Raw genomic sequence first — 57,671 nt, 5'->3', positions numbered from 1 at the left:
AGACGCGTTCCGAGCCGATTTGCCCTCGGTAGCCAATGTATATCCGCTTAGTGACTTTCCGATACTATCAACGGTGATCAATGCAGGGCATCCGTTTGTCGTTTTCGATGCGCATACTACGGAATTATTGGACGACGGGTTGAGGCAGCTGTGTCTCCAGACGCAGGCGATATCTTTTGTAGATATTCCTATTATCAAGGACGATAGTCCGTGTGGTATATTATGTATAACGTGCTGCGAGCCGAGGAAATGGCGGAAGGAAGAAATTGAACTGGCGCGGGAGACAGCCGAGCGTACCTGGATAGCCGTGGAACAAGCCCGGGCTGCGGAAGCTCTGCGCGAGTCGGAAGAAAATTATCGGGCTATCGTCAATCAGAGTATCGCGGGTATCCTGAAAATCGGTCTTGAGGGAAATATGCTGTTTACCAACGATCAGTTCTGCCGCATGCTTGGTTATGAGGGTGCCGAGTTGTTGGCAATGCATGTTAACCGCATTGTTTATCCGGAAGATCATGAACGCAATGCGGCCGCTTTCCATGGATTGGTATCTGAAGGTAGGGCTTATGAGATTGAAAAACGCTTCGTCCGGAAAGAGGGCGCCATAATATGGGTGAATAATCATGTTTCGCCCATTTTTAATAATAAAGGTGAGGTGGATGCTGCAGCCATTGTCTCCATAGACATCACCCGGCAAAAAGAGTTGGAACGGCAGAAGGACGAATTTATTGGCATCGCCAGCCATGAGTTGAAGACGCCGATTACTAGTATCAAGGCGTATGGTCAGATTCTGGCGGCGATGATTGATCAATCATCGGTGCCGCCTACCTTCACACAGCTCTTGACGAAGATGAATGCACAGATAGACCGATTGATCAAACTTATTTATTCCTTGCTGAATACCAGTCGGATAGCGGGCAACCAATTGACATTGCAACTGGAACCCATTGACTTGAACGGGTTGCTGGAGGAACACGTGCGGCAGGGGCAGTTAACTACATCCAGGCACCGTATTACGTTTATTGGAGAGAAGCTCCCGTCGGTCATGGCCGATGTGGAACGTATGGGGCAGGTGATGGATAATCTGATATCGAACGCTATCAAATACGCGCCGAAAGGAGGGGACGTGATTGTCCGGGCTGAAAGTCGGGGCGGCTGGGTGCGGGTCAGTATTCGGGATTTCGGGGTGGGCATACCGAAAGAGGCACAGGAAAAAATATTCGATCGTTTCTACCGGGTTAATGATGCATCTGCCGGAGGTACTTCGGGAATCGGGCTCGGTCTATATATCTGCCGGGAGATCATCAGCAGGCATCAGGGGCAGATGGCTGTGGAAAGCATACCGGATGAGGGATCCACTTTTTATTTTGAATTACCAGTATATACCGAAAGACAATAATTTATGACGACTGTTTTTTTTGTTGAAGACGATGAAAGCCTGCAGGACATTGCTGGGCTCGTATTCAGGGGTCCGGAATTTGCTGTCCGCATTTTTGAAAGCGCGGAAAAACTGCTGGGTGAACGTACATATCCCCATGTGTACGTGCTAGACAAACAGCTGCCAGGCATCAGCGGGCTGGATTTATGTCGTATCCTGAAAGCAGATCCGCAGACGAGGAATATCCCCGTCATTATCGTTTCTGCCGATCCGGATATCAAAGCCCTTGCGGCACCAATCGGTGCAACAGTCGTTTTGGAAAAGCCGTTTTCCATCCATGTTCTGCTAAAGACAGTAATGGATGTGAGCGCATAGATTCCATTCAATTAAGCTATTGGCTGATGGCCCCGTGCTTTATTGTGCTTTGGGGGTGGGGGTAAGCGTCAGAAGGAACAGGCTTTCCTCCAGTGCTAACACACTGTGCGGAATCTTTTCGTGCAGTGTGACCATTTGACCCTTTCCAAGCTGCACGGATTCCATGGCCGTTCCGAAGCGGATGGTGCCTTCCAACACCTGTACGCTGATCGTACCGTCTGCCGTATGCGTTGGTAGTTCTGCGCCACTGTGTAGCGCGATCAGTACAAGCCGCAGGTGCTCCGACTTAAATACCGTAATTGCATTCCGCGGGCCGTTTAGCCAGGCGGGTTCCTTTTTGATCTGCTCCATAAACCGGGGCAGATCGATGGTTACCAGAGGCGCATTTACAGTCCGCTCGCCCTCCGGGCGTTGTGGGGTCGATTCATTCATTTTCTCTTCCATATTCATGTTGTTTTTATTGGGTATGTGGGTGTTTTCACGCTCCAGGCTCTATGTGTTGGCGGCCGCGCATCCATTAGTGTAACAAACGTAAGGCAGGTTGGGTTTGCGTCACAGCCATCTTTGACGAGGGACTTCAACGCAATCGCAAGCCATTCGCTCTGCTCACGGTTTTCCTGCTTAACGGACTTCGCTCAAGCTTGCTTGGCTTGTCTGTTAAACAGAAAAACCCGGTATAGCCGGGCTTCATTTTGGGCGGCGGTGAGGGAGGGATTCGAACCCTCGGTACCGTTTCCAGTACGACAGTTTAGCAAACTGTTCCTTTCGGCCTCTCAGGCACCTCACCGTTTTGCGCCTGCAAACGTACTACAAAAAAACGAATTTGAAAAACTTGAATCGCAAAAAAAGCAATTTTTCTCTTGAGTTACTAACCTGCATGCTGGGTAGGCTCCGTATCAGATTTTTGACTTACCGCAACCTTTTTGTTGGCATCGTAGTCAATGCGCACGTGGTAAATGCTTTTCAGCATGTCTTTGAAAATCTCACTGACCTGCGTAATGTCTTTCAGGGTAATGTTGCTGTTGATAAGTTGCTTTTGGCTTAATTTGGATTCGATGATTTTGTCTACCAGATCATTAAGGCCTTGCGCAGTGGGCTCTTTCAAGCTACGCGAAGCCGCTTCTACCGAGTCGGCCATCATCAGCACGGCAGTTTCCCGCGAGAAGGGAATTGGGCCGGGGTAATGGAATATATCTTCGTCCACAAACTTTTCAGGAAACGATTTAATGTAGGATTGGTAAAAATAGTCCACACGGGTGGTGCCATGATGTGTGCGTATAAAGTCGATGATTACATCCGGCAACTGGTTTTTTTTGGCCAATTCTATGCCTTTTGCTACGTGTGAGATGATAATCTGAGCACTTTGCTCAAAAGAAAGGCCATCATGTGGGTTATATCCTTTTGTTTGGTTTTCAATAAAATATTGCGGGTTTGCCATTTTGCCAATGTCGTGATACAAGGCACCTGCCCGAACCAGCAAGGTATTGCCACCGATTTGATAAATGGCCGCCTCTGCAAGGTTAGCTACCTGCATGGAGTGCTGGAAGGTACCCGGTGCTTTGTAAGACAGCTCACGCAGCAACTTGGAATTGCTGTTGGTCAGTTCCATCAGGGTTACGTCTGAGATAATGCCAAACAACCGTTCAAACGCATAGATAAGCGGATAAGCCAAAAGGGTAAGGAGCACGCTGAATACGAACGGTGCAATATCGGACCAGTACAGGTTATTGAAAGACCCATCACGCATCAATCCCATGCCAATGAAGGCAATCAGATAAGTGCCTAAAATAATGGCCGAAGAGATCAAGAACTGCTCCCGCTTTACCAATGTTTTGATACTATAAATTGCCACCATACCGGTAGAAAACTGCAGGAATATAAATTCGAAACTGTTGGGTACAAAAAAAGCAGCCAACAAAACCATCAATAAGTGGATGTTAAGTGCCAACCGTGTGTCGAAAAGAATCCGTATGATGACCGGAACAATGCAATAGGGAATGTAATATAGGCTGGGAAGATTGATTTTGATGGCCCACGATAATACCGCTAACATGCCGGTAATGACAATTAGGATGAGGAAAATCAGCCGGTTGTTGTAATAGATGTCCTTGCGGAACAGGAAAATAAATACAAAAAGAAGAGTGACGACTAGTGCAACAATGAAAAACTGGCCGAGCATAACCAGCATACGGTTTCCACCAATCCGCGCTTCCTCTTCATAAGCTTTGCGTAACGATTCGATTTTTTGGTACGTTTCATTATTGATTGTGGTACCATTTGCCACAATGAGTTCGCCCCGTTGCACCATGCCCCGGGTGGTGGAAATGGTGGCCAGGGCATCTTCCTCCAACCGTGCCGTCAACGATTCGTTGAACAGGTAATTTACGCGGATGTAATCTCCCAATAGCTCAGTGAACCAATCTTTTTGTTTAATGGCCGACCGATTGTCGATGGTTTTCTTAATATATTCAAGGGCAGCTTCCCGTGTGAACACGGTTGCCGTGTTCAGTTGTTTCGCTACATTGTCGGTTAGCAAGGTGAAATTGTAATGGGTGTGTTCGCCTTGGAATTTGTTGTTCAGTGCAATAACGCCTTTTTTATAGACGCTGGTGAGCAGTTGTTTACCTACCTGTTCATACGTACTCAGGTTTTCTCCCAACGTATCCAGTCCGCCGGTCTGCCATTTTTCAGGAAGGTCTGTTTCAAACTGGGCGAGTTGCTGCTCACCGATCTGCGTGTTGTTATCATAAATAGGGTATACGGATTTCAGTACATTTTCCCGGTCTTTTTCAAGTTCAGCCTGGGTTTTCAGTACGGCAAAATTGTAAGGTGATATCAGATCCTCATGCATCCAGACTTTGCCCTTCTCAAACTCGTACCGGAAACGGGGCTGTTTGGGCAGAAATACAGTAATCAGTATGATGCTGGCTAATATCATCCCATACTTGGGAATGAGTGAATACCTTCCTCCCGTGTCAGTTGCTTTATATTTGATCTTTAATCTTGCCACATCCGCTATTTTATCCCAAAAGTAAAAAAAAATGCCGAAACGGTTCGTGCGTAAAGAGCGGAAGGTGTTTTTTATGTGCAGCGGGGATTTCCGCAGCCAGGCTGTTTTAACAGTATGGTAAACCAACGTTAATGTGGGATTCTTATTTGACACGTAATTTTCCGGCGGTTAAATTACATGAGAACATGACAACAAAATCAAGCATCGAAATTACGGACCATGCTTATTTAATCACACTGGATAAGTCAGAATTCGAATATCCGCTTGTGCGGAAATGGTTGAATAGGTTGCTGAGTGGCAACTTGCACCACGATATTGGATACCTAGGCGAACTAGATCCGGCCGATAACCATTCGCCTGAATTGGGCGACCGTTTCGATTTTCTTGCCGATAAATAAGACCGGTATGGTCTGTTTGGCAAAGAATCGATAGTAATTCATTATCTTTGCCGAAAAAGAACCATGTCCAAGCGCAGACACCTCGTTGCTCCTTCTGTTCTTTCCGCAGATTTTGCTCATTTGCATGACGATATTGTCATGGTTAACCAGAGCGAGGCGGATTGGTTTCATGTCGATATCATGGATGGGGTTTTCGTGCCCAATATTTCTTTTGGATTTCCGGTTATGGCGTCCATAGCGCATTATGCGCGGAAACCGCTGGATGTACACCTGATGATCGTAGAACCCGATAAGTATATCAAGCAATTCAGGGAAGCCGGAGCGGATAACATTACGGTCCATTTGGAAGCATGTACCCATCTCAACCGCACGGTGCATGCCATCAAGGAATTGGGATGTACCGCGGGGGTGGCTATTAACCCGAGCACACCCGTTTCACACTTGTACGAAATTATTGAAGATGTCGATCTGGTGCTGATCATGTCTGTCAATCCTGGATTTGGCGGTCAGAATTTTATCGAAAGTACCTACCGGAAAATACGGGAGCTTAAGGCACTCGCAGCAGACAGAAACGAACAGGTGCTTATTGAGGTGGATGGTGGCATAAGCAGCCGTAATGCGTTAGCATTGCTGAAAGCGGGAGCGGATATATTGGTGGCGGGAAATTCAATCTTTTCTGCAAAAAATCCCATTCATGCCATTGCAGAATTGAAACGGATCACCCCTGATTTGATTTCGGTCTGATTACCGATCGCATTGATTGTTTAGAATATTTCCAAATTGAACGGACGGGTTACCATTCCTCGTTATCACTTGTTTTTTTTGTAACTTCGCGAAGTTTTGAAAAAGCAGCGACATCTTGTCACCTGTCGTTTCTTCTTACACGATAACATTCTTTTGATAAATGGCATTTGATATCGACATGATTAAAAAGGTCTACGCCCAATATGCGGAACGCATCGCAGCGGCCCGCAAAGTGGCGGATAGGCCTTTGACACTGACCGAAAAGATTTTATACACCCACCTGTGGGACGGAAATGCAACGCAAGGTTATGAACGTGGTGTTTCCTATGTTGATTTTGCACCTGACCGTGTGGCCATGCAGGATGCGACGGCGCAGATGGCGCTGCTGCAATTTATGCAGGCCGGAAGAGCGCGCGTAGCGGTTCCGTCTACCGTGCACTGCGATCACTTGATCCGGGCGAAGGAAGGTGCGGAAAAGGACTTGGCGGTGGCGACCACGGAGAGCCGGGAAGTTTTTGATTTTTTGGCTTCTGTATCCAATAAATACGGAATTGGCTTTTGGAAGCCCGGAGCGGGCATTATCCACCAGGTTGTATTGGAAAATTATGCATTCCCGGGCGGGATGATGATCGGGACCGATTCGCATACCGTGAATGCCGGCGGGCTTGGAATGCTGGCCATTGGGGTGGGCGGTGCAGATGCCTGTGATGTCATGGCAGGGCTACCCTGGGAGCTAAAATTCCCGAAATTGATCGGAATTAAGTTAACCGGCAAACTCAACGGTTGGACAGCCCCGAAGGATGTTATCCTGAAAGTAGCGGGTATCCTTACGGTAAAAGGGGGAACCGGTTGCATTGTTGAATATTTTGGTGAAGGTGCCAAAGCCATGTCCTGTACCGGAAAAGGTACGATCTGCAACATGGGGGCTGAAATCGGAGCAACGACCTCGACATTTGGTTACGATGAGTCGATGGAACGTTACCTACGGGCAACCAATCGCGCTGACGTGGCGGATGCGGCTAATGCAATCAAAGAGCACCTGACAGCCGACCCTGAAGTATATGCAAATCCGGAACAATACTTTGATCAGGTGATTGAAATAAATCTTTCTGAATTGGAACCGCATCTGAACGGGCCATTTACACCCGATTTGGCAACTCCGGTTTCCAAGATGAAAGAAGAGGCAGAAAAGAATGGATGGCCACTGAAAGTCGAATGGGGGTTGATCGGATCCTGCACCAATTCTTCGTACGAAGATCTATCACGTGCGGCGTCCGTGGCCAGACAGGCTGTGGAGAAAGGTTTGGTAACAAAGGCTGAGTTTGGCATCAATCCCGGCTCTGAACAGGTGCGCTATACGGCAGAACGGGATGGTTTGTTGGATACGTTTACGGATTTGGACGCTACGATTTTCACGAATGCCTGCGGCCCCTGTATCGGTATGTGGGCCCGTGTAGGTGCTGAAAGAGCTGAGAAGAATACCATCGTCCATTCGTTTAACCGGAACTTTGCGAAACGGGCCGACGGCAACCCCAACACCTATGCGTTTGTGGCATCGCCCGAACTGGTTGCCGCGATAGCAATTTCCGGAGACTTGTCGTTTAATCCGATTACGGATACTTTGGTGAATAGTAAAGGTGAGTCTGTAAAACTGGATCCTCCCGCTGGAGATGAACTTCCCCAAAAAGGGTTTGATGTGGAAGATCCAGGCTACCAGGCGCCGGCGGAAGATGGCAGCAACGTAGTGGTGGCTGTTTCACCTACCTCTGATCGTCTACAGCTGCTTGACCCGTTTCCTGCATGGGAAGGTACCGATATCAACGGATTGAAATTGCTCATCAAAGCAAAGGGCAAGTGTACAACAGACCATATCTCGATGGCGGGGCCCTGGCTTAAATATCGCGGGCACTTGGATAATATTTCCAACAATCTGCTGATCGGAGCCGTCAATTTCTTTAATGACAAAACAGATTCGGTGAAAAACCAACTGACGAACGAATACGGTCCGGTGCCGGCTACGCAGCGTGACTACAAAGCGGCTGGGATCGGATCCATTGTAGTGGGGGATGAAAATTATGGTGAAGGTTCATCACGGGAACATGCAGCCATGGAACCCCGTCATTTGGGGGTACGTGCAGTATTGGTAAAGTCATTTGCCCGTATCCATGAAACCAACCTGAAGAAGCAGGGAATGTTGGCGCTCACCTTTGTAAACAAGGAAGACTACGATAAAATTGAGGAAGATGATACCATTGATATCATCGGATTGACGGAATTTGCACCCGGAAAACCGCTTACACTGGTGCTTCACCACGCGGATGGTTCGGAAGAGCGGATCGAAGCCAATCACAGTTATAATGACCAGCAGATCGGTTGGTTTAGGGCAGGCGGGGCCTTGAACATCATCCGTCAGGGGCAAGCTTCGGCATAACCGGCATACTAACTAAACTAAACGAAAGCCGCCGCGGTATTCCGCGGTGGCTTTTTTATGCCTGTAGCCATTCGCTGAGTGAAAAGGTGTCTTTTAGGCGGTAACCCTTTTCCGTAAGCTGTATCGTACAGCATTCGTTTACCGGATCATGCTCAAGGAATAGTGCGTAGTCATGGTCTACCGCCTCCTGCCAATAGTCCTTCCGTTCTTCCATGGTCGTGAGCGGGCGTACATCATAGCTCATCACATAAGGTAGAGGAATGTGCCCTGCAGAAGGGAGAAGATCGGCCATATACAATAAGGTTCTGCCTTTGTAGTTGATTTGAGGCAGCATCATGGCATCCGTATGTCCATAGGTGAATCGGATTTTAATGTGCTCTGAAAAGCTGATGCCATCTTCAGCTTCTACAAAACTGAGTTGACCGCTTTCGTAAATCGGGATGATGTTTTCCTGAAGGAATGAAGGTTTTTCACGGTGGTTCGGGAATAACGCCCAGTCCCAGTGCTGCTTGTTGCTCCAAAAGGTGGCATTTTTAAATGCAGGTACAAGCTGCTCGTTTTCGCGGACAATCGCACCGCCGACGTGATCAAAATGAAGATGGGTGAGAAAGACATCTGTAACATCATCGCGGTGAAAACCGTGGGCCGCCAGTGAACTATCAAGTGTTGCGTCGCCGTGCCGGTAATAATGGCTGAAAAACTTTTCGCCCTGTTTATTGCCTATTCCCGTATCAACCAGTATCAGCCGTTTCCCCTCTTCGATCAACAGCAGGCGTGTAGCCCATGTGCACATATTCCGCTCGTCTGCAGGATTGGTTTTCTGCCAGATGGATTTGGGTACTACGCCAAACATGGCGCCACCGTCAAGTTTGAAAAATCCGGTATCAATTGTATATAAGTTCATACGTTAACGTGTTTATTGGCAACTGCTAAAGGTAATAAAAGCTGACAAAGTTTGAAAATCCACGGTTAGTGAAGTAAACGTTTGCATTAAAAAATTGATTCTTTTTTTTTCGTTTTTTCGCTAAAACGATAAACGATTCTGGGTCACAGTTTGTTGACTTAGTGTATTTTATACAATCAACTGATTTTCAGTAATTTTTGATTTATTTTAGGATTTTTTAATCCATACATTTGCTGCACTTGTTTAACAAAATACTTAAAAAAGTGCTATGAATGCTCTAAAAATGGCGATTCCTGACCTAACTTACCTTTTCATTAAAAATAAAGATAAGGTACACTATCAAACCAGCGTGGCTGAATTGGTTGAACACGCCATCGTCAACGGCGAAGGAAATCTGTCGGAAACGGGTGCACTGGCCGCTGATACGGGCCGTTTTACAGGACGGACCCCGTATGACCGATACATTGTACGCGACGAGGTGACGGAAGACTCGGTATGGTGGGGGAATGTTAACCAACCGATTGCCGAGAGTTCGTTTGAATACTTGTTTGAGGAGATAGGCACGTATTTTAATGACCGGGAGATTTTTGTACGCGATGGTTTCGCAGGAGCTGATACGGAACACCGGATCGGCATCCGTACAGTTACAGAGACGGCGTACCAAAATATTTTTGTACATAATCTGTTTATCCGGCCCGAAACTCCCGATCCAGCGACAACCCCGGAATGGTCTATTCTGGCGGCACCTGGTTACGCTTGTTTGCAGCCGGAGTCATTGGGACTGCATCACGCGAATTTCGTCATCATTAATTTTAAGCGGAAAATTATTTTGGTGGGGGGAACGGGCTATACAGGTGAAATTAAGAAGAGTATTTTTTCAGTATTGAATTACATATTACCCCTTCAGAAGGGCATACTATCCATGCATTGTTCCGCGAATACGGATGTTAACGGCCATACCGCACTTTTCTTTGGCCTTTCGGGTACGGGTAAAACCACACTTTCAGCGGATAAAGACCGGATGCTGATTGGAGATGACGAGCACGGTTGGGATACCAAAGGTATTTTTAATTTGGAGGGTGGATGCTATGCCAAATGCGTGGGGCTTGACGAAAGCAAAGAACCCCAGATTTTCCGTGCTATCCGTTTCGGCGCACTGATTGAGAACGTCGGTTTTTTCCCGGGCACGCGGGTGGTAAACTACAACGATATTTCCAAAACGGAAAATACCCGGGCTGCTTACCCCATTCACTATGTGCCGGATAGTGTGATCTTGGGCAGAGGAGGGGCGCCTAAAAACATTTTCTTTCTTACCGCCGATGCATTCGGTGTAATTCCTCCGGTTTCATTACTTTCCACCGCTCAAGCCATGTATCACTTCATGTCTGGCTACACGGCCAAAGTGGCGGGGACCGAAGAGGGGATACGGGAGCCGAAAGCCGTTTTTTCCGCCTGTTTCGGTGAGGCTTTTTTGCCCCTGCACCCGATGTACTATGCAAACCTGCTGCGGGAAAAACTGGTTGCGGGAGCGATTGATGTGTGGTTGGTTAACACCGGATGGATTGCGGGGCCTTATGGCATCGGCCGCCGCATCAAATTGCGCTATACCCGCTCCATCATCAACGCTGCATTGACGGGGATACTTAAAGAATCTACTTTCCGTACCCATCCGATCTTTGGACTCCGGTATCCGATGAGCTGCCCGGATGTACCCGATGCCGTACTTGATCCCGTACAGCTATGGCCGGACGCACAGGCGTATTACGCCCAGGCAAATCAACTGGCAAAACTTTTCATTGAAAATTTTAAAAAATTCGGTAAAGAAGTGAGTGACGAGGTGCTGGCTGCATCGCCCGTTACATTGGAATCTGCTTTCTCAGTCTAATTGTTTAATAATCGCAGCTCCAGCCCCCATAAGTCGTAGACTGTGGGGGCTTTTTTATGCAATGCCGGGGTTCCCACTTTCTGAAAATAGCGCAAACGATTGTGTGAGGAAAAGATATGGTTATTATTTTTCGAATGTGCATATTGCGCTCATGATGCGTAATTTTAACTTAGAGCAGGTGTCCGCATTGGCTAGTAGATTTGACATTGAGGGCAATGTCACCGACGTGTCGCCGTTTGGGTCTGGACACATCAATGATACGTACCGTGTGCTGACCGATGGATATAATACCGATGGTTATCTCCTCCAGCGGGTAAACCACCATGTATTCAAAAACGTGAAAGCGGTGATGGAGAACATGCAATTGGTGATCCGGCATTTAAAGGAAAAATATAGACAGGCGGGCGACCAGACGGTGCCTGTTGAAAAAAAGGTACTCACCCTGATACCTACCCGCGAAAATGATCCTTACCTGGTGGATGATGCAGGCAATTTCTGGCGGATGCTGATCCTGCTGGCGGATACAAGGAGTTATGACATTGTTGAAACTCCCCAGCAGGCCCGCGAAGGTGGACGGGCATTCGGGCAGTTCCAACGGCTGCTGTCGGATTTGGATGTTGGGAATATCCATGAAGTGCTTCCTGATTTTCACCACATCGGGAAGCGATTGGACAAGCTTAATCACGCGGTAGCGGCGGACCCTGTAAATCGTGTTGCACAGGCGTCTGCGGAATTGGCCGCTATTAAGTGCCGGGAAAGGCGCATGCATACCATATTGGATTTGGCTGCGGACGGAATTCTGCCCATCCGAATTACGCATAACGATACCAAATTCAACAATGTGTTGCTAGACATGCATGACAAAGCTCAGTGCGTCATTGACCTTGACACCGTGATGCCTGGATACGTTGCTTACGACTTTGGGGATGCAATCCGTACCATTATTAATCGTGCTGCCGAAGATGAAGCGGATCTAAGTAAGATCACGCTTAATATCCCACTGTTTGAAGCCTATGTTTCGGGATATTTTGAAGAGGCACATTACTTTTTGACAGCGGAGGAGGTGAGCTCGCTGATTGAAGGTGTACTGCTATTGCCTTATATGCAAGCTGTACGGTTCCTTACCGATTTTTTGGAAGGAGATCATTATTACAAAGTTCATCACGCGGATCACAATTTACAGCGTACCCGTGCACAGCTTAGGTTGGTAGAACAGCTTGAGGTGCATGAACCCGAATTGAGGGAGATCATTGATCGCGTGGTGCGTCAGTATCAAAAATAAGCGTATGAAGCATTTAATTGTTCCTTATTTGGGTCAGGTTGGATATGGATCGGAGCCCGATGAACTGTGGGCGGCAATGGCCAACGTCTCAGATCATGGATTGGAGGAAGTGTCATGGCCTTCGTTTCCCTATAAACCCAATGTACGCTTTAAACTGGCATACGCCAAAGATTGCCTATTGCTATGCTATGTGGTTCGTGAAAAACACGTAAGAGCCGTTTACCGGAATACGAATGACCCGGTTTATAAAGACAGTTGCGTCGAGTTTTTCCTGTCTTTCGATGCACATCAATATTACAACCTGGAGTTCAACTGCGCCGGAACCGGGCTGATCGGCTATGGAGGGGCGGATAAGGAAACGCGTCAGCGATTGCCGAATGACTTGATTGAACGGGTAAGAACCCTTGGTGGCATCTCCGGAAAAAACGACGAAAAGGAGGAGATGGAGTGGAAATTACTGTTGAATATTCCATTTGAGATATTTAATTACCATACCCTTACCTCGTTTGCTGGCCTGCGATGCACGGGTAATTTTTACAAATGCGGAGACGAATTGCCGATTCCGCACTTTTTATCGTGGAACCGGATTGATCATCCCGTGCCGAATTTCCACTTACCGCAGTTTTTTGGCGAGCTGTTATTTCAATAAAATAATATTGGAAATTAATTTGTAATAGTCTATCTTTGCACCCTTAAACAGGGAATAATAGTAACACGTAGATAAAATGAAGAAAGACTTGCATCCATCGAATTACAGGTTAGTGGTTTTCAAGGATATGTCAAATGATTATGCTTTTATTACCAAATCATGCATTGACAGCAAAGAAACCATCAAATGGGAGGATGGAAATGAATACCCCTTGGTAAAGCTTGAAATTTCGCACACTTCCCACCCTTATTATACCGGCAAGATGAAATTGGTCGATACCGCAGGCCGTATCGATAAATTCCGTAACCGTTACAATAAGAAATAAGGAATACGCAGATAAAAAATATTAGTCCCGATATTTTATCGGGACTTTTTTATTTTAGCCGTTCTAAATGGAGACCTATGCATATCGTTCTATTTGACAATGCGGAATGGCGGATGGGGCTGTATCCGTTGTCATTGACGCGTCCGGTGGCCGATCTGCGTGTCGGGATATTGACGATAGCCGAGAAATGGGCAAAACGGTGGAATGCTCCTTATTCATTTTTAAGTGAAGATTACCTGGCAGAAAAGTATCCGCTTGGGGAAGTATCCGGAGATGTATTGCTTATCCGCGGCAATTGCTGTCCGGATAGCCGGCTATTCGATGCGGTGGATGCATTGCGTGGGGGGCAGGTACTGACGTCAGGCAGCGAAATGATCGCGGTTCGTGGCGACGCGGGAGATTTGTTCCCTTGGAATCCAACTGCTATTCAGCGCTTTTCGCGTGTTGTCTATGAGCATAACGTGGTGGAAATAAACCATCCGGAAGATCTATTTCTGAATAACGGCCAACAAATCGGTTTGGACTTCGATCTGCTTACCAAAGGGCGGACCTCTGCACCGCTTTCCAACAGCAATCGTTTTCTGGGCGAACAAATTTTTGCCGAAGAGGGAGCAAAGGCGGAATTTGCTACCTTCAATAGCACGATGGGCCCCATTTATCTTGGCAGAAACAGTGAAGTATGGGAGGGAAGCCACATCAGAGGGGCATTTGCACTGGGCGAGCATTCTCAGGTAAAGATGGGAGCGAGGATCTACAGCAACGTGACGGTAGGGCCCTATTCAAGGGTAGGGGGTGAGTTGAATACATGCGTCATATGGGGAAGGTCGGCCAAGGGACACGATGGTTACTTGGGAAGCGCGGTGATGGGAGAGTGGTGCAACTGGGGCGCGGATACCAACAATTCCAATATGAAGAATAACTATAAGTCTGTGCATTTGTACGATTATCAGCATTCGGATTACCGGGATTCGGGTTTGCAGTTTTGCGGTGCCATTATGGCCGATCATGTACGGTGTGCCATCAATACCGCATTGAATACAGGTACGGTGGTGGGAGTGGGGGCTACTCTTTTCGGAGGAGAGATGCCACCGACATTCATTCCCGATTTTTCGTGGGGAAGTCCGGAAGGTTTTTCCACCTACCGGCTGGATAAATTCTTTGAAACGGCATCGTTGGTATACCAGCGGCGTAATCTCGAATTTACTGAAATGGAAAAGAGATTGCTGACCACTGTGTTTGAATTGACCCGGAAATACCGGAATCAAACCTATATTAATTAATTACTTACATAGAATAATAAGCATCATGCGAAACAAAATTGTAGCTGGAAACTGGAAAATGAACCTCGACTATCAACAGGGAGTGAGTCTTTTTTCGGAAATTGTAAACATGGCCAAAGATGAGGTAATGGGCCATCAGCAAGTTGTGGTTTGCAGTCCCTTTATCCATTTACACAGCATTGCGCAATTGGCTAAAGGAGCGTCTCAAGTGGCTGTGGGAGCACAGAACATCTACTTTGAAGAAGCGGGGGCCTATACCGGTGAAATTTCGGCCGCACAGGTGAAGTCTACCGGAGCAGCTTACGTTATCCTGGGGCATTCGGAGCGTCGGGCCTATTTCGGTGAAGACGATTATGTGCTCGGTAAAAAGGTGGATGCGGCATTGAAACATGAATTGATTCCCATTTTCTGTATCGGGGAAACACGGGAAGAAAGAGAGTCAGACCGGTATTTTGAAGTCATTGGCGAGCAATTGAAAAAGGGAATTTTTCATCTTTCCAACGACTCTTTTCAGCAGGTAGTATTGGCCTATGAACCCGTTTGGGCAATCGGAACCGGACTCACAGCTTCTCCTGAACAGGCGCAGGAGGTGCATGCGTTCATCCGTAATGCGGTAGCAGAACAGTATACTGAAGATTTGGCGGAACGTACAACCATACTGTACGGTGGAAGCTGCAATCCTAAAAATGCACCGGATCTTTTCTCGCAGCCGGATATTGATGGCGGACTCATCGGCGGTGCTTCTTTGAAATCGCGTGATTTTATCGACATCGTTAAAGTTTTTAATCACTGATTTTCAATTATAATCTGCGGATTGCCGTGTCCATGAAATACAGTGAAGTAAGTTTTACCTGCAAAGGTGGCGAGGCCTGGCATCAGGACATATTGATCCATGATCTGGCAGGCCTCGGATTTGATACATTTGAACCGCGTGATGACGGTTTCGCTGCATACATCGCTTCTGAACAACTCGATCTACAGGCCCTGGAATCGTTGCTTATTCACCAACCCATTGGTTTTGAGGTTACGTACGCCGTGCGAGAAATACTCCCTCAAAATTGGAATGCGGTGTGGGAAAGTAATTTTGAGCCGGTAACCGTAGCCGACCAGTGTTACGTGCGGGCCACGTTTCATCCAGCCCAACCTTCATATCCTTACGAGATCGTTATCGATCCTAAAATGGCATTTGGCACGGGCCACCACCAAACCACTTCGTTGGTTATGTGTTACATGCTTGAAGAGTCGTTCAACGGAAAGGAGGTGCTGGATATGGGATGCGGTACGGGCATATTGGCGATATTGGCGGCGAAAATGGGCGCTTCACGTATATGGGCTATTGACAATGACCCGGTATGTATTGATAGCGTTGTGGAGAATATGGCCCTGAATAACATCACGAACATTGTAACAAAATGCGGCTCGACGGAGTGGATCGTGGATGAAAAGTTCGACATCATATTAGCTAATATAAATCGAAATGTGTTATTAGACCAATTGAAACAGTACGCAAAATCATTGCATGACGGCGGCGTGCTGTATGTGAGTGGCTTTTATGAAGGGGGTGACCTGGAATCGCTTCAGATTGCCGGAGCCAACTATGCATTGGAATACGATACCCATCGTTCATTGGATGGATGGGCAGCAGCATGTTTTAGAAAACGAGATTAACTATGCGCGTACACTTTATTGCCATTGGTGGGAGCATTATGCATAACCTTGCTATCGCACTGGCTAAGAAAGGGTATATAGTCAGCGGTTCAGATGATCATATCTACGAGCCGTCCCGGACTAATCTCGCTAACGAGAACTTGCTTCCGCCGCCGGGCTGGGACCCCACACGTATTACGTCAGATATTGACGCCGTTGTGCTGGGTATGCATGCCAAGGCTGATAATCCCGAATTGCTGAAAGCACAGGAGATGGGAATCCGTATTTACTCCTATCCGGAGTTTATTTACGAACAGACCAAAGAAAAAACCCGGGTCGTTATCGGTGGTAGTCACGGAAAAACCACCATCACCAGCATGATTATGCATGTGCTTAAATCCATCGGACGTGATTTTGACTATCTGGTGGGTGCCAAACTCGATGAGTTTGATCACATGGTCAGGCTTACAAAGGATGCGCCGCTCATGATCATCGAGGGTGATGAGTACCTGGCCTCACCGATAGACCAACGCCCGAAATTCCATTTATATAAGCCACATATTGCGCTTATCAGTGGCATTGCGTGGGATCATGTCAATGTATTTCCGACTTTTGAGAATTACGTGAACCAGTTCCGGCTGTTTATCAAAACCATTGAACCCAAGGGTACGCTGGTTTATAATAAAGAAGATCAGATACTCAGGGAACTGGTACTTGAAGATCAATCCAAGATCAATAAACACGGATACCGTACGCCGGAGTATACCATTAATAAGGGGATTACCTATATCCATACAAACAATGGAGATATCCCCCTGCAGGTTTTTGGGAAACATAATTTATCCAATATTGTGGCAGCTTTCACCGTTTGCGAATGGTTGGGAGTAGAGCGGGAGGCGTTTTATGCGGCAATCAAGCAGTTTAAGAGTGCTTCCCGTCGGTTAGAATACGTAGCCAGCGACAACGACAGCGTGGTTTATCAGGATTTTGCACACACCCCCGCGAAGCTGAAGGCTAGTATCCATGCGCTTAAAGAACAATTTCCCGATAAGGCACTGGTGGCCATCATCGAATTGCATACGTATAGCAGCCTTAACGAAGCGTACCTAAAAGAGTACAGAGATACCATGCATGAGGCAGAATATCCAGCCGTATTTATCAACCAGGAATCGTTGAAACAACGCAATGCCGGAGCCATTTCAGAGGAAATGCTAAAAGCGGCTTTTAATCAACCTAACCTCGTCTATTTCAGTAATGTAGAAAGCATGAAGCAATACCTCATGGCAATGAACCCAACCGGCCGGAATCTATTGCTTATGAGTTCAGGAAATTATGGTGGCATAAATCTTGTTAATTTTGCCGATAAGTTCCTATATAAGTGAAAGTTTTAACTATATTAGTTTGCCAGGTAAAAACATTTAATTTAATCATGACAACTACTTAAATTCAATATACCATCTCACCAATGAATACATTAGGAAAAAAAATCAGACTCCTCCGTCATCAAAAGGGGTGGAGCCAGGAAGACGTAGCTAAAAGGCTGGATATATCGATACCGGCATTTTCTAAGATTGAAACCGGAATTACCGATGTTAACCTATCCCGATTGGACCAGATATCCCGTTTATTTGGACTGACAGTGGTTCAATTGCTGGCCACTAATGACTCTGAAGAAGAGAAGAAGTACATTTCAGAGTTGACGGCTGCCCATAAAAAACTTCAGGAACGTGACGCTGAAGTGATCGAACTTCAAAAGAAAGTGATCGAACTTTACGAACAGTTGCATAGAAAAAACGGAGAGTAATTTTTAACTACACACACATCTACTCGGTATAATTAATCATAACCGCAGTAGATGTGTTGGGGAATAATTGCACAGTACGGCAAGGATACTTAAGAATCCTATGTTCTTGGCAGGTAATGGTTTTTGCTCAAACGCGAAGCTTTTTATCAAAAATCATCATCGTCATCAAAATCATCAAACTCTTCCAGCGAGTCGAGTTCATCCAATTCGAAGCTGTCGTCATCCTCGAACAGGTCATCCGAATCGTCGTCCTCATCATCGGGCCCACCGGCAAAAGTGACCAAAACGTCATCCTCCATAATCGCTAACTCATTGTCATGCATCATTGGCGTTTTCATAATCATGTAAAAGCGTATTGTTTTTAATTTTTAATAGGATAAAAATAACAAGTTTTTGATATCAAAACACTTTTTTTAAAAAAAATATATTGAGTCTTTTACTCGCTGATTTCACCGATGGCATTGTCTCCTTCCTGCACGATTTCTTTGAGTTTTGGCAGGTCTGCTGTACTGTCAATTCCGAAGTGATCCATGAATAAGTCGCTGGTTCCATATAAAATGGGCTTGCCCAGCGTATCGGCTTTGCCAACGATTTTAATGAGCTCCTTTTCAAGGAGTCGCTGCACCGAATAATCACAATTGACACCACGAATCTGTTCGATTTCCAGCTTGGTGATCGGCTGGCGATAGGCGATAATCGCTAGGGTTTCCAGCGCCGCTTGGCTAAGCTTCTTTTTTGCCCGATGGGCCTGCAGCTGGTTTATGGTGTTGTAATATTGCGGTTTTGTCAAAAACTGATAGCCATTGTTGATGGATTTCAGTTCCAGAATGTGGTTGTTGTTCAGGTAACGGTCCTTAATATCTTCGAGGGCATCAAGGATTAGCTGTTCATCAATGCGATCGCCTAATACGGCCTCAAGCACCTGTTGAATTTCGGGCACACCTATTCCATACTCCGACGCATATACCAACGCTTCTACGTGTTGAATGACATTTTCCAAGTCGGTTTCTATTTAATAGTCAATGACTTGTTCGACCATCGTATCCGGTATTTCCCTGAATTCATATTTCTGTGTGCGGAGCTGAGGCTGGAACCCGGCCTCCCGGATCGCGTCTTGGATAGACTTGGAAGTAAAACGGTGCGGCGCACCCGCAGCCGATACGACATTTTCCTCAATCATGATGGATCCGAAGTCATTGGCCCCGGCGTGTAGGCAAAGCTGAGCAACGTGTTTTCCCACCGTAAGCCACGAGGCTTGAATGTTTTTGATATTGGGCAACATGATGCGGCTTAATGCGATCATGCGGATGTATTCTTCACCGGTTACATTGTTGGTAATTCCGCGGAGACGTTTGAGAAGCGTGCCGTCATCCTGGAAGGGCCAGGGAATAAATGCAATAAATCCATATGCGCCTTCTGGACGTTCCTCCTGTACCTGCCGGATCCACACAAGGTGCTCGAATCGTTCCTCTAGGGTTTCGATATGACCGAACATCATCGTAGCCGAGGTAGGCAAATTGACCTGATGCGCAGCCCGCATCACATCCAACCATTCTTTGCCCCCGCATTTTCCTTTGGAGATGAGCCTTCGGACGCGGTCATTCAATATTTCTGCGCCGGCACCCGGCAACGAATCCAAGCCCGCTTCTTTCAGGGCGCGAAGTACATCGATGTGACTCATCCCCTCCAGCTTGGCAATATGGGCCACTTCAGGTGGGCCAAGTGAATGCAATTTTAAGGCAGGATACAGTTGCTTTAACTCCCGGAAAAGATTGGTGTAAAAAGCCAATCCCAAATCCGGGTGGTGGCCGCCCTGAAGTAACAACTGGTCTCCTCCATATCGGAAGGTTTCTTCGATCTTGCGTTTATAGGTCTCGATGTCTGTGATGTAGCTTTCCTCGTGTCCCGGTCGGCGGAAAAAATTACAGAATTTACAGTTGGCAATGCACACATTTGTCGTATTCACATTGCGGTCAATCTGCCAGGTGACCTTGCCGTGGGGCACTTGTATTTTACGCAATTCGTTGGCAACATAGGATAGGTCTGCAACGGGTGCATGCTTATGCAGATAAATTCCTTCCTCAATGGAAAGAAATTCAAAATTTAACGCACGCCCCAACAAACTGTCAACATTCATGGTTGCAAAGATACGTAGTTTTTGGTAAACCTATGGGATCATTTCAACCTGCTTACGCTGCCGGAACAAGTTTCAAGAGCATTCCCGGATCTTCCGTTAATACGAAAATCAGGCCATCCGGGCTTTGGGCAAGATAGCGCACCCGCCCGATGTTTTGCAACAGTTTTTCTTCGTGTACGTATTTCTCGTTTTCGACTTCAATCCGCGCTATGTGGGTAAGTGCCAATGCTCCGGCAAACAAATTGCCTTTCCATCCCGGATAGCGGTCGCCGTGGTAATACAGGAGCCCACAGGTAGCAATGGAAGGTGTCCAATAGTGAATCGGTTGTTCCATGCCTTCCTGCTCCGTCTGCTCGGAAATGATGGCCCCGCTATAATCGATTCCGTAGGTAATGGAGGGCCATCCGTAATTTTTCCCTTTTTCGATGATGTTGAGCTCATCACCGCCACGTGGGCCATGTTCAGTTGCATAAAGTACATCTCCCGATTCGTCATAGGCTAATCCCTGCACATTACGATGTCCGTAAGACCAGATACTGGGTTTGGCCCCCGGCTGGTTTGTAAATGGATTGTCTGCGGGTATGCGGCCGTCGTCGTGCAGACGGTGTATTTTTCCCATATCGTTGGAAAGATTTTGTGCATTTTCCTTGGTGCCACGCTCGCCGGTGCTGAAGTAAAGATATCCGTGCTTGTCAAAAGCAATGCGGCTGCCAAAATGTACGCCTGATGCCGATAGTGGCGTGGTTTGGTACAGGGTTTCTACATCGCTGATTTGTGTGCCCGTTAGCCGGAAGCGCATCAAAGCCGTACTTCCCCCGCCATCTCCGGGTTTTGCACAGGTTACGTATATCCATCCGTTTTCACGATAGTGCGGATGGAGTTGGATGTCCATCAGTCCGCCTTGTCCACGTTGGTAAACTTCCGGCAATCCGGTGAGCTTTTTGCCTGTATAGTGTTCGGCTTCGAATATCCATATTTCTCCCTTACGTTCGGTTACGAGCATGCGGCCATCGGGCAGCCAGGCCATGCCCCACGGGTTTTCTAGACCCGTATATAATGTGTCAATATAAAACGAAGCTTTTTCTGTCGCGATTACCGAAGCGGTGCCTACCGGTACTCCACCCGAACGCTGTGTGCCATCGCAACTGAAGAATAAAAGGAGTGCGTATGCCGCCATCCATGAAGAAAAAAAGCGTATCTGTGTCTCCATACTGTGTAAATGCCAAAGATAGAGATAATCCTTGCATATATGTAACAAAGTTGGTAGGTTTGCGTAAACCAATGAACAAATAAAACAAACCTTTATTCGTTGGCAGAATCTACTTACATATCGATATCGGACCAAGCGTTACTGGACCGGATCCGTAACGATGATCAAGTTGCCTTTAAGGAATTATATAGGCGACACTGGCAGCGTTGTTACCGGATGGTCATGCGACGATCTGGCGACTCATTGCTGGCAGAAGACCTCACCCAGGCTGTGTTTGTCTCCTTATGGGAAAAGCGGAAGGATGCCGTTATACAAAATCTCGCATCGTATTTGTTTGTAGCGGTGCGATTCCGGTTTATTTCGTACCTGAAATCCCAGATGCGGGAAAGCGCATACCGTGAGCATCTTCTGCATGTTCAGGAAGAGGGGGGTAATCCGGTAGAGGCCTCGTATCGGCTTAAAGAACTAAATGCCGCTATAGATAAAGGCGTGGATATGATGCCACCTAAGACTAAAACGGTCTATACGATGAGCCGCAACGGACAATATTCTGTCAAAGAAATTGCCCGAAAACTGAATCTTTCCGAAAAAGCTGTCGAATACCATATTACGCAATCGTTAAAGACCATGCGCTTGGTGTTGAGGGACTTCCTTCCATTCCTGTTATTCGTACAGGAAATTTTTTAAAATTTTTTCAATTTTTTTTAGGGATATCCCATGTTCGGGCGACTACTCTATAACTAACCAATGTTAGCGAACCATGAGTAGGGAAAATTTTCACCGGTTGTTGGAGCGATATCTGGAGGGACATTGTACTCCCGAGGAAGAGCAATTGGTCCATCATTGGTATCACATGCTTGACGAATATCATGGGGATGGGATCAGTGAGGCTAATGTCGCTACCATAGAAGATGCGATATGGAACAAGATTTCCCAACAAATCAATGATACGGAAACAAGCTCCGAAGTCCGTTACCTGACTCGGCACAGAGGCTGGTGGTGGGTGGCTGCATCTGTCGCCCTGTTTTTGATCGTTGCTGGCACGTGGGTATACCTGCGGGTTGTCTGTTATCCCATCCAACCCTCATTTGCTTCTTCGAAACAGTCGGAGGCCACGATCGTAAAGGTCAGAAACAATGAAGAATCCACCATGAAAGTTATCCTTCCTGACGAATCGCTTGTTGAACTGTATCCGGGTGCCCAATTGGAATATCCCAGGCGTTTCAAAACAACCGATCGGGAAGTACGCTTGATAGGGGACGCTTTTTTTGCGGTAGCCGCCAATAAAGACAATCCGTTCTGGGTATTCCACGAAGGGATGATCACCAAAGTAGTAGGTACCAAATTCAAGATCAAGGCCCCTAAAGGGAATGAAAAGGGAGAAGTAATTGTCTATTCCGGAAAGGTAGATGTTTACTACAATGTGGGCAGGAACCACTTGGTAAAACGGATGCTGTCTGCGCCTGATAAGGCTTCACTGACCACCAACCAAAGAGCCGTGCTGCAGCAGACAACGCTTGAAGAAACGATCACCGAAAACCCGCTGCCCGTAAGCGAACAGTTGGATGCCATCCTGCATGAAACATTCAGGGATATTTCCATGCCGGAACTTGCCAAAACATTAAGTGACTTATACGCGTTAGATGTGGTAGCTGACACCGGTTTGGATGGGATCACGTTTACGGGGGACATCAGCGGAATAGGGTTGTTTAAGCAGCTGGATATTATTTGTACGGTCACCAATACGCGTTATGAAGTAATCGGGAAAGCAATTTTTCTAAGAAGGAAATAAAGATTTTATACACACACACATTATAATACCACAAACACACATTATGCACAAACACACTAAGTTATATGACACATGAAGACAAATAAGACGTAGACACAGCTCAGGGATGCTCATACCTGAGCACCTTTTCCGATTGATTCTTAAAGACGATGTTTTTGGGGAGTACAACACCGTATTCCGAAAGCAAGCGGGCGCGGTATTGCATGAAGCATTTAATTCAAACCTATTAATAACCAAATGACTGACTTATGATAAAAAACACACCGACGTAACCAAAAAAAGCCGGCAATATGGGGGTATTGCCGGCCAGGAATCCCAGCACGATAACGCTGGGAAGTTTATAGTTAACGAACCATAAATTGATCAAAAATATGAAAAAAGATCGAATTATTGCTTTAATCAAAACAGCGATGAGATTAACCTTTTTATATGCCCTCATCTCTTCTTTTGTGATCTGTTCGACCTATGCTAAAGAGGCTGATGCACAGGGGGTGCTGGATAGAAGGGTGGCTTTTTCCGCAAAACGAACGACGATCAAAGAGCTGATCGCGGCATTGGAAGAACAGGCGGGAGTGAAGTTCATCTACAGTTCTTCCGCAATCAAAGCCGACCGGAAACTCAAGCTCACCGCCATGCAAAATGAGTTATCTGAAGTGTTAGAGGGAGTGTTTAAACCACTGGGGATTACCTACCAGTTATCAGAGGACAAAGTGCTTCTTTTCAATTTATTCCAGGATTTTACAATTACAGGCAGCGTATCCAGCGGTGACGATAAGCAACCGATATACGGCGCCGCAATCAAAGTTAAAGGAACGACACGTGGTACCAGCACGGACGGTAATGGACATTTTTCACTGGAAGTGCGGCAGGCAGAAGTGGTGGAAGTGAGCTATATTGGGTTTGCTACCACGGAATTTGTGGTGGATAGTACTAAACGGATCTATGAAGTTGTTTTGCAACCTTCGTTGAGCACATTGGATGAGGTCGTTGTAACGGGGTACTCTGCCCAACGGGTGAAAGACCTGACCGGATCGGTGGCAGTGGTAGATGTCAAGGGGCTGAAACAGCAGCCGGCAGCGAGCCCCGTTGAGGCACTCCAAGGAAAAGCAACCGGTGTGCAGATCATTAATAGTGGAGCGCCCGGGGCTACACCGCAGATCCGTATCCGGGGGTTTAGTACCATCAATAATAATGATCCGCTATATATTATTGACGGCATGCCCTATGAAGGGAAGCTAAGCTGGCTAAGTGCCAATGATATCGAAAGCATGCAGGTACTGAAAGATGCTTCAGCAGCTTCCATCTATGGCGCTCGGGCTAACAACGGCGTGGTGATCGTTACCACCAGGCAGGGGGGCAAAGGTTCGCCCAAGATTACGCTGGATACCTACTACGGTACGCAGGCGCCAAACCGGAGCCGATTCCCCAAAATGCTAACCCCGCAGCAATACGGTGAGTATGTTTACCGGCAGCAAAAAAATGCCGGTGCAACTCCCGGTACCAGTGGAACTACCGGCCAGAATTATGGTTCGGATCCGGATCATCCAACACTGCCCGAATACCTCTTGGCCGGGGACAAAATGGGGCATCAAATCACCGTGGCAGATGCGGATCCCGCGAAGTACCGTTATGTGATGGATCCCGCACAGTATTACACCATTGTTCCCGCTAATCAGGCCGGTACCAACTGGTTCGATGAGATCACAAAAAATGCACCCATTCAGACGTATCAGTTGAGCATCCTAGGCGGAAGCGAAAATGCGATATATGCACTGAGTGGAAGTGCGTTCAAGCAGGAGGGAACGTATCAATATACCGGGTTTGATCGGTATACCATCCGTAGCAATACCAAGTTTACTTTTTTGGACGATCGACTTACGATTGGCGAAAACATGCAGTATTCCGCTACCAACGGCCACGGCTTCGGCGTCAATGAGAATCGATCCGGTTCTTACCAGGGCGAGGACTCGGCAATTGGCTGGGCATATCGTATCCAAACCATTGTGCCGGTATATGATATCATGGGCAATTTTGCCGGTACCAAAGGTAGCATGTTGGGCAATGCCGATAACCCCTTAGCGGTGCTGTACCGACAGAAGGATAATACAAATAAAAGTGGCCAGTTTTTCGGAAGTGCTTTTGCCGATCTGAAGCTGGTAGAAGGACTCAATTTCCGGACGACCTTCGGGCTACGCCATGAAAACTTCAACGGCAAGTCCATCGGGTATCCAAACCCGGAACGCTCGGAAGGTAGCTTTACGAACAATACCTTGAGTGAGTACCGGGGAACCAATACCGAGTGGACGTGGTCGAACACAGCCACCTATGAAAACACCTTTAATGGGATGCACAGACTTAAGATCCTTGCTGGAACGGAGGCAGTGGAGTTAAACTATCACCAGTTGACGGGAAATGGAAATGATTTTTTTGTGTCTGGCGACCTCAATTATTATTACCTCAATACGGCTGCAACCACTGTTGGTGGCAGTGAGGGAAGTGAGAGTTCCCTGTTTTCCATTTTCGGCCGGGTCGAATACGGTTTTGATGACCGGTATTTACTGTCAGCCACGGTGCGCCGTGACGGATCGTCCAATTTCGGACCTGAAAACCGTTACGGTACGTTCCCTGCTGCCAGTATCGCATGGCGGGTATCCAACGAAGGCTTTCTGAAACAGGTTTCCTGGGTGAATGACCTCAAAATCCGGGCCGGCTATGGTGTTACGGGAAATCAACGTATTCCCTCATTCCAATTTATGAGAAGGTACGCTTCGGGGGTCAATCCGTCGTTTTACCCGATTGGTGGGGGCAACGGTCTGACCAGTGGATTGTGGACCAGCGACTACGATAACCAGTCCGTGAAGTGGGAAGAGCTGAAATCACTAAACGTGGGACTTGATTTTACGTTGTTCAATAATTCGATCGATGGTACGTTTGACTGGTTTGACCGGCGCACAAGCGATGTGCTGTACCCGGTACCGCAACCTGCTGCTGCCGTGGGTACAGGTAACTCACCGTATGTCAATTCCGGCGATATGCAGAATGCCGGTATAGAACTTGCCTTAAACTATCATTATGTGGGTGATATGAGTGAAGATGCCTTCCGGTTTGACGTGGGCGTATTCTTTACCAAATATACCAATAACATCATTGCGCTCGCACCGGGTGTCAAAGAGCAGCCTTACATCACGCTGCGTGAGGTGACGACCTCGGTATTAAGGGCAGGCGCGCCGTTTGGTGCTTTTTACGGCTATGATATGATCGGGATATACCAGAGTGAGGATGATATTGCAAACAGCGCTTCGTATGAAGGAGCCCGCGTGGGCGGCCCCAAGTTTGCAGACATTAATGGAGACAATGCGATCGATGGGGATGACCGGACAATCATCGGCAACCCGCATCCGGATTTTATCTATTCACTCAACTTGGGTGCGTCTTACAAGCGGTTTGATATCAGCATGTTCTTTAACGGGTCGCAGGGGAATGACCTGTTTGATCTCACTCGTCAGTATACCGACTTTTACGCATTTCCTGGTTCGGTAAGCACCCGTACGCTGGATGCTTGGAGCCCGAGCAATCCCGGGAGCATGATTCCGTCGGCCTATGCCAATGCACCTACAATCGAGCGACAGTCTTCCAGCTACTATGTGCAAGATGGAAGCTTTTTTCGGATGAAAAATCTGCAAATAGGGTATTCCCTGCCTGCGGATCGCATGTTTCAGGGTCGGGTATCTAATCTAAGGGTATACGCCAGCGTTACTAATCTGTTTACCCTAACCGGTTATAGTGGTATGGATCCGGAGGTGAGCCAATATGGATCTACGGGTTTCACCGGCCCGGGGGTGGATATGGGCGTCTATCCGGTACCACGCCAGTATTTATTGGGGTTGAGTGTCACGTTTTGAGCTATCGGCGTTTAGGTTTTGGATTACTACCATGAACAATAAAACTTTTCAATAATGAAAGCACGATATAAAATAATCTTAGTCTCGGTGATGGCGATGGTTGTCGGCGGATGCAGTTCAGACTTCTTAGACCGCACACCGCAGGGACAATTGATAGATGAGCAGCTGAACAGTACCAAGGGAGTGGAGTGGCTGCTTACCGGAGCATATGGTTTGATGAATGGCAACCGGGATGGGACCTGGGGCAATTATGGGTCGGCCCCTAGCCAGTGGCTTTTCGGGGACGTTGCCGGCGGAGATGCACATAAGGGAAGCGAAGCAGGTGACCAAGGTACGATGCTCGAAGTCGAAAAGCATACCGCTATTCCGGTCAATGAGCACCTGGCCACCATGTACCGTAATTATTACGAAGGTATCATTCGGTGCAACACCACGCTGCGCCAGCTGAAGATTGTACAGGAAACTGCTGACGAGAAATTCTCGGACGAACGGGCAGCCCAAATTGAAGCGGAAGCGAAGATGCTCCGGGGGCATTATTATTTTTTCCTTTGGCGGGTGTTCAAAAATATCCCATATATCGACGAAAACGTCTCGACGGCCGATGCCGCCAAGGTCCCGAATAATACGGATGTCCTGCCTATGATTGAGGCCGATTTCCAGTTTGCTACGCAGAATCTGCCTGACACAAAGCCGTTGGGTGAAGTAGGGAGGGTAGACGGCATTGCCGCCAAAGCTTATCTGGGAAAGCTGTACCTGTACCAGGGGAAATTTGCCGAAGCACTTGCGCTGTTTAAAGATGTTATCGCTGTAAGGCCAGATCTGGAAAGTTTGAATTTTCTGGATAATTTTGATGTCAATAAAGAAAATGGACCCGAGACGATTTTTTCTGCACAGCACGCCATCAATCCGAACGGGAGTGGCGACAACGCCAATGTGGGCGATATGCTAGCCGGGCTACAGAATTCGCCAACCCCAATGAACTGTTGTGGCTTTTTTAATCCCTCTTTTGATTTAGTTAATGCGTTTCGGGTCACGACGCTGGGACTGCCTATGCTCGATGGTTCCTATCGGAATAATCCCTATAAATCGGATTTTGGGTTAACCGGAAGCGCTAAAGAAAATTATGAGGTGGATAAAACCCTTGCGTTGGATCCGCGGCTTGATTACACCGTAGGGCGCAGGGGGGTTCCGTATCACGATTGGGGAATCTTCCCGGGCGATGCGTGGCTACGTGAGCCTGCCTCTCACGGACCGTTTGTGTCCTACAAACGGTTGTTGGACAAAGCTGATTTTACGGGAAACCTAGATAATGGTGGTAACGTGACCGCACTGGACGTCCAGATTATCCGATTAGCAGATGTCTACCTGATGGCAGCGGAATGTGCCGCGGAAACGGGCGATTTGGAATACGCACTGGCCAGAGTTAATAATGTCCGGAACCGGGCGGCTAAGCTTCCGACAAAAAAAATCGGCGGTACTGATGCCGCCGCGTATAACGTAAAACCCTACCCGGCATTCGCTACGAAAGAGTACGCCCTGGATGCCATCCGTTTCGAACGTAGGTTGGAATTGGCGCTAGAGGGACACCGGTATTTTGACCTGGTACGTTGGGGCATAGCGAAGGATGTACTGGAAAGCTATTCGGCTTTTGAGGGGGGCTTCAGCGAAACCTTCGGCAGGCTTTACGGTGGCCTTAATTTTGGCGAAAAGAATACGATGTTCCCGATACCGCAGGAACAAATCGACAGAAGCGGAGGAACATTGACACAAAATACAGGGTATTGATTATGCTTTCCAGAAGGAAATTTATTCAACGTATAAGTGCCGGGGTTGCCGTTGCCGCAGCTGCACCGATGATAGCAGGGTATTCATGCGGTTCGGCGGGAAAGCCGGGGCAGGCTGCTGAAGAGTCTTCGCCTGATCTGTTTTTCAAGATCTCGTTGGCAGAGTGGTCGTTGCACCGTGCGCTTTTCAGCAAACAATTGGATCATTTGGATTTTCCAATGTATGCAAAGGAGAAGTTCGGGATTGACGCCGTGGAATATGTCAATCAGTTTTTCATGGATAGGGCAAACGACCGGAAATACCTGGGGGAACTGAAAAAACGATGTGCAGACCATGGAATCACCAGCGTGCTGATTATGTGCGATTTGGAGGGGGATATCGGCGACGCCGATACTACGGCCCGACATACGGCAGTTGAAAACCATTACAAATGGGTGGAAGCCGCCGCATTTCTGGGTTGCCATGCCATTCGTGTAAATGCCGCCGGGGAAAGCAATGCAGATGACCTACGGAAGTATGTGGCCGAGAGCCTTACCGAGCTGTCGTCATTTGCCGATGACCATGGGATCGCGGTGATCGTTGAAAACCATGGGGGGCTTTCATCCAACGGTGCCTGGCTGAGCGGTGTGCTCAAAGCCGTTGGAAGGCCCAATTGCGGAGCCCTGCCCGACGTTGGCAATTTTTGCATACGGCGGGCCGAACCGCAGGAGCAGACGCTTGAAGCTTATATGGCGGCTGAGTGTCTTGAAGAATACGACCGCTACCAAGGTATCAAAGAATTGATGCCGTTTGCCAAGGGCGTGAGTGCGAAGACCTACGATTTCGATGAGTATGGCCTTGAAACCAGCATCGATTACCGGCGTGTATTGAACGAGGTCAAGGATGCGGGATTCGGTGGGTACGTCGGCATCGAATACGAAGGACATCGTTTACCGGCCGATGAGGGGATCGCTAAAACGAAAATGCTGTTGGAACGAATTGGAGCGGAATTAATGTAGCCTATCAATTAAAACAAAACCAGACCCAGGGAATCCGGATAATCTTCTTGGCCGGATTCCCTTTTTTTACGTTCCCGCTTTCATAAACCGTGGATTTAGCTATCTTAGCTGCTTCAATTACGTACATGTCGACGCTAAAAAACCACAAATCCACCATACGCGCATGGGCCATGTTCGACTGGGCAAATTCCGCGTACAATCTTGTGATTACTTCCACTATTTTTCCGGCTTACTATACGGCTATTACTTATACAGAAGCGCATGGTGACAAGGTACGCTTCTTCGGAGTCAGTGTTGTCAACACGGCGTTGTCGAATTTTGCACTCTCATTCGCCTATCTGTTTATGGCATTGGTGCTCCCCATCCTTTCGTCGGTAGCTGATTTCAAAGGAAATAAGAAGGCTTTTATGATGGTGTTCACCTACCTGGGCGGGATTGCGTGCATGGGGTTGTTTTTCTTTAAGCTGGAAACGTTGGAGTGGGGCATCATCTGTTTTACCCTGGCGGCAATGGGCTATGTGGGGGGCGTCTTATTCAATAATTCATATCTGCCGCAGATCGCCACGGTCGACCAGCAGGATCGGGTGAGCGCACAGGGGTTCGCCTACGGATATGTGGGCTGTGTCACCATTCAGATCATTTGTTTTGTATTTATCCTGAAACCGGAATGGTTCGGCATTACCGACCCCAGTTTCGCGCCACGGCTGTCTTTTTTGCTCGTAGGACTCTGGTGGATTGGCTTTTCACAGATTCCGTTCGCGAAGTTGCCAAAAGACCGGCGGAACGGGCAGCGTGTTACCAACGATGTGCTGCGCAAAGGATTCGCGGAATTGCGCAATGTGTGGACCAGGCTGAGGGAAATACCGGAGATTAAACGTTTTTTGCCGGCATTTTTCTTTTATGCCATGGGTGTTCAGACCGTTATGATCGTTGCCGCCGCGTTTGGCGAGAAAGTATTGCACTTGGGAGCTCCCAAGCTGATCGCTACGATTTTGATTATTCAGTTGGTCGCCATCGGAGGTGCGTATCTCATGTCGTTGCTGGCCAATTACATCGGGAATGTACGGGTATTGATGCTGGTGGTTTGCATTTGGATCGGGATATGTGTTTCTGCCTATTACATTGACCATGAAGTGCAGTTTTACATCCTGGCTGCACTGGTAGGGTTAGTGATGGGAGGGATACAGTCACTTTCCCGTTCCACCTATTCGAAAATGCTTCCGGTAGACGAGGCCGACACGGCTTCATTCTTTAGTTTTTATGACGTCACAGAGAAAGTAGCGATTGTGATTGGACTTTTTTCCTTTGCGTTGATTGAGCAGGTGACAAATAATATCCGCTATTCGGCGCTATGTCTGGGTATCTTTTTCGTGATCGGCCTGGTTCTTTTGGGAAGAATGTTACCGTTGGTTAAAAACCGGCGGTAGCTTAGGCAGTTTTAGCTATTTCGGCATGATTTTTCGAAGATTACCTTAAATTTGCTCCCACATCAGGTTTGTGCATGACGGTTCAACTCTTTATCCCTTGTTTTATCGATCAGTTGTTTCCAGAAACGGCGTTCAACGTGGTTCGTTTGCTGGAAAAAGCTGGGTGCAATGTCGTTTATAATCCGCAGCAGACCTGTTGCGGGCAGCCTGCTTACAATGCAGGTTTCTGGGACGAAGCAAAACAGGTCGGTCACAAGTTTCTGCATGACTTTGGTGACGATCAGGTGATTGTGTCGCCATCCGCTTCCTGTACGGGGATGGTGAAAAATTCCTACAACAATTTATTTACCAATACAATCGTCCATAACCGTTGCCGGGCAATACAGGGAAACATCCATGAACTCTCGGATTTTCTTGTGAATGTACTCAAAAAGGATTACTTTGGTGCTGAATTGGAAGGCCGTGCGGTGTATCACGATTCCTGTTCTGCATTGCGCGAATGCCATATCAGGGATGAACCGAGACAGTTGTTAAGCAAAGTGGATGGTCTTGAGCTGGTGGAGATGAAGCATACCGATACATGCTGCGGGTTTGGCGGTACATTTGCTGTAAAATTTGAAGCCATATCCAGCGCCATGGCTGAACAGAAAGTGCACCAAGCCTTGGAAATGGAAGCTGATTTCATCATTTCCACTGATTCATCCTGCCTGTTGCACCTTCAGGGATATATCGATAAACATCAGTTACCGATTAAAACGATGCACCTCGCGGATGTATTGGCACATGGCTGGGCAAATATTTAAGCCATACTCCGCCGTATTTGAAGGTATTGAATTTACTAACTAATAATAGATTACGATGACAGATAGAAGATCATTTTTGAAACACTTGGGAGTAGGCGCATTGAGTGTGTCTGTATTTCCTGCATTTGCAACGTCAACATTCTCTGCTGCAACCCATACCAATAGAAAATTATTTTTTAATATTTCGTTGGCAGAGTGGTCGCTGCACAAGACGCTCTTCGGCGGTAAGCTCGACAACCTTGATTTTCCGGAGACGGCGGCAAAGAAATTCGGCATCTACGCCGTTGAGTATGTAAATCAATTTTTCAAAGACAAGGCGAAAGACAAAAAATACCTGGCCGATTTGAATCAACGGGCAACCGATAACGGCGTTAAAAATGTGTTAATCATGATTGACGGCGAAGGTCCGTTGGGTTCCACGAATGAAAAGGAACGGAAAGAGGCTGTTGAAAACCACTACAAGTGGGTAGAAGCTGCCAAGTTTTTAGGTTGCCATGCCATCCGTGTCAATGCCGCAGGGGAAGGTACCCCCGAAGAAGTGAAGGCTGCGGCCATCGATGGTCTGGGACGGCTGAGTGAATTTGCAGCGTCTTACGGAATCAGTGTTATTGTAGAAAATCACGGCGGAATATCTTCTCACGGCGATTGGTTGAGTGCTGTACTTCGGGGAGTAGGTAGGAAAAATTGTGGAAGTTTACCCGACTTTGGTAATTTTTACGAGTACGATCGATATCAGGGGGTAAAGGATTTGATGCCTTTGGCAAAAGGTGTGAGCGCGAAAAGCAATGTCTTCGATGAAAACGGTAACGAATCCAATATCGATTACCGGAAGATGCTACAGATCGTAAAGGATGCCGGGTATACCGGTTATATTGGCATAGAATACGAGGGAGAGCAACTCAGCGAGGAGGAAGGCATTCTGGCCACCAAACGTCTGCTGGAACGCGTCGGCGCAGAGATCAGCTAACCCTATTCCGAATTAACTGACAACATTTATACTGCTTTCATTGTTGTACTTTCAAAAAGTACGACAATGAGAGCAATATGGACAGGAGCCATTGGCTTCGGGCTGGTCAATATTCCGATACGGATATTCAGTGCAACGACAGACAGCAGGCCTGATTTTGATATGCTTGACCGCAAAGACCATTCGCGTATCCGGTACAAACGGGTGAGCGAAAAGACGGGAAAAGAGGTTGCCTGGGATCAAATCGTAAAAGGATATATGCTGAATGACAATTACATTGTACTTGACGATGCTGATTTTGAGGAAGCCAGTCCGGAAAAGACAAAAATAATCAACCTGAAATCGTTTGTTAAGGAAGCCGATATTGATAGCATTTATTTCGAAAGCCCATATTACCTACAGGCGCAAAAAGGAGGGGAAAAGGCATATGTACTCTTGCTGAATGCCCTGGAAAAGACGAAAATGGCAGGTTTATCCACTTTTGTAATGCGTAATACCGAGAGTCTTGCTGTCATCCGGCCTCATCAAGGCATACTGTTGCTGAATACCCTACGGTTTGAAGAGGAAATCCGATCTGTTGATGAGATCAAGCCCGGTCAGCGTATCAAGATCGCTAAGCCGGAAATGGACATGGCTGTACAGCTGATCAAGAGGTATTCCAGCGATTTCGATATCACATCGTACCGCGATGAGTACAGCAAGGAACTGATGAAAATTATCCGTGCGAAAGCAAAAGGGAAACGACCAACCGTGCGCAAGATGAAACCGCGTAAGGCTCCTTCCGAAGATTTATTGGAACAATTGAAAGCAAGTCTTGCCTAAGATAATTCCCGATCGCCAAAATTTTGGCATTGGAATTGCTAAAGAAGGAATAGGTTTAGGTTGATAGCCCCCTAACCCCATTGGGGGCGGCCGTCCCGATGTATTTCGGGACGGTTTTTTTATGCCCGGGGCTTACCGCGCAATGTCCTGATACCCGTCATTTTGGGTCAATTTCGGATTGCGTTGCAATTCATCCAGCGAGATGGGCCACAGCAAATCGGTTTCTTTAAAAGTAGCACCTGAGCCGTTTTGTGCGCCAACCAGCGGTTGGTAGTCTACCTGTCCTTTTACCGTGGCAGAGATTACCGGGAACATACCTGTGCGTAGGCAGTCATCCCACAATTTAAACTCTAGCGGCAATTCCCGCAAGCGTTCCGTCCAAACCTCTTTTACAAAGTTATCGGCCGATAAGCCTTGAAGTTCTGCGGTATAGGCGGCTGCAGTTTTTCCGTTAATATCTGCCCGTGCTTTGATTTGTGCCAAATATCCCGCTGCTTCTGCGTTCACCCCGGATGAACGGGCGATGGATTCTGCGGCAATCAACAGTGCTTCTGCATAACGGTACAGGTTCCAGTCTTTGGTACCCCTTCCGCTGTTCAGTACGGCATCCTCGTCAAAATAATACCAGATACCGGCTTGTTCGGACGTCCACGTTGCTCCGTTGTTGGGGTTGGTATATTTCCAGTGGAAAAACTGGTTGGGTTGTATCCGCAAATCATCTGATTTATATACATTCAAAAAGCGATTTGTAGGACCATATACGCGTTCAAAGATGGAGTAACTTGAAAACACAGAAGTCGCTGAGGAACTGAATGCGTAGGTTGGCCACCAACCGCTGTTGCTGATTGTTCCATCGTATTCATACGCATAAATCGATTCGTCCAGATCGTCTGTTTTACGCAGCTTGTTATAGGCACTGTTTAGGGCCAGATCACTGTTCGTTGTGAGCCCATGGGGTGAATCCAACACAATTTTCACAGAAGTTGCCGCGTCACCGAATTTTCCTTGTTGCAAGTACACGTTGGCCAGGGTCATCGCCGCTACATATTGACTGATACGGTGTGCGTTGTTCGCAAAGGTGCTTTTGGGCAGCACATCCACCGCTGCTTTTAAGTCAGATTCTATCAGCCCATAAACGTCAGCCACACTTGTGCGTGTCAGATACAGGTCGTCTGACGGTGCCTCATACGGTTCGGTAGACAGCGGCACATCGCCGAATGTTTTCACAAGATAGAAATAGTTGTAAGCACGGAAGAATTTCGCTTCTCCAACTAGCTTCGCTTGCAGGGTCGCATCCATTTCAATCGCAGGGATGTATTTGATCGCAGCGTTGGCGATGTTGATAGCCCTGTAACATTCATTCCAAATACCGTTCATTGTATTGGAAACGATACGTGTGTTATTTTGGCGGGTCAGTTCCCTTGAATACAAGCAGACCAATTCCTGCCCCTCGTAGCTGTTGGTGAAATATCCCGTCAGCATACTGTTGATCGAGGCATTTGGCCCCAAGTAGGCACTTCCTGCCGATGCGTAGCGCAATGGAGCGCCCATCCGGTATAACGAATTAACCTGTCCCTGCGCCTGTGCTTCATTTTGGTAGTAGGCAACCGACGTAACGGCAGATCTGGGTGCTTCGTCTAAGAAGCTTTCACAGGAGCCGAAGATAAACGTGCTGCTCAGTAAAGCAATTGCTATATTTTTAGTTTTCATAATAACGTTTCTCTTTATTGATTACAAAGTAATATTCATCCCAAACATAAATGATTTCGCTCTCGGGTAGGAGAAGAAAACCATGTTCTGTCCGAATTTATTGCTGTCTCCGAGCGAGGTGCCTTCGGGGTCGTAACCCTGAAAATCTTTGGATGTAATTAACCAGGGATTGTTGGCATTCGCGTAAACCCTCAGTGCGGAAATGCCTAATCTTTTACACAAGCTAGATTCAAAAGTATAGCCCAATTGGATTACATTGAAACGCAGGTAAGAACCGTCAGTGACCCACTGGGAGTCTACGTTGGTGTCCTGGCCCGCATGGCCATTGTTGGTGAGGTAAATGGCTTGCTGCATGGTATTGGGATTAGAGCCGTTGTATGCATCGGTCAGGATGGTTTCCAGGCCATTCGTGATACCGAACCGGTCGTAAGTGGAGTGGAAGAATTGTTGCATGGTTTCTACCCCGTATACAAACTGCAGGTCGACGGTCAGGTCAAAGTTTTTGTAGTTGAGGGCATTGATGAAACTTCCGGTCCAGTCTGGCATTCCCTTGCCTAGTACCTGCTGCGTGGTTGAACGCTTGGCTCTTCCCACCTGGGCTAATGTGGCATCTCCGGCCTCATAGTCTTCGATGGTATAGACACCATAGCGTTCGTAACCGTAGAAGCTGTTCAGGTTCTCGCCTACGCGGATAATGCTGTTTGGTCCGCCTACCCAACTGTTTTGGGGAATATCTTCGTTGTTATCACCCAATTTCAGCACTTCGTTTTTATTGTAGTTCCCATTTAGGGTGATATCCCAGTTGAAATCGGTTGTTGAAACAGGGCTGGCAGTTACCATAATATCCACCCCCTGGTTCCGTACCGATCCGATGTTTTTCATGACGGAAGAGAAGCCAGTGGAGTTTGGCAGCGGTGCGCCAAGCAACAGATCGGTTGTTGTCCGGTTATAATACGATACGTCAAAGTTCAGTCGGTTTTGCAGAATACCCAATTCTACGCCGACATCATACGTTCCTGTCTTTTCCCATTTCAGGTCTGGGTTGGACATGGTACCAAGGTAGGAGTAAGGGGCGCGTGTACCATCCAGCAGATACGTGCCGGCGGTCACATTTGCAAGTGCTGAATAAGGATCGATTTCAGAATTACCGGTCAAACCATAGCTGGTATGCAATTTCAAATTGCTGATAAAGGTGTTGTCTTGCATAAAGTCCTCGTTAGAAACATTCCATGCCAGACCAGCCGATGGGAAAAAGGCGTATTTGTTGTTTGCGCCGAATTTGGACGAACCATCGTAACGTCCGGTAACGGTCAATGAATACCTGTCATTGTAGGAATACGCGGCGCGCAGGAAATAGGAATTCATCCGCCACTGGTTCCAGCTAGATGAGGGAGACGAAGGCGTTCTGCCGACCCCCATGTTATTCCACTCGTAGAAATCATCCGTGAATCCTTCGGTGCGCGAGGCATCGTATTCATAGGTGCGTTCCTGCCAAGAAAGTCCGGCCATCGCATTGATGCGGTGTCTGTCGAAAGTCTTATTGTAGGTCAGGTAAGTTTCTTCCTGCCAGTAAAACGTATTTGTGTGCTGAATCTCAGCCCAACCATTCGGTCTGGAGATGTTGTTCAATATAATGGAAGAATAACCTTTGTAGTCTTTCCGGTGGTTATCAACACCGAATTGGGTTTTCAGGTCCAGTCCGTCTGCCAGGTGGAATGTCAATGCCGCATTACCAAAAATCTGCGTATTGTAACGCATGCGTTTTTGTTTGTCGAGGATGGCAACCGGGTTAGACATACCCTCGAACCCGAGAACGTCGGTTATCGATGAAGACGAAGAGGATGTGTATTGGCCATCCGGTTGATAGATCGGAAGCCAGGGCAGCATTTCGATCATGGTTCTTCTAGCATCCTGACCACCACCGTCTTCCGGTGTATAGCGACCCCAGGCGTGGTTTACCAATAGGTTTACACTGGTAGATAGCCAATCCAGGGGTTTGGAATCATAGGCCAATTTACCATTGATCCGCTTGCTGAACGTGTTGTTGACAATTCCTTGTTGATCGGTATAGTTTAAAAAGGCTCCGGTAGAGGATTTTTCATCACCTTGCTGGATATTCAGCTGATGATTGTGTGATGCTGCAGTACGGGTTGCTTCTTCCTGCCAATTGGTGTTGTACAACGGATTGCCGTTGCTATCAAAATAAGTAGGATCATTAAACCAGTCCGTTTTATTCAGCGACCAGGATTTACCTTGGTAGGTGTTCTCATTTTCCAGACCCGTCATAAATGCTTCCACCCACTGATTTGCATCAAGCACTTTCATCAGTCGTTGCGGAGAACTAAAGCCGACGGAACCTTGGTAACTGATTGTTTTCCGTCCATCCTTACTGCCCCGTTTGGTAGTGACCAGGATTACGCCGTTTGCACCGCGCGCACCATATATGGCGGCCGATGAGGCGTCTTTCAATACTTCGATGCGTTCGATGTCATTCGGGTTTATTAACTGGAAATCTTCCATCACCACCCCATCTACCACGTATAATGGGTTGGATGAAGAATTGATAGTGGCGGTACCGCGAATGACCACACGGTTTGCGTAAGCGCCCGGCTGACTGGAGTTGGAGAAGATGTTTACCCCGGAAGCTTTGCCCCTCAGGTTGTCCAATGCGCTGAAGTTCTGCGCCTTGATCATGTCTTCGCCTTTGGCGATGGAGATAGAGCCCGTTACGTCTGATTTGCGCATCGTACCGTAACCAACTACTACTACTTCATCTAGATCTTGAGCGCTTTCTTGCAGCACCACATCTATTTGATGTTGGTTGCCTACTACTTGTTCTGTGGAGATGTATCCGATAAAGCTGTACACCAAAATGTCGCCAGCCTCGGCTTCAATGGTATACTGCCCCTGTTCATTGGTGGTAACCCCCTTTTGGGTGCCCTTTACTATAACTGATACACCGGGTAAGCGGCTTTGGTCGGTTCCGCTGGTCACGATACCCGTTATGGTTTGTTGTTGATTGGCCGTGGTGTGACTGTCTTTTGCAGTCGTCACGTGGAGAGAAGAAGCCATTGCTCCGTTGCCACATAGCAATCCGCCAATAGTGGTGAGCATAGCCATGCTACTGATAAACGTCATGCGTCTCATACGTTAGTTGGTTTTAATTTGTTCATAAAAGTTTACGATCAAAATATTGATCTTAATTGGGTGCCTTACTAAAGCGTTTTAGTTAGTCTTCAAAGGACCATTTTGTGAAATGTGTGTGTGTTTAAAATGTGTGTTTTCTGTGGATGTGTGTTTTTATTTTCTCATATAATTCGCTTTTTTTTGTGATTAAATTGTTTTTTATATTGATCGTCAATAGGATACGTGTACATTTTAATAAATGATAAAAATAGAAATAACTTATTAAAAAAATAAAAAAAGATGAAAAATTTAATAGATCTTGATCCTTCTGTTTGGAAATCAGAAGCTAACGGCAGAGAAATGCTGTGTTATTTTAGGGTTAATTTGTGTCTGCTGGGGTAATTCATAAAAAAAAGGTGTGCCGGATTTGACACACCTTTTTTCGCTTTTTGAAGAGCGAGCCGACGATGGGATTCGAACCTACGACCTACGCATTACGAATGCGTTGCTCTACCAGCTGAGCTACGTCGGCTACTGAGATTTTTTACGGAGGCAAACTTAGATAAATTCCTTTTTATCCGCAATAGGTCGTATACTAGATTTTTTCTCAGCAGCTAAGCCAAAACCGCATTCAGTTCGATCTGGGTGTCCAGTAATTTGGAAATCGGGCAGATTTCTTTGGCTTTCTGTGCGATTTCGCTAAATTCGGATTCTGAAATACCCGGTACGTCGCCTTTGAGGTTCAGGTGTACCGCGGTGATGCTGCCGTCTTCAAAAGTTACGCTAGCCTCGGTATCGAGGTTAGTGGGCGTATATCCTTTTTCGCTGAGCAGGAAGCTGAGCTGCATGGTGAAACAACCGGCATGGGCGGCACCGATCAGTTCCTCGGGATTTGTTCCCACACCATCCTCAAACCGGGTTTTATAGGAATACTGGGTATGATCTAACGTCTTGCTTTGGGTAGATACGCTGCCTTTTCCGTCCTTTCCGGTGCCCTGCCAATTGGCATTTGCTTTTCTTGTGAATTTCATCTGGATTCGTTGTTTTCTATAAAGTTTACGATGATAGAACAACTGTTACCCTAAAATTGTTTATAAATTCGCAGCATGGATAGGCTCATATACCTCGATAACAATGCGACGACACCCCTCGATCCGCGGGTACTGGAGGCGATGATGCCTTATTTGACCACGCAGTTTGCCAATGCATCCAGCGTGACCCATCGGGCCGGTCGGGCCGCTGCCGCCGCCGTGGAAAAGGCGCGGGGGCAGGTGGCGTCACTCATCGGAGCCACCGAAAAGGAAATTACCTTTACATCGGGATCTACAGAAGCCATCAACATGGTATTGAAAGGCGTTTTTGAGCGGTATCAAACCAAAGGCCGGCATTTCATTACGTGCCAGACTGAACACAAAGCGGTGCTGGACACCTTTGCCTATTTGGAAAAGCAGGGGGCTGAGGTTACCTATTTGCCGGTATCCGGTTCGGGTGCACTTGATCTGGCATTATTGGAAGCGTCTATCCGCCCCGACACCGTACTGGTGGCGCTGATGCATGCCAATAATGAAACCGGCGTGCTGCATCCCGTGCGTGACATTGGGAAGATTACGATGCGCCGTGATGTGCTTTTCTTCTGCGATGCAACCCAATCGGTGGGGAAAGTTCCGGTGAATGTTACGGAAATAGGGGTGGACCTGCTTTGCCTGAGCGCGCACAAACTCTATGGCCCCAAAGGGGTAGGGGCATTGTATATCCGCCGCCGGAACAAGCGCATACAGACCGGCGTCCTGCTGCATGGCGGGGGGCAGGAAAATAAACTCCGTGCGGGAACACTGAATGTACCCGGTATTGTCGGGCTGGGGGAAGCGGCCAGCATCGCCCAAAAAGAAATGGATACGGAATCGTTGCGTTTGGCAACGTTGCGGGATAAACTGGAAAGCGGGTTAACCAGGCTTCCCGCCACGGTTGTAAACGGACTGGGTAGCCCCCGGCTGCCCAATGTCAGCAACATCGCATTCAGGCATCTCAAGGCCGATCAACTGATGGTGGGGGTTCCGGATATCGCGCTATCTTCCGGATCGGCGTGCGTAAGCGGTACACGGGATCCGTCCCATGTGTTGAAGGCCATGGGGCTGTCAGATGCGGACGCACACGCTTCCGTCCGTTTCAGCTTAGGAAGATTCACGACCGATGAAGACATCCGAACCTGTATCTGTGAAGTGACCGAAACGGTAAACAGCCTGCGGGCATCTTCGCCCATTTGGCAATTACACAATAATGAATAAACAATATCCTTTTGGCAGCTAAAAACAATATCTTAATTATCGGTGCATTCGACCGTTTCAATTACGGCGATCTATTATTTCCCCTGGTTATCGAGGAGCAGCTCAATACGTACGGCAAGCCTTTTGACGCGTCTTATTTCGGCATTGTCAGCAGCGACCTCCGGGCATTGGGAGGGAAGCCTACGAAAGATATCCGCGACTTTTATAACGAATGCAACCGGCATTCGGGGCATACAAGCATCATTGTGGCCGGGGGCGAGGCAGTGGCGGTTACGTGGAGCTCGTTGCTTTTGTCGCTCAACAAAACATTTAAGCGCACGCGGCGTTTTCACGACCGCCTAAATAAGGTGTTTGATCTCAATGCATTGGCCAAAAGGATTTTGCACGGGCAGACGGAGCTGCCGTTTGTGTTTACCCGTTCGGATTTCAAGGGTGTGGACCATGTGGTTTTCAATTCCCTTGGTGGCTCGGAATTGAATCCTGCGATCTTTGACCGCTATCCGCGTCTGCGTGATCGGTTGCGTCAGGTAGACTATTTTGCCGTCAGGGATGAGGCTACACAAAATAACTTAAAAGCCCAGGATGTAGAAACCGTGCTGTACCCCGATTCGGCTATCCTGATGTCTAAATTCTATCCGCGTTCTGTACTTATCAACCGGATTTCCCCGCCCATTGCGGACTATGTGCACAAAAATCAGGGAAATTACTTATTTTTTCAGATCAAAAACAACCACGCCAAAACGAACGAAGCGCGTATTGCTGAACAACTGGATGCCATTGCCGCGCATTATCCCGATGTTCGCCTCTGTCTTTGCCCCATCGGGAAGGCGCTCAATCACGATGATCACCTGGCCCTGCGACGCATCGCTCCGTTGCTGAAACATCCAAGTACCGTATTTGAGGAAGTCAGTATCTGGGACATCATGTGTTTGATTTCCCATGCAAAGGCATACATGGGCACAAGTCTCCACGGCGCGATTACGGCCATGAGTTACGCCGTGCCCTATGTAGGGGTGGTCGTGCCTAAACTCAACAGTTACCTGCAAACATGGGGCGTGGCCGGTATAAACCGTACGGTGACGTTGGACGGGTTATACCGGGGATTCGAGGAGGCTATTGGGGTTGACGTGGCACTGCTGGAACGGTTACAGATGCAACAGATCAAGGCCGCCGAAGCTTCGTTTTCAAACATTGCACAATTGGTGCTGCATGAGGATCGGTAACGCATATGAACCCGAACATCCTGACACCAGAAGTACAGCATTACCTGCGTGAGCGTGAGGCGGCCGCACCTACGGAGATAGCCCTGCAGAAGAGTCCTTTTCCGGACGTGTCTGCGTTTGAACTTGCTCAGCAACTGGACTCCCGCCAGCGGTGCCGGAAAAAACTGCCGCGCTGGTATGAAACTCCCGGTATCTATTATCCGGAAAAGCGTTCTGTGGAACAAGCATCGTCACAGGTTACGGCCGATTATAAGGCCAGCCTTATTTCTCCCGGAACACGCGTAGCAGACCTCACGGGAGGGATGGGGGTGGACTCCCTCTTTTTTGCCGGCAGGGCAGAAGCGGTGGTCCATTGCGAAACAAACGGGGAACTTTCGCAAATTGCCCGGCATAATGCTTTTCAATTGGGCGTACACAACATCGATTTCAGGGTAACGGATGGCTTAGCATATCTGCAAAGTCAGGCCGTTGATACGTTTGACTGCATTTACCTGGATCCGTCGCGGCGGGTAGGACACCGCAAAGTCTTCCGGCTGGAAGATTGCGAGCCGGATGTGGTGGAAGTACAAAATTGGCTGCTGGAAAAGGCGAAAAAGAACCTCATCAAATGTGCACCATTGCTTGATATCTCAGCCGCGTTGGAGCGGCTTCACGGGGTCAGCGAAATTCATATTGTCAGTGTTGATAACGAATGCAAGGAGTTACTGTTTATCCGTATACGTGGATACCAGGATACCCCCCGTATGGTCGTTGCTGCACTAGGAGGGAAGACCGCTAAGCTTGCATTTGATGCGGACGCCGAGAAAACAGCGGTTGCCCGGTTCGGCGATCCGGAGGAATACCTCTATGAACCCGATGCGGCCTTTCTGAAAGCAGGTGCTTTTAAATTCATCTCGCAGCATTACGGAATTCATAAACTGCACACCCACACCCATCTCTACACATCGACCCAACGGATACCCGATTTCATCGGCAAAACCTATCGCGTACGCAACGTGGTTCAGTATGCTGATTTTAAGAAAAGTAAAGACCCCGTTTACGCAACGATCAGTACCCGCAACTTTCCGGTGAATGTGAATGCATTGCATCAGCGCCATAAGATCCATGACAGCGGCGACATGCATTTGTTTTTCTGCACGGGAGGTAAAGACCGGCTTTTGGTCATCTTTGCATCAAAATGCTAAAGCTGCCTTGCGTACGGCAGGTACAATGCGGTACTTTGCAAACATGGCTAAACAACTCAAACTTTCTGCACTGGATCTCTCCGTGGTGATTGAAGGCGGCGATGCCGCCACGGCGATCGCGCGCACGGTCGAAGTAGCACGTTACGTGGAACAGCTGGGGTACGAGCGCATCTGGCTCGCCGAGCATCACAATATGGAATATATTGCCAGTTCGGCAACTTCCGTCCTTATCGGGCATGTGGCGGGTAACACAACGCACATCCGTGTTGGATCAGGCGGAATCATGTTGCCCAACCATGCCCCACTGGCTATTGCCGAGCAGTTCGGTACGTTGGAGACCCTGTACCCGGGGCGTATTGACCTCGGACTGGGCCGCGCGCCGGGCACCGACCAGCTGACCGCCATGGCCCTCCGCCGCAATAACCTGAATACGGCATATCATTTTCCCTCAGACATCCGGGAACTGCAGCAGTATTTCAGCAACGATAACAGCGACGGACGGGTGCGGGCATTTCCGGGAGAGGGGCTGGACATTCCAATCTGGGTATTGGGCTCAAGTACCGACAGTGCCTACCTGGCCGCGGAGATGGGCTTGCCTTATGCATTTGCTGCACATTTTGCCCCGACGCAGTTCCGCACGGCCATCGCCTTGTACCGTGAGCATTTCAAGCCATCGGCACAACTAAGTATCCCGTATGTACTCACCTGTGTAAACGTGATCGCTGCCGATACGGACGAAGAGGCCCATCGGTTGGCTACCAGCATGTACCGCATGTTCCTGGGGATTGTGACCAATACGCGCAGACCGTTACAGCCACCGGTACCATCCATGGATCCCTACTGGTCGCCGGATGTGGAAAATGCTGTCAAGCAGATGACCGCCTGTACATTCATCGGAAGCCCCGATTCATTGGCATCGCAGCTTTCCCGCTTCGTGGCTGAAACCGGCATCGACGAGCTGATGACCACCGGCAACATATACGATCAGGGAGCGAGACTGAAATCGTACCGGATTCTGAAAGAAGTACTGTCTTAGTCCGTTATTCCAGGCCGCTCACACCGCCGGATACGACAAGTTTCATGGCATCCGTGGCACTCATATTCAGTGGTTTTACACGTTCGGTTTTAACAATGACCACCTGTCCGGCAAACGAATAGGAATACGGAAAATATACGACCACCTCGCCGCTAAGACCGATTTTATGAAGATCGTGCTGCGTCAGAAAGCCGATTTTTTTCAATCCGGTTTCATTCACCTCCACCAGTACCGGTTCGTTGAACTTCTTGGCGTCGCCCACAAATGCTTCCGTAAAATCCTTGATAGACGAATACAGGGTATTGAACAGGGGAATCCGGTTAATGAGGTTGTTGAACCAGGCGATTATGGGTTCCGTGACGACATTGGTGAATATCATCCCCACAACAACGAGCACAACAATAACGGTCAGTATCCCCAAACCCGGTACATAGAGCGGCCGTCCGGCTTCGTCTTCCCAGAACCAGCCGCTTAAGTTGAGCGCCGAGTCGATACTCGCCACGATCCAGACGATCAAAAACAACGCTCCCGCTAACGGAAGCACCACCAATGTGCCCTTGATTAAATAATTAAAAAATAGCCGTATTGTTTTGTTCTTCATTGTTGTAAATTTTCTTCTCGTACTTCTAACCTCGTACTTCTAACCCCGTACTTCGTACCTACCCATAATAATACACCCGCTTGACGCGTTGCGATATTCCCGTCAGCAGTTCATAAGGAATGGTACCGATAGTGCCCGCCAGTTTTTCCACGTCGCCGAAGACGATCACTTCATCGCCTTCCCTTACTTCCAGGCCGCTGATATCCAGCATGGTCATGTCCATGCAGATGTCTCCCACGGTAGGTACGGTGGTATTTCCGATCCTCATCTGACCCACGCCATTGCCGAAGCGCCGGTCGTATCCATCCGCATAGCCAATGCTTACGGTAGCGATGGTGCTGTCTTTTGTTAACATGCCGTTCCTGCCATACCCCACACTTTCTCCCGCGGGTACCTGCCTGGTTTGGATGACCGTCGTTTTCAGTGAACTGGCGGGTTGAAGCGACAGCGACTGCCCGCCCTCGTTACCAATTCCATACAGACCGATACCGAGGCGTACCATATCAAAGTGTGCCTGCGGCCAGCGCTGGATACCAGCGGTATTGGCAATGTGCCGGATAACGGGATACCCCAAAGCGGTTGTTAGCCGTGTCGCAAATTTACTGAATTCATGCAATTGATTTTCAGTAAAAGCATCGTGCTCGGGTGCTCCGGCAGCCGCTAAATGGGAAAATATGGAACGAACTTTTACTGCAGCTGTATTTTTTAAGTAGTTTATTAACAAATCAATATCGGATATCGAAAATCCTAACCGGTGCATTCCGGTATCCAGTTTGAGGTGAATGGGATATGCAGACTGACCCTTTTCGGTCAACGCTCCGATAAAATCGGTTAATATGGCAAAGCTGTAGATCTCCGGTTCTAACCGGTGTGCTAACAACGCGTCAAAGGATGCCGGTCTCGGACTCATCACCATAATGGGTAATTGGATACCTGCTTTCCGTAATTCCACACCTTCGTCTACATAAGCCACCGCCAGGTAATCTACTTTATTGAATTGAAGCAGATTGGCTACCTCGAAACTGCCGCTTCCATAGGAAAAGGCTTTTACCATGACCATCAGCTTTACCGAAGGAGGTAGAAGAGATTTATATTGATTGAGGTTATGCTCAACCGCGTTTAGATTGATCTCGAGTACGGTATCGTGTGATTTGGCCGTCAGCAATCGGCTGATGCGTTCAAAGGCATATTTTCTTGCACCTTTTAACAAGATGGCTTCATCCTGGAATGTCAGCGACGGAAATGCAGCCAGAAAAGACGCGGTGTCTGGAAACGCTTCGTGTGTCAAAAAGGTGAATTGGGAGGTGTGCTTCTGCAGTCCGGGCCCAATTGTTATTAATCTATTTACTTGACTTTCTTTCAGTAAATTGGATACATTTTCATAAACTTTATCTTCGTCATCGGAAGCACCTGGTATATCTGATAGTACCAGCGTTAGTTTCGTGTGCTGCCGCTGTTGCTGCAAAAAATCCAGGGCAATGGCAAGCGATGACAGGTCGTTGCTGTAACTGTCATCTACCACGGTGCATTGGTTGATCCCTTTTTTCATTTCCAGTCGCATTTCGATGGGTTGAAGCAAAGCGATCCGTTCGCTGATGGTTGCCTGTTCGTATCCCATGGCAAGCATCACGGCCCAGCAGCAGACCGCATTTTCACGGGCTGCCGCGTCGGCGAACGGGATGACAACCGTTATTTCTTCACCCCGGTACCGGGCGTATATCCGGCAGCGGTTTCCGGCCAGCAATTGATGGTTTATTACCTGTAGCGTTTCCCCCTCCGTTCCCCAGGTTATCTGCTTCCCGGTTGGGGGTACCGGCACACCACGGAGGTATCCGGGCGAAAAAACCGCTGTTTCAGCGCCTTCGAAAAGCCTGAGTTTTTCGGCTATTTTCTCATCGAGTGATGAAAACCCTTCCTCGTGGGCAGGCCCTATATTCGTTAATACGGCAATATCCGGCCGGATCATGCGTTGCAGGACCGCCATTTCTCCCGGGCGGCTGATGCCGGCTTCAATAATCGCCAGGTCGGCGGCGGGACCCAGCTGCCACAGTGACAAGGCGACCCCGATCTGTGAGTTGTAGCTTTTGGGGCTGCGCGCAATGCGGTATTCGGGCGACAGCAATTGGACCAGCCATTCCTTGACGACCGTTTTTCCGTTGCTTCCCGTAATGCCGATCACGGGGTGTGTAAAACGGTCTCGGTGACGTGAAGCCAGCGTTTGAAGTGCTTCCAATGTATCCGGTACAACCAGGAAATTGGCGCCCGGAAAAGCGGATGATTCAACTTTACCATGGGTCACCACAAAGTTCCGTACACCCTGGGCATATGCATCGCGGATATATGCGTGGCCGTCACGCCGCCCTTCCAGCGCAAAAAACAGCCCATGCACGGTATCCGATAGTTTTCTGCTGTCATAAAGCAATGTGGCTACGGTGGCCGTATCGTCTGCAATGGAAATGCTGACCGTTGGTATCATGGCCGAAATCTGCCGGATGGTGTAAAGCCGTTCGTCTGTATCCATGGCACGAATTTCAACATTTTTTAGGTACTGATCTAATTTTTTACCATTTTGGCTGCATGGAGCGTGTGGCGGCAAAAATGAAGGCAGAGGCCTACTGTGCCTATCAGGAACGGTCGCAGCAGGAAGTGCGCGACAAGCTGTATGGCTGGGGGCTTCACCAGGCGGATGTGGAGGCGGTCATAGCCGATCTGATTGCCGATAATTTCCTCAACGAAGAGCGGTTTGCATTGGCTTATGCATCGGGCAGGTTCCGCATGAAGGGATGGGGAAGGTACAAAATTAAGCAGGGCCTGATGCAGAAATCGGTGTCTGTACCACTCATACAGGTAGCATTGTCTAGTTTGAATGAACGGGAATACCGGGAAAAGTTACTTTCCATTCTGCAGGCAAAGGCACGGTTGGAAAAAGAAAAGCAACCTTATAAGCGGAAAAATAAGCTGTTTCAATATGCGTTAAGTAAGGGGTATGAAAGCGATCTGATCCTTGAACTCTTGAATGACAACGAATTGTGATTTTTTTAAAAAAAATTATTGACAGATGCCGAAAACTGCACTATATTTGCATCCACAAACAGCAAGCGAAAGTAGCTCAGTTGGTAGAGCGCAACCTTGCCAAGGTTGAGGTCGCGAGTTCGAACCTCGTCTTTCGCTCCAAGAGATCCCTTCTTCTTGCAAAAAAAGAGAAGGGATTTATTGTTAGTACCTACTTCGTTGCCTGGATGGTGGAACTGGTAGACACGCAGGACTTAAAATCCTGTTCGCCCTAAAGCGAGTGCGGGTTCGATTCCCGCTCCAGGTACTAAATGTTAAAAAGAGGTAATCCAACCTGACGTTGGATTACCTCTTTTTAATTTACCATCCTGGTGTTTTTGGTGTCTGCAGGTGTATGATGAATAGAAAGCGGCGGACAGTCTACCGTATCCACCCTATTTTGTCCAAAGGATATTTTATAACTTTATTGTCATAATCACGCTAAATCATATTATTATTTATAATCATTATAAATAATTTATACTTTCGTCCACAGTAAGTACCGAAACTTATTACCATATAAGTCCTGTTTACCCGCATACAACATGGTATGTGGGTAAAACAGGCACAAATACGAGTTTTATGGAGGATAATTCCTGAACAATATGGCAAAAGTAACTCCTGAGTTATTCGAAGTTTTGAACGATTCGAAAGTGGAAATCACTTTAACGAGATTATACAGAGCCGCATTGCAGCAGGGATGGAGTATGGTGTTGCATTTTCTGCCAAAGGTTTTTAAGCTCCCGAAGAAAACTAAAAATAAAAACTTTAAAACGGATGTTATGGCCACAGCACTAAAACGAACTGTACCGCCGTTTCCGGAGGTATTGCCTGACGAATCCGAACAATAGCAGCAGTATGGGCGGCAAGGCAACATTCAGTAGCTGCCAATAGATCCGCTCTTCCTTGATTTTTACCGGGTCCAACAAGCGCAGTTTGATTTCCTTTCCCCGCAATGCAATGATATCGGCATCGTCGATCAGGTAGTCAATCGCATTAAGCAGGAAGGACTTGTTGCCGTATTGTTGTTCCGTATAACGGTCCCAGCCTAGCGGGTACGGCGATCCGTCGGTGGGGTTAACCTGTCCCTTGATCACATCCCCGTCGGCAATGGCAACCATTTTTGCTGGTTTTCCCCGTTCGGGTATTTGGACCGTGCGATTGATCCCTTGAGGTACCGGCCGGTTCGTGAACACCGAAGGAAAGGATCCTTCCAATAGTGCCGCTACCGGGTAAGGCTTGTTTTTAAATTGTGTAGGATCGGGTGTTTCCTCCACGAGTTGAAGCGAAACTGTTGCCGGGAGATTCAATAACCGGGAAAACGGTGAGGATTGAAGGATGATCGACTTACGGATACCGGGTACCGCGATCGTGTCCAGCGTGCCTGTAAATTCACTGCGGATGCCATCCAGGTTTTTAACCACGGGATGCGAGGAGGTGGGCATAAAGACGGGATAGAACAGCCAGGGGGCAAGCTCAATCTGCGATTGGGTGCCTACATTGCCCATTGTCAGCGGAATTTGTGCGCAATTCATGTCAGCCACGATGTCATAGTTGAATCGTATTCCATAGGTAAACAGTAGGTCGTCGAGGTTCAACTGCCTGGCAATAACGGTTTGGTTGCCCGTGGTGCGCATGCTGTCCAGTTCGGCATCCGTTTGGTCAATTGCCCAAAGCATGCTTCCGCCGCCCATCACAAATTGATCAATTTTGAATTTCTCTGCTTCTGTAAACGGCCGGGTTGGTTTGGCGACAACCAGTGCCGCCAGCTGGTTCAACCCTTCCGATGTAATGCTGTCGAGGTTTACAAATCCAACTTGGAATCCGGCTGTCAGGGTCTGAATCGCGTCGTAGAGCGATCGGTTGTCCAATTCACCATGGCCTTCTGTAAAACCGATGAGGGGCCTGCCACCGGATATTACCTTGCGCAATGCAGATACAAATGCGTATTCGAGGTTTTGAATGGAATTGTTGAGTACGGTCTCGTGAGACGCCCCAGCGCGGCTTAGCAGCAGATGTACGGGAATTTCATGATCACCGTACGTAATCAATGCTGCCGGAAAGATCAATTGCTGGGAGAATCCGGTTTCCGTACGTACATTCAGGTTGGTGGGGGTGATGCCCCGATCGGCAAGTGCTTCCGTATTAGCCTGCTGTTGTTGTGTGTTTCCATCCAGTGGGTTTACGACCCTGAATGTTACCTTGCCTGCTGAATAGGAGGCTAAGTCGCTCAATAGGTCGACGGTTGCTCTTTTCAATCGCTCAAAACCCGAAGGGAGACGGCCATCGAGCAGTATCGTAATATGGGCATCCTGTTGAAGGTTGCTTACGGTCTGTTTGGCTAAAGGCGACAGCGTAAACCGTTTTTCTGCAGTAAAATCGATACGGGTGAAATACAGGGAACCCAGTGTATGGACCAAAAAGAGCCCTGCAATAAAACCCAAATCAATGATTCCATTTTTTTTCCACGTGCTCCGTTGTCTATTTAGTACCCTATGTGTACATCCTAAGAAAACAGCGACCATACAGGCAAAATACAGGGCGTCGCGGCTATCCAACACACCCCGGCTGATGGCATCGTAGTGGGACTGCGCGCCCAAACGAGATACCTGGTAGGCATGGTCCGCTAAAATGGGCAAGGTACCAAGTGCATCAAATGCGTAAAACAACAGGAACGACAGGAGAAGGGCGGTTAAGAATGCGACAATCACATTGCGGCTAAGGGCCGAAGTGAACAAACCAATGGCCGTAAAAACAGCCCCTAAGAAGAGTAAACCGAGGTAAGAACCGATCCATGCCCCGACATCTACATTACCTTCCGGAAGTGCCAACCGGTAAACCGCACAGCCGTAGATAAACGTTGGCAACAGTGCCAGGAATACGACGGTAAGACTTCCGAGGTATTTGCCGCATAACAGATGCCACATTCGCAAGGGCCGCGTAAGTAGCAGTTCCCAGGTGCCGTCGGCCTTTTCCCCTGCGATGCTCCGCATGGTAACGGCCGGAATGAGAAACATAAACAAGTAAGGGCTGAGCTGGAAAAAGCTTTCCAACGTGGCATAGCCATAATCGAGGATGCTGGTGTCTGGAAATACCCACAAAAGAAGGCCGGTAATCAGCAAAAACAGGCCGATCACTAAATACCCTGTGAGCGAATTGAAATAAGCCGCGATTTCTTTTTTGTAGATACTCAGCAATTCCTTGGTGATTTAATGCCCCGAAAATAGGAAAAAACGTTTAGGAAACAATAACTGTGGGGCGGTTTCAATGAAGCCGCTGCGCCCTGTCGAGGTTGTCAGTTGCTTGCAATACCTTACGCATCAGTATCAGGTTGTAGTCCGGATGATCTGTGAGGAAATCCTGAAGTATCTCATAAGCCTCTTTGGAGCGATACCGCCCGATGGTGGCAGACAGCCACCGCTTGGGGAAGAAAATATCGCCTGTCTGCTGGATTTCCTGGAGCAACTCCAATGATACGCCGATGTGCGCAACAGCATCGGCTTGGCGCAAGGGATGGTGGATGTAGTTCATGGCCGAAAGTACCCAATCTTCCTTTTCCCTGTTTTTTTCATCCCTCATGGACAAGAAAAAAGTATCCCGCACCTGTGAATCGGCCGATAAGGCAGGCAGCAGGAAATCGAACCGCTGGCGTTTGTCCGGATTAGTGAGTGACGCTTTTGCTTTTTTCAGAATCTCGCCCGATAGGGGATGGCTGTACACAGCCAGGTCCATGGCTATTCCGGAGAAATCATCGTTATTCAATTTCAGGTCGGGAAAGGAGAGCGTCTTATTCCACAGTTGGTACAACCGCTCCCGACCTTCGCCTGAATAGGCGAGGGAGCGGTAGAGTTGGAAGAGTGATTTTTTAAGGTTGGCCGACCTGCCCTTGGACTGGAGCATCCGGAACAAATAGGGCTCCAACTGTTGTTGAAAATGATTGCGGGCCTCTTCAGGCAGGAAATGCCAAAATACGGCGTCCAAACTTCCCACCAAATACTCCAATATCAACTCATTGGATTCAACGGCCAATGCCCCGCGCATTTCTTCAATGAACGGCTCCACGGGATAGTTTCCGTTTACCAATTGTTCATAACAATTCACGTAGCCATACCCCCTGGCAACGTCGTCTTTAAGAGACATCAAATCCTTCACCGTATGGTCGGTAACAGGGAAGACCCCGCAGCCAAGCCCATCATAATTATAGATAATGGACATTGGTCGCTTGGCACCTACGGCGGTTGAGAGCGATAGCTCCCTGCCCGTGATGTTCACGGGGATTTCGACGATAGTATCGGGATACACCAGCGCCACCGAAAACCGCTGCGGCCATATGAGGGCCCTGCCATCCTCGGCATGCTGGGCAAGCGTGAAGGACCGGATGGTGCTGTCGTTGTCATAGCGAACATCTGCGTCGAAAACCGGCCTGCCCGCCTGGTTTACCCATACGTCACTCCACTGTTTCAGGTCGATATCGGTCTTTTCGTCCCATATCGCAATCAGGTCGTCCCATTCGGCATTCCCATAGGCATACCGCTTGAGGTAGGCTTGGACACCCTCGCGGAACCGGTTCTGCCCGATGGCTTTTTCCAACTGCCTCATCATGATGGGCGCCTTATCGTAGATGATGTTCCCGTACATAGAGCCTGCTTCCTTCAGGTTAGCCAGCCGTTGCCGGATCGGGTTGGTACCTTTGGTCCGGTCTTCACCATAAGCTGCGGGGTAATGCCCCATCACGAAAGACAGGTCATGATTGACCTGTGGGAATGCAGGGTTCACAATTTTATCGGCCATGAAGTTGGCAAAAACTTCCTTCAGCCACACGTCGTCAAACCACACCATCGTCACCAGATCGCCAAACCTGCACTTTGTCGCTGTCGTTTTCCCGGTAGAGGAAACGCATATCCATGCTGTCTAGCCGCTGTGCTGCCACCGCAAATTTGCCGGCCACAAACGAAAACAGGTAAGTGCTGATTTTATCGGTCTTGCCAAAGCGATGTTCGGTATGAGTCTCCTTTTCTTCGGTATGGCTTTCCTCCCTCGTAGTCGTGAGCACCTCCCAATCTTTCGGTGCCGTGATGGTCAGCTGATAGGTAGCCTTCAGATCGGGCTGATCAAAACAGGGGAATAACGTGCTGGCTCTGTCCGGAACCAGTAGCGTATACAGAAAGTCGTCATTTCGGTTGAGCGACAGCTCTCCGGCGATGAAGTCTATCGCAATGATATTCTCTCCTTCATGCAGCACATCGGCAGCGATGATCAAATGCTCCTGCTCATGGTCGATAGCCGTTTCCACACCATTCACTGTCAACGCCAGCAGATGGGATTTGTCTTCATTGAAATCCAGGTATAGTGGCTGATCCAGCGCATGAAGCACCACTTCCAGCGAGAGGTGTGCACGAATGGGCTGCCCGCGGTCTTCCGGGATGGAAAACGAAAGCCTATAGTGGATGTCCGAGAGCTGCCCACGGCGGTATTCGGCCATCTTTTCGGGAATACCCACATCCAGCAGGTTCTGCCGCTTTGCGCCCTGCTGACAAGCGGTTATAAAAAATATGCCCGCTACGAGATAAAGGCAATCCGGTATTTTCATTTAACTCCTATCTAATGGTTTTTAAAAATACGATAAAAGAGATTGGATGCAAGCTTCGTAGTTTGTTTTTGAGCCGCTTTCATATCTGTCAAGTTGATATTGCTTCGAGCCATCTAATGCTCGACTTATCAAAGTCAAACCCATAAACCGTGTCCTGTCAGTACTAGTAATGCGAGTTTGGAAGCTAAGAATATTCAGGATCTTTCCAAAATAATGAGAGATCTTGAAAGTGACTTCAGGAAAAAGGCCTCGGCGATCCATTTTACATTCAGAAGTACATCATGCGATAGAGAAGGCAATAAGATAGGCGAGAAAAATCAACGGTTTGATGTCATTTCCTATCATCAATTCGATTTTGCCGATCAGGTTGTGACGCAATTTATTTATGAAGGAGGAAGATTCAAAACCTACAAATTCATTCGAATGGCGTGAGAGAAATTTGGTTTAGCAAATCCGGCGTCAATTTAGGTTACGATTATCAAGATGGTTTAAGGTGGTCTTTTTATGAGTTATCCCGGGTTCAATAAAACATGATCAGATTATACTTGATTTGGCTGGAAAAAATTACTAAAAATTTCAGTATTTTAAAACGTTTCCCTATATTAGCATCGTAAACTAATCAAGTAACCAACATAATCGTTAATGAAATAGCTAGAGTAATGTCATCCTATTACCTATGAATTATTTTTTAGAAGAACTCGATAGCGGCACGTTTGAAAAATTAACTAATACCTTTTGCCAGCAACTGCTTGGCATGGGAGTCATCTCTTTTTCTGAAGGAAAAGATGGTGGTCGGGATGGAGTGTTTACGGGCAGGGCTGAGCGGTTCCCTTCCGATACCGATCAGCGGTGGGAAGGAAAGTTTATCATCCAGGCTAAACATACCTCAAATCCTGTTGCTTCCTGCTCCGACGGAGAGTTTCAACGATTGATTCAAAATGAAGAAATCCCCAAGCTAAAAAAGCTCCGTCAAGATGGAGCCGTCGATTGCTACCTATTATTTACGAATCGAAAATACTCCGGTATCGCAGGCGAGGCGCTTTGCGAAAAAATACGTAAAGAAACCGGCATACCCAACGTAGCTATAATCGGCAAGGAAACCATTAACAACCAATACCTCAATTCCAATAAAAATATCGTTCGGCAATACCAATTGGATATGCTGCGTATTCCTTTTGATTTTTCCGACGAGGAAATTAAAAACATCATTGTCGCATTAAAACAACATTGGCCAGCTATTTCTGACGATGTCAAACGACAGGCGGAAGCTCTCAAATATGACTTCGATAAAATTAAAATCGACGAAAAGAATACCAAAAATGGGCTAGGGGAGGCCTATTATGTAAACGAACTGCTTGGTAGGTCTCTTATGGATTTCAATAAGATACAAGCGTTTTTGGATAACCCCATCAACGACACCATAAAGGAGCAATATTTTGATATCGCTGTCGAATTGAGTAACATCATTACCATGAAAAGAAGTAACTTTGCAGCGTTCGAGGAAATATTCCTCTATATCTATAAGCGGATCTGTGATGGCAATACGGCGTTGCTCGGCGGTAAACGCCATGTAATTACGCTATTGCATTACATGTATGTAGAATGTTTAATCGGTGAGAAATGATACGTCCGGACAGACATACCAACCTGGATTATTCCGTTGTTAATATCAGCGCTTTCATCCTAAAGGAGCTGAACGCGTATTACCACATCAGCTATGATACCCTGCTGCATAAAGTTACCGATACCTTGGGCAGTCAGGCGCGCGAGAATTACCCTTATGCACTGAACTTTCTTTTCCTGTTGGGTAAGTTAAACTACGATCAGTCCACCGATTCATTTCGTTACAATGAAACTAAGTAAACTCTATTGTAGCGACGCAGGTTTTAAAAACGTACGGTTCAATCTCCGTGGGCTGAGTGTCATCTATGCCGATGTTATTGCGGACGATGCACCGACTAAGAATAAAGAAAAGAAAAACTCGCACAGCTTGGGTAAGACCAAGCTGGCCGAGTTGATTGACTTCCTGTTTCTCAAAGGTGTCAACAGGCAACACTTTCTGTTTAAAGAGAAAAATGGCGAGTTAATTTTTAAAGACCATACCTTTTACTTGGAGCTGCTGCTTAATAGCGGGCGATACCTCACCATCCGGCGAAGCGTAGCTACTCCGACAAAAATATCTTTCGCGTTGCTGGATCAAAGCACCGAAGGGTTCATACCGCCGGTCGAGTGGCAGCAGGAAGACATTTCCTTTCAACCCGCCAAACAGCAATTGGCCGATTACCTTGCGCTGGATTTTTTCAGTAATAAAAAGTACGACTACCGCAAAGCCATCAGCTACAGCATTCGTACTCAGGGCGATTACGAGGATGTGTATAAGCTCTCCAAGTTCAAGCAGGGTAATGATGTGGACTGGAAGCCCTTCATGTTTGACTTGCTGGGTTTTGACGGAAGGCTGCTGGAAGCCAAATACAAAAACGACGATAAACGCAATGATATCAAAGCCTTTATCGAAAATCTGAAGAACGAATATTCCGTTAAGGTCGAAGATCGGGACGACATCGTGGCCCAGATGCAGCAGATTGAAGCCGAATCCAAGGAAATCGAAGCGCGTATTGATAGCTTCAATTTCTATGAGCAGGACAAGCGGTTGATCGATGAAGGCATCGAAGAAATCGAATCCCAGATCAGCGACCTGAACACGTTGTCTTACGGCCTCAATTACGAGATCAGCCGGTTGCAACAGTCCATCCAGAACAAGTTTGCTTTCAATTTGGATAAGGTAAACAAGGTATTTGAAGAATCGTCTGTTTATTTTCCGGATCAGCTAAGAGCCGATTACGATGCGCTGATGCAATTCAACACCGCGCTTACCACGGAGCGCAACAAGCTGCTTAAAGCCACACTGGATAACAAACGGCAGGAGCTGGACGCGCTAAACAAGCAGTTGCAGGATTTGAATGGTCGCAAAGAAAATCTTTTATCGTTCCTTCGCGACACCGATTCCTTCAAGCGGTTCAAGCAATATCAAAAAGACCTGGTTAAGATACAGGGACGGCTGCTTACCTTGGAAAAGCGTCTATCTACAATCGACTTGATTCTGGCCAAGGAACAGGAGCGGGAAAACTTGTTGAAAGATATAGAAAGCACGGTATTGCAGCTTCGGAAGGAGTTTCAGCATACCGAAAAAAATGCGCGCTATGCAGATATCCGAGCCAAGTTTGCCAGCTACTACAAGCGGATTATGGATGAAGACGCGCGAATGTCCTGGTCTGTCAACAACAGTAATAATGTGGATTTTCCGCCGCCGAAGGTGCAGGATAAAGCCGATCTTGAGCAGGACACCGCTAAGGATGATGGCCGTACCTATAAAAAAATGTTGTGCATAGCGTTTGACCTCGCTGTCCTTTGCGCATATAACGGGGAGTCGTATTTCCGCTTCGTATACCACGATGATGTCCTGTCGCAGCAGGATAACGGCATCAAAACCCGGCTTATTCAGCTCGTTCGCGAACTGTCCGCTCAATATGATTTTCAATATATCCTATCCGCAATTAAATCCGATCTACCGCTGGATAATGAGGATCGGCCGGTTTATTTTTCTGATGAGGAAACTATCGTTCGGCTAGATAAGGACGATGTGGGTACGTTGTTTGGTTTTGAGTTTTAGCCATAAAAACTAAATCATTAACCGTAGCTAATTGATAGGGAAGATTACAGCCCACAGCACAGCAAAGTGGAAGTGGCTTAAGGTCATAGAGAGAAAAAAAATAAAGACGGCATAGTGCTATTGGTATCCAATAACTAAAACTAATGATCTTTACGATCCCCAGGAGATTGTATAAGATGATGAACCTGAAGACAATATATCCCAAGAAAAACCTGAGCATGGCCAATAAGGCGGATTACAAGT

The 57,671-nt window shown here is 47.7% G+C and carries 47 protein-coding genes and 4 tRNA genes (1 of these 51 running past the window's edge); 34 read left to right on the top strand and 17 right to left on the bottom strand.

Annotated elements, in window-relative coordinates; translation table 11 throughout:
• Both IEX60_RS20395 and IEX60_RS20390 read left to right on the top strand, forming a co-directional pair.
• Positions 1 to 1,396, top strand: partial view of an ATP-binding protein gene (locus IEX60_RS20395; protein ID WP_188753259.1) — the 3' portion only. Its footprint begins 692 nt before the window's first position; only the last 1,396 of its 2,088 coding nucleotides appear in the window; the start codon falls outside the window, past its left edge; its stop codon occupies positions 1,394 to 1,396.
• A 3-nt stretch (positions 1,397 to 1,399) separates the two neighbouring features.
• On the top strand, positions 1,400 to 1,750 hold the full coding sequence (locus IEX60_RS20390; protein WP_188753258.1) for a response regulator: 351 nt from the start codon (positions 1,400 to 1,402) through the stop codon (positions 1,748 to 1,750).
• A gap of 39 nt (positions 1,751 to 1,789) precedes the next feature.
• On the opposite strand, the gene IEX60_RS20385 is transcribed toward IEX60_RS20390, so the two are convergent.
• The 3 genes from IEX60_RS20385 to IEX60_RS20375 all read right to left on the bottom strand — a co-directional run bounded on the left by IEX60_RS20385 (position 1,790) and on the right by IEX60_RS20375 (position 4,760).
• Positions 1,790 to 2,194, bottom strand: coding sequence for a cupin domain-containing protein (locus IEX60_RS20385; RefSeq protein WP_188753257.1), 405 nt, complete (start codon positions 2,192 to 2,194; stop codon positions 1,790 to 1,792).
• A gap of 256 nt (positions 2,195 to 2,450) precedes the next feature.
• Positions 2,451 to 2,537, bottom strand: a tRNA-Ser gene (locus IEX60_RS20380).
• 81 nt (positions 2,538 to 2,618) lie between these two features.
• Positions 2,619 to 4,760 carry an HD family phosphohydrolase gene (locus tag IEX60_RS20375; protein ID WP_229717674.1) on the bottom strand — a complete coding sequence of 714 codons (2,142 nt, stop codon included), beginning with the start codon at positions 4,758 to 4,760 and terminating at the stop codon, positions 2,619 to 2,621.
• 185 nt (positions 4,761 to 4,945) lie between these two features.
• On the opposite strand from IEX60_RS20375, the gene IEX60_RS20370 reads away from it, so the two are divergent.
• The 3 genes from IEX60_RS20370 to IEX60_RS20360 all read left to right on the top strand — a co-directional run bounded on the left by IEX60_RS20370 (position 4,946) and on the right by IEX60_RS20360 (position 8,333).
• A complete protein-coding gene (locus IEX60_RS20370; protein WP_188753256.1) occupies positions 4,946 to 5,158 on the top strand; it encodes a hypothetical protein in 213 nt (70 codons plus the stop codon).
• A 63-nt stretch (positions 5,159 to 5,221) separates the two neighbouring features.
• Positions 5,222 to 5,902 carry a ribulose-phosphate 3-epimerase gene (gene rpe / locus IEX60_RS20365; RefSeq protein ID WP_188753255.1) on the top strand — a complete coding sequence of 227 codons (681 nt, stop codon included), beginning with the start codon at positions 5,222 to 5,224 and terminating at the stop codon, positions 5,900 to 5,902.
• A gap of 160 nt (positions 5,903 to 6,062) precedes the next feature.
• On the top strand, positions 6,063 to 8,333 hold the full coding sequence (locus IEX60_RS20360; RefSeq protein ID WP_188753254.1) for an aconitate hydratase: 2,271 nt from the start codon (positions 6,063 to 6,065) through the stop codon (positions 8,331 to 8,333).
• 55 nt (positions 8,334 to 8,388) lie between these two features.
• On the opposite strand, the gene IEX60_RS20355 is transcribed toward IEX60_RS20360, so the two are convergent.
• Positions 8,389 to 9,237: an MBL fold metallo-hydrolase gene (locus tag IEX60_RS20355; protein ID WP_188753253.1), complete on the bottom strand. Its 849-nt coding sequence runs from the start codon at positions 9,235 to 9,237 to the stop codon at positions 8,389 to 8,391.
• A 268-nt stretch (positions 9,238 to 9,505) separates the two neighbouring features.
• Between IEX60_RS20355 and pckA the strand changes: the two genes are divergently transcribed.
• The 9 genes from pckA to IEX60_RS20310 all read left to right on the top strand — a co-directional run bounded on the left by pckA (position 9,506) and on the right by IEX60_RS20310 (position 18,109).
• Positions 9,506 to 11,122, top strand: coding sequence for a phosphoenolpyruvate carboxykinase (ATP) (gene pckA / locus IEX60_RS20350; protein ID WP_188753252.1), 1,617 nt, complete (start codon positions 9,506 to 9,508; stop codon positions 11,120 to 11,122).
• Positions 11,123 to 11,225: 103 nt separating this feature from the next.
• Complete coding sequence (locus IEX60_RS20345; RefSeq protein ID WP_229717673.1) at positions 11,226 to 12,404, top strand: phosphotransferase enzyme family protein; 1,179 nt, start codon at positions 11,226 to 11,228, stop codon at positions 12,402 to 12,404.
• Positions 12,405 to 12,408: 4 nt separating this feature from the next.
• Positions 12,409 to 13,053 carry a carbohydrate-binding family 9-like protein gene (locus IEX60_RS20340; RefSeq protein WP_188753251.1) on the top strand — a complete coding sequence of 215 codons (645 nt, stop codon included), beginning with the start codon at positions 12,409 to 12,411 and terminating at the stop codon, positions 13,051 to 13,053.
• Positions 13,054 to 13,129: 76 nt separating this feature from the next.
• A complete protein-coding gene (locus IEX60_RS20335; RefSeq protein ID WP_188753250.1) occupies positions 13,130 to 13,378 on the top strand; it encodes a type B 50S ribosomal protein L31 in 249 nt (82 codons plus the stop codon).
• A gap of 77 nt (positions 13,379 to 13,455) precedes the next feature.
• The gene (locus IEX60_RS20330; protein ID WP_188753249.1) at positions 13,456 to 14,658 is read left to right on the top strand and encodes a putative sugar nucleotidyl transferase; all 1,203 of its coding nucleotides are present in this window, start codon (positions 13,456 to 13,458) and stop codon (positions 14,656 to 14,658) included.
• A 25-nt stretch (positions 14,659 to 14,683) separates the two neighbouring features.
• Positions 14,684 to 15,451, top strand: a complete 768-nt coding sequence (tpiA, locus tag IEX60_RS20325) for a triose-phosphate isomerase (RefSeq protein ID WP_188753248.1) — start codon at positions 14,684 to 14,686, stop codon at positions 15,449 to 15,451.
• A 32-nt stretch (positions 15,452 to 15,483) separates the two neighbouring features.
• Positions 15,484 to 16,326: a 50S ribosomal protein L11 methyltransferase gene (prmA, locus tag IEX60_RS20320; protein WP_188753247.1), complete on the top strand. Its 843-nt coding sequence runs from the start codon at positions 15,484 to 15,486 to the stop codon at positions 16,324 to 16,326.
• Positions 16,327 to 16,328: 2 nt separating this feature from the next.
• Positions 16,329 to 17,687 (top strand): UDP-N-acetylmuramate--L-alanine ligase, encoded by a 1,359-nt coding sequence (locus IEX60_RS20315; protein WP_188753246.1) that lies wholly within the window; start codon positions 16,329 to 16,331, stop codon positions 17,685 to 17,687.
• Positions 17,688 to 17,770: 83 nt separating this feature from the next.
• Positions 17,771 to 18,109, top strand: a complete 339-nt coding sequence (locus IEX60_RS20310; RefSeq protein WP_188753245.1) for a helix-turn-helix domain-containing protein — start codon at positions 17,771 to 17,773, stop codon at positions 18,107 to 18,109.
• 146 nt (positions 18,110 to 18,255) lie between these two features.
• On the opposite strand, the gene IEX60_RS20305 is transcribed toward IEX60_RS20310, so the two are convergent.
• The 4 genes from IEX60_RS20305 to IEX60_RS20290 all read right to left on the bottom strand — a co-directional run bounded on the left by IEX60_RS20305 (position 18,256) and on the right by IEX60_RS20290 (position 21,456).
• Complete coding sequence (locus IEX60_RS20305; protein WP_188753244.1) at positions 18,256 to 18,453, bottom strand: hypothetical protein; 198 nt, start codon at positions 18,451 to 18,453, stop codon at positions 18,256 to 18,258.
• A 92-nt stretch (positions 18,454 to 18,545) separates the two neighbouring features.
• On the bottom strand, positions 18,546 to 19,109 hold the full coding sequence (scpB, locus tag IEX60_RS20300; RefSeq protein ID WP_188753243.1) for an SMC-Scp complex subunit ScpB: 564 nt from the start codon (positions 19,107 to 19,109) through the stop codon (positions 18,546 to 18,548).
• Positions 19,110 to 19,121: 12 nt separating this feature from the next.
• On the bottom strand, positions 19,122 to 20,246 hold the full coding sequence (gene mqnC / locus IEX60_RS20295; RefSeq protein WP_188753242.1) for a cyclic dehypoxanthinyl futalosine synthase: 1,125 nt from the start codon (positions 20,244 to 20,246) through the stop codon (positions 19,122 to 19,124).
• Positions 20,247 to 20,298: 52 nt separating this feature from the next.
• The gene (locus IEX60_RS20290) at positions 20,299 to 21,456 is read right to left on the bottom strand and encodes a PQQ-dependent sugar dehydrogenase (protein WP_229717672.1); all 1,158 of its coding nucleotides are present in this window, start codon (positions 21,454 to 21,456) and stop codon (positions 20,299 to 20,301) included.
• A 99-nt stretch (positions 21,457 to 21,555) separates the two neighbouring features.
• On the opposite strand from IEX60_RS20290, the gene IEX60_RS20285 reads away from it, so the two are divergent.
• The 9 genes from IEX60_RS20285 (at position 21,556) to ku (ending at position 33,952) form a co-directional block, all read left to right on the top strand.
• Positions 21,556 to 22,143 (top strand): RNA polymerase sigma-70 factor, encoded by a 588-nt coding sequence (locus IEX60_RS20285; RefSeq protein ID WP_188753241.1) that lies wholly within the window; start codon positions 21,556 to 21,558, stop codon positions 22,141 to 22,143.
• A gap of 73 nt (positions 22,144 to 22,216) precedes the next feature.
• The gene (locus tag IEX60_RS20280; protein WP_188753240.1) at positions 22,217 to 23,248 is read left to right on the top strand and encodes a FecR family protein; all 1,032 of its coding nucleotides are present in this window, start codon (positions 22,217 to 22,219) and stop codon (positions 23,246 to 23,248) included.
• 410 nt (positions 23,249 to 23,658) lie between these two features.
• Positions 23,659 to 27,150 carry a SusC/RagA family TonB-linked outer membrane protein gene (locus tag IEX60_RS20275; RefSeq protein ID WP_229717671.1) on the top strand — a complete coding sequence of 1,164 codons (3,492 nt, stop codon included), beginning with the start codon at positions 23,659 to 23,661 and terminating at the stop codon, positions 27,148 to 27,150.
• A 54-nt stretch (positions 27,151 to 27,204) separates the two neighbouring features.
• Positions 27,205 to 28,935 (top strand): RagB/SusD family nutrient uptake outer membrane protein, encoded by a 1,731-nt coding sequence (locus tag IEX60_RS20270; RefSeq protein WP_188753238.1) that lies wholly within the window; start codon positions 27,205 to 27,207, stop codon positions 28,933 to 28,935.
• Between the two features lie 2 nt (positions 28,936 to 28,937).
• Entirely contained in the window at positions 28,938 to 29,933 is a 996-nt protein-coding gene (locus IEX60_RS20265) for a sugar phosphate isomerase/epimerase family protein (protein WP_188753237.1), read from the top strand.
• Between the two features lie 125 nt (positions 29,934 to 30,058).
• The gene (locus IEX60_RS20260; RefSeq protein ID WP_188753236.1) at positions 30,059 to 31,360 is read left to right on the top strand and encodes an MFS transporter; all 1,302 of its coding nucleotides are present in this window, start codon (positions 30,059 to 30,061) and stop codon (positions 31,358 to 31,360) included.
• 74 nt (positions 31,361 to 31,434) lie between these two features.
• Positions 31,435 to 32,163: a (Fe-S)-binding protein gene (locus IEX60_RS20255; protein ID WP_188753235.1), complete on the top strand. Its 729-nt coding sequence runs from the start codon at positions 31,435 to 31,437 to the stop codon at positions 32,161 to 32,163.
• A 55-nt stretch (positions 32,164 to 32,218) separates the two neighbouring features.
• Positions 32,219 to 33,130 carry a sugar phosphate isomerase/epimerase family protein gene (locus IEX60_RS20250; RefSeq protein ID WP_188753234.1) on the top strand — a complete coding sequence of 304 codons (912 nt, stop codon included), beginning with the start codon at positions 32,219 to 32,221 and terminating at the stop codon, positions 33,128 to 33,130.
• Between the two features lie 66 nt (positions 33,131 to 33,196).
• On the top strand, positions 33,197 to 33,952 hold the full coding sequence (gene ku / locus IEX60_RS20245) for a non-homologous end joining protein Ku (protein WP_188753233.1): 756 nt from the start codon (positions 33,197 to 33,199) through the stop codon (positions 33,950 to 33,952).
• Positions 33,953 to 34,084: 132 nt separating this feature from the next.
• On the opposite strand, the gene IEX60_RS20240 is transcribed toward ku, so the two are convergent.
• From IEX60_RS20240 to IEX60_RS20225, 4 genes are all read right to left on the bottom strand, one after another.
• Positions 34,085 to 35,662, bottom strand: a complete 1,578-nt coding sequence (locus IEX60_RS20240) for a RagB/SusD family nutrient uptake outer membrane protein (RefSeq protein WP_188753232.1) — start codon at positions 35,660 to 35,662, stop codon at positions 34,085 to 34,087.
• Between the two features lie 21 nt (positions 35,663 to 35,683).
• Complete coding sequence (locus IEX60_RS20235) at positions 35,684 to 38,809, bottom strand: SusC/RagA family TonB-linked outer membrane protein (protein ID WP_188753231.1); 3,126 nt, start codon at positions 38,807 to 38,809, stop codon at positions 35,684 to 35,686.
• A gap of 438 nt (positions 38,810 to 39,247) precedes the next feature.
• Positions 39,248 to 39,320 (bottom strand) — tRNA-Thr (locus IEX60_RS20230).
• A gap of 82 nt (positions 39,321 to 39,402) precedes the next feature.
• The gene (locus IEX60_RS20225) at positions 39,403 to 39,819 is read right to left on the bottom strand and encodes an OsmC family protein (RefSeq protein ID WP_188753230.1); all 417 of its coding nucleotides are present in this window, start codon (positions 39,817 to 39,819) and stop codon (positions 39,403 to 39,405) included.
• A gap of 75 nt (positions 39,820 to 39,894) precedes the next feature.
• On the opposite strand from IEX60_RS20225, the gene IEX60_RS20220 reads away from it, so the two are divergent.
• From IEX60_RS20220 to IEX60_RS20205, 4 genes are read left to right on the top strand one after another with little or no spacing between them, the layout of a single operon-like run.
• Positions 39,895 to 41,073, top strand: a complete 1,179-nt coding sequence (locus IEX60_RS20220; RefSeq protein ID WP_188753229.1) for a cysteine desulfurase family protein — start codon at positions 39,895 to 39,897, stop codon at positions 41,071 to 41,073.
• A gap of 11 nt (positions 41,074 to 41,084) precedes the next feature.
• Complete coding sequence (locus IEX60_RS20215; protein WP_188753228.1) at positions 41,085 to 42,296, top strand: polysaccharide pyruvyl transferase family protein; 1,212 nt, start codon at positions 41,085 to 41,087, stop codon at positions 42,294 to 42,296.
• Between the two features lie 5 nt (positions 42,297 to 42,301).
• Positions 42,302 to 43,480 (top strand): THUMP-like domain-containing protein, encoded by a 1,179-nt coding sequence (locus tag IEX60_RS20210; RefSeq protein WP_188753227.1) that lies wholly within the window; start codon positions 42,302 to 42,304, stop codon positions 43,478 to 43,480.
• Between the two features lie 43 nt (positions 43,481 to 43,523).
• Positions 43,524 to 44,516 carry an LLM class flavin-dependent oxidoreductase gene (locus IEX60_RS20205; protein WP_188753226.1) on the top strand — a complete coding sequence of 331 codons (993 nt, stop codon included), beginning with the start codon at positions 43,524 to 43,526 and terminating at the stop codon, positions 44,514 to 44,516.
• Between the two features lie 4 nt (positions 44,517 to 44,520).
• Here IEX60_RS20205 and IEX60_RS20200 read toward each other — a convergent pair whose 3' ends face one another.
• Positions 44,521 to 45,117, bottom strand: a complete 597-nt coding sequence (locus IEX60_RS20200; RefSeq protein ID WP_188753225.1) for a DUF502 domain-containing protein — start codon at positions 45,115 to 45,117, stop codon at positions 44,521 to 44,523.
• Positions 45,118 to 45,175: 58 nt separating this feature from the next.
• Positions 45,176 to 47,638, bottom strand: a complete 2,463-nt coding sequence (locus IEX60_RS20195) for a bifunctional UDP-N-acetylmuramoyl-tripeptide:D-alanyl-D-alanine ligase/alanine racemase (protein WP_188753224.1) — start codon at positions 47,636 to 47,638, stop codon at positions 45,176 to 45,178.
• Positions 47,639 to 47,694: 56 nt separating this feature from the next.
• Here IEX60_RS20195 and IEX60_RS20190 point away from each other — a divergent pair, with 56 nt between their 5' ends.
• The 3 genes from IEX60_RS20190 (at position 47,695) to IEX60_RS20180 (ending at position 48,436) form a co-directional block, all read left to right on the top strand.
• A complete protein-coding gene (locus tag IEX60_RS20190) occupies positions 47,695 to 48,150 on the top strand; it encodes a regulatory protein RecX (protein ID WP_188753223.1) in 456 nt (151 codons plus the stop codon).
• Between the two features lie 65 nt (positions 48,151 to 48,215).
• Positions 48,216 to 48,291 (top strand) — tRNA-Gly (locus tag IEX60_RS20185).
• Between the two features lie 59 nt (positions 48,292 to 48,350).
• Positions 48,351 to 48,436, top strand: a tRNA-Leu gene (locus IEX60_RS20180).
• Between the two features lie 526 nt (positions 48,437 to 48,962).
• Here the strand turns inward: IEX60_RS20180 and gldG are convergent.
• The 3 genes from gldG to IEX60_RS24880 all read right to left on the bottom strand — a co-directional run bounded on the left by gldG (position 48,963) and on the right by IEX60_RS24880 (position 53,758).
• Positions 48,963 to 51,365 (bottom strand): gliding motility-associated ABC transporter substrate-binding protein GldG, encoded by a 2,403-nt coding sequence (gene gldG, locus IEX60_RS20175; RefSeq protein ID WP_188753222.1) that lies wholly within the window; start codon positions 51,363 to 51,365, stop codon positions 48,963 to 48,965.
• Positions 51,366 to 51,432: 67 nt separating this feature from the next.
• Positions 51,433 to 53,007, bottom strand: a complete 1,575-nt coding sequence (locus IEX60_RS20170) for a M1 family aminopeptidase (protein WP_229717670.1) — start codon at positions 53,005 to 53,007, stop codon at positions 51,433 to 51,435.
• A complete protein-coding gene (locus IEX60_RS24880; RefSeq protein WP_229717669.1) occupies positions 52,994 to 53,758 on the bottom strand; it encodes a gluzincin family metallopeptidase in 765 nt (254 codons plus the stop codon). The genes IEX60_RS20170 and IEX60_RS24880 overlap by 14 nt, the downstream gene beginning before the upstream one ends.
• Positions 53,759 to 53,971: 213 nt before the next feature.
• Between IEX60_RS24880 and IEX60_RS20165 the strand changes: the two genes are divergently transcribed.
• From IEX60_RS20165 to IEX60_RS20150, 4 genes are all read left to right on the top strand, one after another.
• A complete protein-coding gene (locus tag IEX60_RS20165) occupies positions 53,972 to 54,190 on the top strand; it encodes a hypothetical protein (protein WP_188753221.1) in 219 nt (72 codons plus the stop codon).
• A gap of 244 nt (positions 54,191 to 54,434) precedes the next feature.
• The gene (locus IEX60_RS20160) at positions 54,435 to 55,382 is read left to right on the top strand and encodes an ABC-three component system protein (RefSeq protein WP_188753220.1); all 948 of its coding nucleotides are present in this window, start codon (positions 54,435 to 54,437) and stop codon (positions 55,380 to 55,382) included.
• Complete coding sequence (locus IEX60_RS20155; protein WP_188753219.1) at positions 55,379 to 55,621, top strand: ABC-three component system middle component 8; 243 nt, start codon at positions 55,379 to 55,381, stop codon at positions 55,619 to 55,621. The genes IEX60_RS20160 and IEX60_RS20155 overlap by 4 nt, the downstream gene beginning before the upstream one ends.
• Positions 55,608 to 57,428, top strand: coding sequence for a DUF2326 domain-containing protein (locus tag IEX60_RS20150; RefSeq protein WP_188753218.1), 1,821 nt, complete (start codon positions 55,608 to 55,610; stop codon positions 57,426 to 57,428). Before IEX60_RS20155 ends, IEX60_RS20150 begins: the two co-directional genes overlap by 14 nt.
• Positions 57,429 to 57,671 lie beyond the last annotated feature (243 nt).

Origin of the sequence: Parapedobacter defluvii (assembly GCF_014642075.1) — a bacterium.
Taxonomy (GTDB): domain Bacteria; phylum Bacteroidota; class Bacteroidia; order Sphingobacteriales; family Sphingobacteriaceae; genus Parapedobacter; species Parapedobacter defluvii.
This window is presented reverse-complemented; position numbering and strand designations above follow the sequence as displayed.

Excerpts from the sequence above, each read along its gene's own strand:
- IEX60_RS20390 (WP_188753258.1), top strand. The coding sequence starts at position 1,400 with ATGACGACTGTTTTTTTTGTTGAAGACGATGAAAGCCTGCAGGACATT.
- IEX60_RS20385 (WP_188753257.1), bottom strand. The coding sequence starts at position 2,194 with ATGGAAGAGAAAATGAATGAATCGACCCCACAACGCCCGGAGGGCGAG.
- IEX60_RS20370 (WP_188753256.1), top strand. The coding sequence starts at position 4,946 with ATGACAACAAAATCAAGCATCGAAATTACGGACCATGCTTATTTAATC.
- rpe (WP_188753255.1), top strand. The coding sequence starts at position 5,222 with ATGTCCAAGCGCAGACACCTCGTTGCTCCTTCTGTTCTTTCCGCAGAT.
- IEX60_RS20360 (WP_188753254.1), top strand. The coding sequence starts at position 6,063 with ATGGCATTTGATATCGACATGATTAAAAAGGTCTACGCCCAATATGCG.
- IEX60_RS20355 (WP_188753253.1), bottom strand. The coding sequence starts at position 9,237 with ATGAACTTATATACAATTGATACCGGATTTTTCAAACTTGACGGTGGC.
- pckA (WP_188753252.1), top strand. The coding sequence starts at position 9,506 with ATGAATGCTCTAAAAATGGCGATTCCTGACCTAACTTACCTTTTCATT.
- IEX60_RS20340 (WP_188753251.1), top strand. The coding sequence starts at position 12,409 with ATGAAGCATTTAATTGTTCCTTATTTGGGTCAGGTTGGATATGGATCG.
- IEX60_RS20335 (WP_188753250.1), top strand. The coding sequence starts at position 13,130 with ATGAAGAAAGACTTGCATCCATCGAATTACAGGTTAGTGGTTTTCAAG.
- IEX60_RS20330 (WP_188753249.1), top strand. The coding sequence starts at position 13,456 with ATGCATATCGTTCTATTTGACAATGCGGAATGGCGGATGGGGCTGTAT.
- tpiA (WP_188753248.1), top strand. The coding sequence starts at position 14,684 with ATGCGAAACAAAATTGTAGCTGGAAACTGGAAAATGAACCTCGACTAT.
- prmA (WP_188753247.1), top strand. The coding sequence starts at position 15,484 with ATGAAATACAGTGAAGTAAGTTTTACCTGCAAAGGTGGCGAGGCCTGG.
- IEX60_RS20315 (WP_188753246.1), top strand. The coding sequence starts at position 16,329 with ATGCGCGTACACTTTATTGCCATTGGTGGGAGCATTATGCATAACCTT.
- IEX60_RS20310 (WP_188753245.1), top strand. The coding sequence starts at position 17,771 with ATGAATACATTAGGAAAAAAAATCAGACTCCTCCGTCATCAAAAGGGG.
- IEX60_RS20305 (WP_188753244.1), bottom strand. The coding sequence starts at position 18,453 with ATGATTATGAAAACGCCAATGATGCATGACAATGAGTTAGCGATTATG.
- mqnC (WP_188753242.1), bottom strand. The coding sequence starts at position 20,246 with ATGAATGTTGACAGTTTGTTGGGGCGTGCGTTAAATTTTGAATTTCTT.
- IEX60_RS20290 (WP_229717672.1), bottom strand. The coding sequence starts at position 21,456 with ATGGAGACACAGATACGCTTTTTTTCTTCATGGATGGCGGCATACGCA.
- IEX60_RS20280 (WP_188753240.1), top strand. The coding sequence starts at position 22,217 with ATGAGTAGGGAAAATTTTCACCGGTTGTTGGAGCGATATCTGGAGGGA.
- IEX60_RS20275 (WP_229717671.1), top strand. The coding sequence starts at position 23,659 with ATGAGATTAACCTTTTTATATGCCCTCATCTCTTCTTTTGTGATCTGT.
- IEX60_RS20270 (WP_188753238.1), top strand. The coding sequence starts at position 27,205 with ATGAAAGCACGATATAAAATAATCTTAGTCTCGGTGATGGCGATGGTT.
- IEX60_RS20265 (WP_188753237.1), top strand. The coding sequence starts at position 28,938 with ATGCTTTCCAGAAGGAAATTTATTCAACGTATAAGTGCCGGGGTTGCC.
- IEX60_RS20260 (WP_188753236.1), top strand. The coding sequence starts at position 30,059 with ATGTCGACGCTAAAAAACCACAAATCCACCATACGCGCATGGGCCATG.
- IEX60_RS20255 (WP_188753235.1), top strand. The coding sequence starts at position 31,435 with ATGACGGTTCAACTCTTTATCCCTTGTTTTATCGATCAGTTGTTTCCA.
- IEX60_RS20250 (WP_188753234.1), top strand. The coding sequence starts at position 32,219 with ATGACAGATAGAAGATCATTTTTGAAACACTTGGGAGTAGGCGCATTG.
- ku (WP_188753233.1), top strand. The coding sequence starts at position 33,197 with ATGAGAGCAATATGGACAGGAGCCATTGGCTTCGGGCTGGTCAATATT.
- IEX60_RS20240 (WP_188753232.1), bottom strand. The coding sequence starts at position 35,662 with ATGAAAACTAAAAATATAGCAATTGCTTTACTGAGCAGCACGTTTATC.
- IEX60_RS20235 (WP_188753231.1), bottom strand. The coding sequence starts at position 38,809 with ATGAGACGCATGACGTTTATCAGTAGCATGGCTATGCTCACCACTATT.
- IEX60_RS20225 (WP_188753230.1), bottom strand. The coding sequence starts at position 39,819 with ATGAAATTCACAAGAAAAGCAAATGCCAATTGGCAGGGCACCGGAAAG.
- IEX60_RS20220 (WP_188753229.1), top strand. The coding sequence starts at position 39,895 with ATGGATAGGCTCATATACCTCGATAACAATGCGACGACACCCCTCGAT.
- IEX60_RS20210 (WP_188753227.1), top strand. The coding sequence starts at position 42,302 with ATGAACCCGAACATCCTGACACCAGAAGTACAGCATTACCTGCGTGAG.
- IEX60_RS20205 (WP_188753226.1), top strand. The coding sequence starts at position 43,524 with ATGGCTAAACAACTCAAACTTTCTGCACTGGATCTCTCCGTGGTGATT.
- IEX60_RS20200 (WP_188753225.1), bottom strand. The coding sequence starts at position 45,117 with ATGAAGAACAAAACAATACGGCTATTTTTTAATTATTTAATCAAGGGC.
- IEX60_RS20195 (WP_188753224.1), bottom strand. The coding sequence starts at position 47,638 with ATGGATACAGACGAACGGCTTTACACCATCCGGCAGATTTCGGCCATG.
- IEX60_RS20190 (WP_188753223.1), top strand. The coding sequence starts at position 47,695 with ATGGAGCGTGTGGCGGCAAAAATGAAGGCAGAGGCCTACTGTGCCTAT.
- IEX60_RS20170 (WP_229717670.1), bottom strand. The coding sequence starts at position 53,007 with ATGGTGTGGTTTGACGACGTGTGGCTGAAGGAAGTTTTTGCCAACTTC.
- IEX60_RS24880 (WP_229717669.1), bottom strand. The coding sequence starts at position 53,758 with ATGAAAATACCGGATTGCCTTTATCTCGTAGCGGGCATATTTTTTATA.
- IEX60_RS20165 (WP_188753221.1), top strand. The coding sequence starts at position 53,972 with ATGAGAGATCTTGAAAGTGACTTCAGGAAAAAGGCCTCGGCGATCCAT.
- IEX60_RS20160 (WP_188753220.1), top strand. The coding sequence starts at position 54,435 with ATGAATTATTTTTTAGAAGAACTCGATAGCGGCACGTTTGAAAAATTA.
- IEX60_RS20155 (WP_188753219.1), top strand. The coding sequence starts at position 55,379 with ATGATACGTCCGGACAGACATACCAACCTGGATTATTCCGTTGTTAAT.
- IEX60_RS20150 (WP_188753218.1), top strand. The coding sequence starts at position 55,608 with ATGAAACTAAGTAAACTCTATTGTAGCGACGCAGGTTTTAAAAACGTA.